The sequence below is a fragment of the Avibacterium sp. 20-126 genome (assembly GCF_044358625.1).
Taxonomy (GTDB): domain Bacteria; phylum Pseudomonadota; class Gammaproteobacteria; order Enterobacterales; family Pasteurellaceae; genus Avibacterium.
In genome coordinates, this window is the sequence record NZ_CP091457.1 from 900,070 (window position 1) to 957,740 (window position 57,671).

46 protein-coding genes, 1 tRNA gene, 6 pseudogenes and 1 riboswitch (2 of these 54 only partly in view) are annotated in these 57,671 nt (G+C 40.0%); of the genes and pseudogenes, 36 read left to right on the plus strand and 17 right to left on the minus strand.

Annotated features, from left to right (window positions below):
• The 7 genes from L4F91_RS04140 to truB form a co-directional block, all read left to right on the plus strand.
• A protein-coding gene (locus L4F91_RS04140) for a protein kinase family protein (RefSeq protein ID WP_395897454.1) crosses the window boundary here: on the plus strand, positions 1–118 show its final stretch. Its footprint begins 611 nt before the window's first position; the window shows 118 of its 729 coding nt (coding positions 612–729); the start codon falls outside the window, past its left edge; its stop codon occupies positions 116–118.
• An 81-nt stretch (positions 119–199) separates the two neighbouring features.
• A tRNA-Met gene (locus L4F91_RS04145) sits at positions 200–276 on the plus strand.
• 121 nt (positions 277–397) lie between these two features.
• Entirely contained in the window at positions 398–853 is a 456-nt protein-coding gene (rimP, locus tag L4F91_RS04150) for a ribosome maturation factor RimP (RefSeq protein WP_395897456.1), read from the plus strand.
• A gap of 24 nt (positions 854–877) precedes the next feature.
• Positions 878–2,365, plus strand: a complete 1,488-nt coding sequence (gene nusA, locus L4F91_RS04155; RefSeq protein ID WP_250350480.1) for a transcription termination factor NusA — start codon at positions 878–880, stop codon at positions 2,363–2,365.
• Between the two features lie 17 nt (positions 2,366–2,382).
• Positions 2,383–4,920, plus strand: a complete 2,538-nt coding sequence (gene infB / locus L4F91_RS04160; protein ID WP_395897458.1) for a translation initiation factor IF-2 — start codon at positions 2,383–2,385, stop codon at positions 4,918–4,920.
• Between the two features lie 128 nt (positions 4,921–5,048).
• Positions 5,049–5,465, plus strand: coding sequence for a 30S ribosome-binding factor RbfA (gene rbfA, locus L4F91_RS04165; RefSeq protein WP_395897460.1), 417 nt, complete (start codon positions 5,049–5,051; stop codon positions 5,463–5,465).
• Positions 5,458–6,384, plus strand: a complete 927-nt coding sequence (truB, locus tag L4F91_RS04170; protein ID WP_265778007.1) for a tRNA pseudouridine(55) synthase TruB — start codon at positions 5,458–5,460, stop codon at positions 6,382–6,384. The genes rbfA and truB overlap by 8 nt, the downstream gene beginning before the upstream one ends.
• Before the next feature lie 54 nt (positions 6,385–6,438).
• Here truB and L4F91_RS04175 read toward each other — a convergent pair whose 3' ends face one another.
• Complete coding sequence (locus L4F91_RS04175; protein ID WP_265778008.1) at positions 6,439–7,461, minus strand: branched-chain amino acid aminotransferase; 1,023 nt, start codon at positions 7,459–7,461, stop codon at positions 6,439–6,441.
• 487 nt (positions 7,462–7,948) lie between these two features.
• Between L4F91_RS04175 and L4F91_RS04180 the strand changes: the two genes are divergently transcribed.
• From L4F91_RS04180 to uvrD, 3 genes are all read left to right on the plus strand, one after another.
• Complete coding sequence (locus tag L4F91_RS04180; RefSeq protein ID WP_395897463.1) at positions 7,949–8,839, plus strand: transcriptional regulator GcvA; 891 nt, start codon at positions 7,949–7,951, stop codon at positions 8,837–8,839.
• Complete coding sequence (rlmM, locus tag L4F91_RS04185) at positions 8,832–9,923, plus strand: 23S rRNA (cytidine(2498)-2'-O)-methyltransferase RlmM (protein ID WP_395897465.1); 1,092 nt, start codon at positions 8,832–8,834, stop codon at positions 9,921–9,923. Before L4F91_RS04180 ends, rlmM begins: the two co-directional genes overlap by 8 nt.
• Positions 9,924–10,025: 102 nt before the next feature.
• The gene (gene uvrD, locus L4F91_RS04190) at positions 10,026–12,212 is read left to right on the plus strand and encodes a DNA helicase II (RefSeq protein WP_395897467.1); all 2,187 of its coding nucleotides are present in this window, start codon (positions 10,026–10,028) and stop codon (positions 12,210–12,212) included.
• 65 nt (positions 12,213–12,277) lie between these two features.
• Here uvrD and L4F91_RS04195 read toward each other — a convergent pair.
• Positions 12,278–12,937, minus strand: a pseudogene (locus tag L4F91_RS04195) (IS1595 family transposase).
• A gap of 133 nt (positions 12,938–13,070) precedes the next feature.
• Here L4F91_RS04195 and L4F91_RS04200 point away from each other — a divergent pair.
• From L4F91_RS04200 to L4F91_RS04210, 3 genes are read left to right on the plus strand one after another with little or no spacing between them, the layout of a single operon-like run.
• A complete protein-coding gene (locus L4F91_RS04200; protein ID WP_395897468.1) occupies positions 13,071–14,000 on the plus strand; it encodes a LysR family transcriptional regulator in 930 nt (309 codons plus the stop codon).
• Between the two features lie 10 nt (positions 14,001–14,010).
• The gene (locus tag L4F91_RS04205; protein WP_250350471.1) at positions 14,011–14,733 is read left to right on the plus strand and encodes an AzlC family ABC transporter permease; all 723 of its coding nucleotides are present in this window, start codon (positions 14,011–14,013) and stop codon (positions 14,731–14,733) included.
• Entirely contained in the window at positions 14,730–15,059 is a 330-nt protein-coding gene (locus L4F91_RS04210) for a branched-chain amino acid transporter permease (protein WP_250364385.1), read from the plus strand. Before L4F91_RS04205 ends, L4F91_RS04210 begins: the two co-directional genes overlap by 4 nt.
• Before the next feature lie 36 nt (positions 15,060–15,095).
• Here the strand turns inward: L4F91_RS04210 and L4F91_RS04215 are convergent, their stop codons facing one another.
• Entirely contained in the window at positions 15,096–17,441 is a 2,346-nt protein-coding gene (locus L4F91_RS04215) for a TonB-dependent receptor (protein WP_395897471.1), read from the minus strand.
• A gap of 165 nt (positions 17,442–17,606) precedes the next feature.
• On the opposite strand from L4F91_RS04215, the gene L4F91_RS04220 reads away from it, so the two are divergent.
• Entirely contained in the window at positions 17,607–18,029 is a 423-nt protein-coding gene (locus L4F91_RS04220; protein WP_250350468.1) for a PPC domain-containing protein, read from the plus strand.
• A gap of 211 nt (positions 18,030–18,240) precedes the next feature.
• Here the strand turns inward: L4F91_RS04220 and L4F91_RS04225 are convergent, their stop codons facing one another.
• Positions 18,241–19,017, minus strand: coding sequence for a TOBE domain-containing protein (locus L4F91_RS04225; RefSeq protein WP_265778316.1), 777 nt, complete (start codon positions 19,015–19,017; stop codon positions 18,241–18,243).
• Between the two features lie 162 nt (positions 19,018–19,179).
• On the opposite strand from L4F91_RS04225, the gene modA reads away from it, so the two are divergent.
• From modA to modC, 3 genes and pseudogenes are all read left to right on the plus strand, one after another.
• A complete protein-coding gene (gene modA / locus L4F91_RS04230) occupies positions 19,180–19,944 on the plus strand; it encodes a molybdate ABC transporter substrate-binding protein (protein ID WP_250364389.1) in 765 nt (254 codons plus the stop codon).
• Positions 19,945–19,959: 15 nt separating this feature from the next.
• Positions 19,960–20,682, plus strand: a complete 723-nt coding sequence (gene modB / locus L4F91_RS04235) for a molybdate ABC transporter permease subunit (RefSeq protein WP_395897474.1) — start codon at positions 19,960–19,962, stop codon at positions 20,680–20,682.
• Positions 20,669–21,346 (plus strand): annotated as a pseudogene (gene modC / locus L4F91_RS04240) (molybdenum ABC transporter ATP-binding protein); the annotation flags it as partial. The gene modB and the pseudogene modC, both read left to right, overlap by 14 nt.
• A gap of 131 nt (positions 21,347–21,477) precedes the next feature.
• Here modC and tehB read toward each other — a convergent pair.
• A complete protein-coding gene (gene tehB, locus L4F91_RS04245; protein WP_250350464.1) occupies positions 21,478–22,338 on the minus strand; it encodes an SAM-dependent methyltransferase TehB in 861 nt (286 codons plus the stop codon).
• A 232-nt stretch (positions 22,339–22,570) separates the two neighbouring features.
• Here tehB and nrdR point away from each other — a divergent pair, with 232 nt between their 5' ends.
• From nrdR to yfbR, 4 genes are read left to right on the plus strand one after another with little or no spacing between them, the layout of a single operon-like run.
• A complete protein-coding gene (gene nrdR / locus L4F91_RS04250) occupies positions 22,571–23,020 on the plus strand; it encodes a transcriptional regulator NrdR (RefSeq protein WP_250350463.1) in 450 nt (149 codons plus the stop codon).
• Between the two features lies 1 nt (position 23,021).
• Positions 23,022–24,140 (plus strand): bifunctional diaminohydroxyphosphoribosylaminopyrimidine deaminase/5-amino-6-(5-phosphoribosylamino)uracil reductase RibD, encoded by a 1,119-nt coding sequence (gene ribD, locus L4F91_RS04255; protein ID WP_395897477.1) that lies wholly within the window; start codon positions 23,022–23,024, stop codon positions 24,138–24,140.
• 51 nt (positions 24,141–24,191) lie between these two features.
• Entirely contained in the window at positions 24,192–25,208 is a 1,017-nt protein-coding gene (gene degS, locus L4F91_RS04260) for an outer membrane-stress sensor serine endopeptidase DegS (protein ID WP_250350461.1), read from the plus strand.
• Positions 25,209–25,811 carry a 5'-deoxynucleotidase gene (yfbR, locus tag L4F91_RS04265; RefSeq protein ID WP_250350460.1) on the plus strand — a complete coding sequence of 201 codons (603 nt, stop codon included), beginning with the start codon at positions 25,209–25,211 and terminating at the stop codon, positions 25,809–25,811.
• 60 nt (positions 25,812–25,871) lie between these two features.
• Here yfbR and L4F91_RS04270 read toward each other — a convergent pair whose 3' ends face one another.
• The 5 genes from L4F91_RS04270 to L4F91_RS04290 form a co-directional block, all read right to left on the minus strand.
• The gene (locus L4F91_RS04270; protein ID WP_395897479.1) at positions 25,872–26,513 is read right to left on the minus strand and encodes a DUF1919 domain-containing protein; all 642 of its coding nucleotides are present in this window, start codon (positions 26,511–26,513) and stop codon (positions 25,872–25,874) included.
• A 9-nt stretch (positions 26,514–26,522) separates the two neighbouring features.
• Positions 26,523–27,773, minus strand: coding sequence for a multifunctional CCA addition/repair protein (locus L4F91_RS04275; RefSeq protein WP_395897481.1), 1,251 nt, complete (start codon positions 27,771–27,773; stop codon positions 26,523–26,525).
• 17 nt (positions 27,774–27,790) lie between these two features.
• On the minus strand, positions 27,791–28,393 hold the full coding sequence (locus L4F91_RS04280) for a TIGR04211 family SH3 domain-containing protein (RefSeq protein WP_395897483.1): 603 nt from the start codon (positions 28,391–28,393) through the stop codon (positions 27,791–27,793).
• Between the two features lie 113 nt (positions 28,394–28,506).
• Entirely contained in the window at positions 28,507–29,769 is a 1,263-nt protein-coding gene (locus L4F91_RS04285) for an inorganic phosphate transporter (RefSeq protein ID WP_395897485.1), read from the minus strand.
• A gap of 27 nt (positions 29,770–29,796) precedes the next feature.
• Positions 29,797–30,477 (minus strand): TIGR00153 family protein, encoded by a 681-nt coding sequence (locus tag L4F91_RS04290; RefSeq protein ID WP_250350455.1) that lies wholly within the window; start codon positions 30,475–30,477, stop codon positions 29,797–29,799.
• A 158-nt stretch (positions 30,478–30,635) separates the two neighbouring features.
• On the opposite strand from L4F91_RS04290, the gene L4F91_RS04295 reads away from it, so the two are divergent.
• The 3 genes from L4F91_RS04295 to L4F91_RS04305 all read left to right on the plus strand — a co-directional run bounded on the left by L4F91_RS04295 (position 30,636) and on the right by L4F91_RS04305 (position 38,472).
• A complete protein-coding gene (locus L4F91_RS04295) occupies positions 30,636–31,742 on the plus strand; it encodes an inorganic triphosphatase (RefSeq protein ID WP_395897487.1) in 1,107 nt (368 codons plus the stop codon).
• The gene (radA, locus tag L4F91_RS04300; protein ID WP_395897489.1) at positions 31,735–33,111 is read left to right on the plus strand and encodes a DNA repair protein RadA; all 1,377 of its coding nucleotides are present in this window, start codon (positions 31,735–31,737) and stop codon (positions 33,109–33,111) included. Before L4F91_RS04295 ends, radA begins: the two co-directional genes overlap by 8 nt.
• A 150-nt stretch (positions 33,112–33,261) precedes the next feature.
• On the plus strand, positions 33,262–38,472 hold the full coding sequence (locus tag L4F91_RS04305) for a S6 family peptidase (protein ID WP_395897492.1): 5,211 nt from the start codon (positions 33,262–33,264) through the stop codon (positions 38,470–38,472).
• A 47-nt stretch (positions 38,473–38,519) separates the two neighbouring features.
• On the opposite strand, the gene L4F91_RS04310 is transcribed toward L4F91_RS04305, so the two are convergent.
• From L4F91_RS04310 to thiM, 4 genes are read right to left on the minus strand one after another with little or no spacing between them, the layout of a single operon-like run.
• Positions 38,520–39,740 (minus strand): NRAMP family divalent metal transporter, encoded by a 1,221-nt coding sequence (locus L4F91_RS04310; RefSeq protein WP_395897494.1) that lies wholly within the window; start codon positions 39,738–39,740, stop codon positions 38,520–38,522.
• The gene (thiE, locus tag L4F91_RS04315) at positions 39,741–40,403 is read right to left on the minus strand and encodes a thiamine phosphate synthase (RefSeq protein WP_250350450.1); all 663 of its coding nucleotides are present in this window, start codon (positions 40,401–40,403) and stop codon (positions 39,741–39,743) included. It abuts the gene before it with no gap.
• A complete protein-coding gene (thiD, locus tag L4F91_RS04320; RefSeq protein WP_395897496.1) occupies positions 40,396–41,217 on the minus strand; it encodes a bifunctional hydroxymethylpyrimidine kinase/phosphomethylpyrimidine kinase in 822 nt (273 codons plus the stop codon). Before thiD ends, thiE begins: the two co-directional genes overlap by 8 nt.
• A 13-nt stretch (positions 41,218–41,230) precedes the next feature.
• Positions 41,231–42,040, minus strand: a complete 810-nt coding sequence (gene thiM / locus L4F91_RS04325) for a hydroxyethylthiazole kinase (RefSeq protein WP_395897498.1) — start codon at positions 42,038–42,040, stop codon at positions 41,231–41,233.
• A 135-nt stretch (positions 42,041–42,175) separates the two neighbouring features.
• Positions 42,176–42,270, minus strand: a riboswitch (TPP riboswitch).
• A 183-nt stretch (positions 42,271–42,453) separates the two neighbouring features.
• Here thiM and L4F91_RS04330 point away from each other — a divergent pair.
• The 11 genes and pseudogenes from L4F91_RS04330 to L4F91_RS04380 all read left to right on the plus strand — a co-directional run.
• On the plus strand, positions 42,454–44,907 hold the full coding sequence (locus L4F91_RS04330; protein ID WP_395897500.1) for a DNA internalization-related competence protein ComEC/Rec2: 2,454 nt from the start codon (positions 42,454–42,456) through the stop codon (positions 44,905–44,907).
• 40 nt (positions 44,908–44,947) lie between these two features.
• Complete coding sequence (gene msbA, locus L4F91_RS04335) at positions 44,948–46,696, plus strand: lipid A ABC transporter ATP-binding protein/permease MsbA (protein WP_250350447.1); 1,749 nt, start codon at positions 44,948–44,950, stop codon at positions 46,694–46,696.
• 60 nt (positions 46,697–46,756) lie between these two features.
• A complete protein-coding gene (gene lpxK / locus L4F91_RS04340; RefSeq protein ID WP_395897503.1) occupies positions 46,757–47,767 on the plus strand; it encodes a tetraacyldisaccharide 4'-kinase in 1,011 nt (336 codons plus the stop codon).
• Between the two features lie 66 nt (positions 47,768–47,833).
• Positions 47,834–48,028: a Trm112 family protein gene (locus L4F91_RS04345; protein ID WP_395897505.1), complete on the plus strand. Its 195-nt coding sequence runs from the start codon at positions 47,834–47,836 to the stop codon at positions 48,026–48,028.
• A complete protein-coding gene (kdsB, locus tag L4F91_RS04350; RefSeq protein WP_395897506.1) occupies positions 48,028–48,801 on the plus strand; it encodes a 3-deoxy-manno-octulosonate cytidylyltransferase in 774 nt (257 codons plus the stop codon). Before L4F91_RS04345 ends, kdsB begins: the two co-directional genes overlap by 1 nt.
• Positions 48,802–48,838: 37 nt before the next feature.
• Positions 48,839–49,447 (plus strand): YidB family protein, encoded by a 609-nt coding sequence (locus L4F91_RS04355; protein ID WP_395897508.1) that lies wholly within the window; start codon positions 48,839–48,841, stop codon positions 49,445–49,447.
• Between the two features lie 47 nt (positions 49,448–49,494).
• Complete coding sequence (uvrC, locus tag L4F91_RS04360; protein ID WP_395897510.1) at positions 49,495–51,327, plus strand: excinuclease ABC subunit UvrC; 1,833 nt, start codon at positions 49,495–49,497, stop codon at positions 51,325–51,327.
• A 241-nt stretch (positions 51,328–51,568) separates the two neighbouring features.
• Positions 51,569–52,003 (plus strand): annotated as a pseudogene (gene tnpA, locus L4F91_RS04365) (IS200/IS605 family transposase).
• A 408-nt stretch (positions 52,004–52,411) separates the two neighbouring features.
• Positions 52,412–52,755: pseudogene (locus L4F91_RS04370) on the plus strand (recombinase family protein); the annotation flags it as partial.
• A gap of 114 nt (positions 52,756–52,869) precedes the next feature.
• Positions 52,870–52,998 carry a DUF1492 domain-containing protein gene (locus L4F91_RS04375; RefSeq protein WP_395897813.1) on the plus strand — a complete coding sequence of 43 codons (129 nt, stop codon included), beginning with the start codon at positions 52,870–52,872 and terminating at the stop codon, positions 52,996–52,998.
• A gap of 90 nt (positions 52,999–53,088) precedes the next feature.
• Positions 53,089–53,622 (plus strand): annotated as a pseudogene (locus L4F91_RS04380) (TraI domain-containing protein); the annotation flags it as partial.
• Positions 53,623–53,641: 19 nt separating this feature from the next.
• Here the strand turns inward: L4F91_RS04380 and L4F91_RS04385 are convergent.
• The 3 genes and pseudogenes from L4F91_RS04385 to L4F91_RS04395 all read right to left on the minus strand — a co-directional run bounded on the left by L4F91_RS04385 (position 53,642) and on the right by L4F91_RS04395 (position 56,983).
• Positions 53,642–54,299 (minus strand): annotated as a pseudogene (locus L4F91_RS04385) (IS1595 family transposase).
• Between the two features lie 282 nt (positions 54,300–54,581).
• Complete coding sequence (locus tag L4F91_RS04390) at positions 54,582–55,955, minus strand: Do family serine endopeptidase (protein ID WP_395897512.1); 1,374 nt, start codon at positions 55,953–55,955, stop codon at positions 54,582–54,584.
• Positions 55,956–56,398: 443 nt separating this feature from the next.
• Positions 56,399–56,983, minus strand: coding sequence for an FMN-dependent NADH-azoreductase (locus L4F91_RS04395; RefSeq protein ID WP_395897514.1), 585 nt, complete (start codon positions 56,981–56,983; stop codon positions 56,399–56,401).
• A gap of 181 nt (positions 56,984–57,164) precedes the next feature.
• Here L4F91_RS04395 and sohB point away from each other — a divergent pair, with 181 nt between their 5' ends.
• Positions 57,165–57,671 carry the start of a protease SohB gene (sohB, locus tag L4F91_RS04400; RefSeq protein ID WP_395897516.1) on the plus strand. Its footprint extends 552 nt past the window's final position, so 507 of the gene's 1,059 nt are visible here — the first part of the coding sequence; it begins with the start codon at positions 57,165–57,167; the stop codon falls past the right edge of the window.

A 57,671-nucleotide genomic window follows, 5' to 3' on the forward strand; every position in this document is an offset into this window, starting at 1 on the left:
GGTTTCTGTTTTGCGAAAAAACCGTTGGCTGTATCATTTATTGTTACCTTTTAAGCCTATTGCAAGAATGGATCTTATTGCGATTTATCGTTTATTTGAAAATACCTTAAACAACTAAGTGCGGTGCTTTTTTACAAGTTTTTTTGATAAAGCCTTGCTATTTGTTTTTCTATAGGTATAATACGCCACATATTTCGGACGCGGGGTGGAGCAGCTTGGTAGCTCGTCGGGCTCATAACCCGAAGGTCGTTGGTTCAAATCCAGCCCCCGCAACCAATTCATAGAAAGTTCAGTAAAAAGAACCCCAATTTTGGGGTTTTTTTGTACGAGCAATTTAGATGTAGAACTGGGCTGATAGCCCTTTTTTTACGTCCTAATTTTGTGTAGGAGGCGTTAATTGGCAACATTAGAAGAAAAATTATCTGATTTACTCAAAGATTCTGTACAGGATTTAGGCTGTGAACTTTGGGGTATCGAATGCCAGCGTATGGGAAGATTTTTAACCGTGCGTTTATATATTGATAAAGAAGGTGGCGTAACCGTTGATGATTGTGCTGATGTGAGCCGTCAGGTCAGCGCGATTTTAGATGTGGAAGATCCGATTGCGGATAAATATAACCTTGAAGTCTCTTCACCGGGGCTTGATCGTCCATTATTTACCTTAGCGCAATATGCTCGCTTTATTGATCAAGAGATTATCGTGCATTTACGTATTCCTGTATTAGAACGCCGTAAGTGGCAAGGAAAATTATCGCATATTGAAAATGATATGCTGACGTTAATGGTTGATGGGCAGCCTCAAGTATTGGTATTTGGTAACATTCAAAAAGCCAATGTAGTACCTAAATTTTAAGTTTATGTAGGAAGAAAAGAAAAAATGAGTAAAGAGATTTTATTAGCTGCGGAAGCAGTATCAAATGAAAAATTGTTACCTCGTGAGAAAATTTTTGAGGCTTTAGAAAGTGCGATTGCTCTCTCTACGAGAAAAAAATATGAACAAGAAATTGATGTGCGTGTAGTGATCGATCCAAAAACGGGTGAATTTGATACATTCCGTCGCTGGTTAGTGGTGGATGAAGTAACCAATCCAACAAAAGAAATCACCCTTGAAGCGGCACAATTTGATGATCCAAATGTGCAAGTTGGGGATTATGTGGAAGATCAAATTGAATCTGTGGCGTTTGATCGTATTACAATGCAAACCGCACGCCAAGTGATTAGTAGCAAAATCCGTGAAGCGGAGCGTAATAAAATCGTTGAGCAATTCCGTTCTAATGAGGGCGAAATTGTGACGGGAACGGTGAAAAAAGTAAACCGTGAAAATATTATTTTAGATTTAGGTCAGCAAGCGGAAGCGGTGATTTTGCGTGAAGATATGTTACCACGCGAGAATTTCCGCCCGGGCGATCGTGTGCGTGGTGTGTTATACCGTGTTAGCCCAGAAAGCAAAGGCGCACAGCTTTTTGTTACCCGTGCAAAACCTGAAATGATTATCGAATTATTCCGCATTGAAGTGCCAGAAATCGGTGAAGAGCTGATTGAAATCAAAGGTGCAGCACGTGATCCGGGTTCGCGCGCTAAAATTGCTGTAAAAAGCAATGATAAACGTATTGATCCTGTTGGGGCTTGTGTCGGAATGCGCGGTTCACGCGTGCAGGCAATTACCAATGAATTAGGCGGAGAGCGTGTTGATATTGTGTTATGGGATGACAATCCAGCTCAGTTTGTGATTAATGCAATGGCACCGGCGGATGTGACGTCTATTGTTGTTGATGAAGATAATCATTCTATGGATATTGCGGTTGAAGCGGAAAACTTGCCACAAGCCATCGGACGTAATGGACAAAATGTACGTCTAGCCAAACAACTGACAGGTTGGACATTAAATGTAATGACCACAGAAGAACTTAATGAAAAACATCAAGCAGAAGATAATAAAGTGCTTAAACGCTTTATTGAGGCATTAGAAATTGATGAAGAATTTGCCCAAATCCTTGTAGAAGAAGGGTTCACTAGCTTAGAAGAACTTGCTTATGTTCCAGTTAATGAATTAACCGCAATTGATGGGTTAGAAGATGAAGATCTTGTTGAGGAATTACAAACTCGAGCTAAAAACGCCTTGACTGCTGCGGCATTAGCGGAAGAAGAAGCGTTAAAACAAGCGCATATTGAAGATAAATTATTAAATCTTGAAGGAATGAACCGCCATCTTGCGTTCAAATTAGCAGAAAAACAAATCACGACCTTAGAAGAATTAGCGGAACAAGGTGTGGATGATTTAGCCGATATTGAAGAATTAAGTGCCGAACAGGCCGCAGATTTAATTATGGCGGCACGTAATATTTGTTGGTTCAGTGAAGAATAAAGAAGGGTGTAAAAACTATGGTAGATGAAGTCAAAAAATCGGATGCACCGAAAAAATTAAGCATACAACGCCGTACTAAAACTACGGCAAATACCACCACAAGTACCGGTAAAAATAAAACGGTACAAGTAGAGGTACGCAAAAAACGCACTGTTCCAACAGAAGCAGCAATTCGTGCGGAAGAAGAGGCTCGCTTAAAAGCAAAACAAGAAGCGGAAAAGAAAGCGGCAGAAAAAGCGAAAAAAGAAGCACAAGAAAAAGCAAAATTAGAGGCAGAAAAAGCGAAAAAGGCAGCAGAAGACAAACGTCTTGCAGAACAGAAAGCACAAGAACAAACAGAAAAATCAGCTAAAGTTGCAAATACTAAAGCGATTGATCAAGAAAAAGAACGTCTTAAAGCCGAAGAAGCAGAACTTCGCCGTAAAGCAGATGAATTAGCTCGTCAAAAAGCAGAAGAGCAAGCACGTAAAGCGGCAGAAGAAGCGAAACGCTATGCGGATTTAGCAAGTGCGGATGAAAAAAATGAAATTTCTGAAGATTATTCAGATTATCATCTGACTTCAAGCTATGCGCGCGAAGCAGAAGACGAAGAAGAGCGCCGCAATGAAAATCGTGGTCGTGGTAAAAATAAAGTTGCCAAAGCGAAAAAAGGCGGACGTGAAGACGACAACAACAAAAATGAGCGTGAATCAAATCGTCGTAATCAAAAAGACATTAAAGGTGGCAAAGGCGCGAAAGGTAAGCAAGGCAAAAAAGGTAGTAGCTTACAACAAGGCTTCACCAAGCCAGCTGCACCAGTAAACCGTGATGTGGTGATTGGGGAAACCATTACCGTCGCGGAACTTGCGAACAAAATGGCAGTGAAAGCCACTGAAATCATCAAAACAATGATGAAAATGGGCGAAATGGTTACCATTAACCAAGTGATCGATCAAGAAACAGCACAGCTTGTAGCCGAAGAAATGGGACACAAAGTGATCCTACGTAAAGAAAATGAGCTAGAAGAATCCGTATTAGGCGATCGTGATGTGAATGCTGAAAAAGTAAATCGTGCGCCAGTAGTAACCATTATGGGACACGTTGATCACGGTAAAACTTCCTTACTTGACTACATTCGTAAAGCCAAAGTGGCAGCTGGCGAGGCAGGCGGGATTACCCAACACATTGGTGCTTACCACGTTGAAACAGATGATGGCAAAATGATCACTTTCCTTGATACCCCGGGACATGCCGCCTTTACCTCAATGCGTGCGCGTGGTGCAAAAGCAACGGATATCGTCGTGCTTGTGGTTGCCGCAGATGATGGCGTGATGCCACAAACCATTGAAGCAATCCAACACGCAAAAGCAGCCGGTGTGCCAATCGTTGTGGCGGTGAATAAAATTGATAAGCCTGAAGCAAACCCAGATCGCGTCGAACAAGAGTTGTTGCAACACGAAGTAATTGCAGAAAAATTTGGTGGCGATACCCAGTTTGTTTATGTTTCTGCGAAAAAAGGAACAGGGGTGGATGAATTACTTGAAGCCATCTTATTACAATCTGAAGTGTTAGAACTCAGTGCCGTGAAAGACGGAATGGCAACTGGGGTGGTGATTGAGTCATATCTTGATAAAGGCCGTGGTCCAGTGGCAACCATCTTAGTTCAATCAGGAACATTACGCCGTGGTGATATTGTGCTTTGTGGTTTTGAATATGGCCGTGTACGTGCAATGCGAGATGAAAATGGTAAAGACATTTCAGAAGCAGGCCCATCAATTCCAGTGGAAGTATTAGGCTTATCTGGTGTGCCATCTGCGGGTGATGAAGCCACTGTGGTACGTGATGAGAAAAAAGCCCGTGAGGTGGCACTATATCGTCAAGGTAAATTCCGTGAAGTGAAATTAGCCCGTCAGCAAAAAGCGAAGTTGGAAAATATGTTCAGCAATATGGCAGAAGGCGATGTGGCAGAATTGAACGTTATTGTCAAAGCAGATGTTCAAGGTTCGGTAGAAGCGATCGTTCAAGCCTTACAAGAGCTTTCAACCGCAGAAGTGAAAGTGAATGTCGTTGGTTCTGGCGTGGGCGGAATTACTGAAACCGATGCAACTTTAGCTGCGGCATCTAATGCGATTATTGTTGGTTTTAACGTTCGTGCCGATGCGTCAGCACGCCGTATCATTGAAAATGAAAATATTGATTTGCGTTATTATTCTATTATTTATGAACTACTTAACGAAATCAAAGCAGCGATGAGCGGTATGTTACAGCCTGAATTTAAGCAAGAAATTATCGGTCTTGCAGAAGTGCGTGATGTATTCCGTCATCCGAAATTTGGTGCAATCGCAGGTTGTATGGTTACCGAAGGTGTGGTGAAACGTAATAACCCAATCCGTGTATTACGTGATAACGTGGTGATCTTTGAAGGGGAATTGGAATCTCTCCGCCGTTTCAAAGATGACGTCGCAGAAGTGCGTAATGGAATGGAATGTGGTATTGGCGTGAAAAACTACAACGATGTGAAAGTTGGTGACCAAATTGAAGTCTTTGAAGTGGTTGAAATTAAACGCTCAATTTAATGAATGAGAAAGTGCGGGTGTTTTTATCCGCACTTTTACTTAACACAATAAATGGGATAGGCTTTTCGTCACAGGTTACACCTTAAGCGAGGCAAGCATTATCCTCTTTTTATTTATAGGAAAAGGAAATGGCAAGAGAATTTAAACGCTCAGATCGCGTAGCACAAGAATTACAAAAAGAAATTGCAGTCATTTTACAGCGTGAAGTCAAAGATCCTCGTATTGGAATGGTTACCGTTTCTGATGTAGAAGTGTCGCGCGATTTGGCTTATGCAAAAGTTTTTGTAACTTTTTTATTTGATCAAGATGAAAGTATTATTGAAAGTGGAATGAAAGGGTTAGAAAAAGCTGCACCTTATATTCGTTCATTATTGGCGAAAGCGATGCGTTTACGGATCGTTCCTGAGTTACGTTTTATTTATGATCAATCTTTGGTCGAAGGAATGAGAATGTCTAACTTGGTGAGTGAAGTGATTCGTGATGATGAAAAACGCCACCAGCCAGAACCGCATAACCAAGAAGATGTCGACAAAAATAATGAGTAGAGCAAAAAATAAAGGTCGCCATATTCACGGAATTTTTTTGTTAGATAAGCCACAAGGGGCAAGTTCTAACCAAATTATGCAACAAGTGAAACGGCTTTTTCAGGCAAATAAGGCAGGGCATACAGGGGCGTTAGATCCCCTCGCTACGGGGATGTTGCCCATTTGTTTAGGTGAGGCGACCAAGTTTTCGCAATATTTGCTTGATTCTGATAAGCGTTATTTGGTCACCGCGAAATTGGGGGAACGTACAGATACCTCTGATGCAGATGGACAAGTGGTGCAACATCGAGAAGTGCGGGTGGAAATCTCAGAAATTTTGACCGCACTTGATCAATTTCGTGGCGAGATTATGCAAGTGCCGACAATGTTTTCAGCCTTGAAACATCAAGGGAAACCGCTATATGAATATGCGCGAGCAGGCATTACCGTGGAACGTGAACCACGTCCCATCACCATTTTTGAACTGAAATTTATTGATTACCAAGCTCCTTATTTAACGCTGGAAGTACATTGTTCTAAAGGCACTTATATTCGCACTTTAGTTGATGATTTAGGTGAAGTGTTAGGTTGTGGCGCACACGTAACGATGCTTCGCCGCCTTGCGGTGGCGGATTATCCGCAGCAAGCGATGATGCGCTTAGAAGATCTTAACGCCTTAAGCGAACAGCAGGATTTAAGTTTGCTAGATCAGCATTTATTACCTATCGACAGTGCGGTGAAATCCTTACCCGCTTTGCTTTTAACTGCTGAGCAAAGCCGAGCCGTAGGCTTTGGGCAACGTGTGAAGTTTGATAATCCCCAACAGATTTACGGACAGGTGCGGTTATTTTCTGATAAACATCAGTTTTTAGGTGTGGCAGAAGTGGATAAAAATAACGTTATCCGACCAAGCCGAATGGTCGCATTAGATTTATTATAAAGATTAAAGGGGCAAACGCCCCTTTTTTATTTGTCTTGATTTTATTTGGAAAATTTATTCCACTTTAACAATCCAACCTTCAGGCGCTTCAATATCACCAAATTGAATGCCGGTCAGTTCGTTATAAAGACGTTGGGTGATTTCGCCAACTTCTGTTTCTGAATAGAAAACGTGGAAGTCATCGCCATATTGAATTCCGCCAATTGGCGTAATCACTGCCGCTGTTCCACAAGCCCCAGCTTCTTTGAATTGGTCTAATTCATTAATATAAATATCCCCTTCAAGGGTGTCTAAGCCAAGACGTTCTTTTGCCAAATAGAGCAGAGAATATTTCGTGATACTTGGTAAAATTGATGGGGAAAGCGGGGTAATAAACTTATTATCTTTCGTGATACCAAAGAAATTTGCTGAACCCACTTCTTCAATTTTAGTGTGAGTGGCGGGATCAAGATAAATACAGTCACTAAAGTTACGCTGTTTGGCTAATTTGCCCGGATAAAGGCTTGCTGCATAGTTTCCACCCACTTTAGCCGCGCCAGTACCTTGTGGGGCTGCACGATCGTAGCCAGAAACAATAAAATTAGTCGGTTTCATTCCACCTTTGAAATAGGCACCGACAGGACAACAGAAAATAGAAAAGATGTATTCTTTTGCAGGGGTTACGCCTACATTATCTCCCACGCCAATCACAAATGGACGTAAGTAAAGTGTTGCTCCTGTGCCGTAAGGGGCAAGCCAAGATTGATTCGCTTTGACAACTTGTTTACAGGCATCAATAAACATTTCAACAGGGACTTCAGGCATGAGTAAACGTTGGCAACTTTTTTGCATTCTTAAGGCATTTTGATCTGGACGGAAAAGATTAATTGAGCCATCTTTACAGCGATATGCTTTTAACCCCTCAAAGCATTGTTGGCCATAATGTAATGCGGTTGATCCCTCGCTAATATGAAGCACATTATCTTGGGTGAGTTCCCCTTTAGACCATTCTCCGTCTTTCCAGTGAGCAATATAACGATAATCTGTTTTGATATAGCCAAAACCAAGATTTTGCCAGTCAATGTTTTTTAGTGTCATTTTATTTCCTTATTAATGATGTTGTTACAACAGAATGGTTTTAATCTACACCATTATTTAAAACTTGCAACAATAAAAGTGCGGTTATTTTTGAATTTATTTTTTCTTAGAAAAAATACGATGTCTTCTGTACGGCTAACAAGGAAATCTATTTCGAGGAAAAGTGAAACTGTGGTAGGATCTCGCACATAAAAAAACACCGCTCAATTGAGCGGTGTCTAACCTAATTAGGTCAAAAAAATATACAGGAAGTGAAATGAGTAACTAATCAGTTACTCTGTTCGGTTTCCCGAACTATGCAAACACAACATCATACTTAAGTCGAAACTCTTAACCAATAAGGAATTACCAATCATTAAGTATGTGCGTATTGTAGTGAGATGTACGGACGAGAACAAAGGATATTTTTTTATTCCTTGCATTAAAAAAACTAATAGATAAATCAGTGAGTTAGTATAACTGATTATTTTTCATTTGAGAAGAATTTATGTATAAACGTTTGCCTCCCTTGAATTCACTGAAAGCTTTTGAATGTGCGGCTCGCCATTTGAGTTTCACAAAAGCAGCGGATGAACTCTTTGTGACCCAAGCAGCAGTGAGTCATCAAATTAAATTATTAGAAGATTTTTTAGGCATTGAATTATTTAAACGTCAGCACAGAGCGTTAGTGCTAACTGAGTTAGGACAGATTTATTTCAAAGAAGTGACAGAAATTTTACGCCGTTTGTCCGAGGTTACGCAAAAACTAATGACGCAGAAAAATGAAAAACATATTGCAATTAGTGTTCCCCAAACCTTTGGCATTCAGTGGCTTGTGCCTCGTTTAAGTGGGTTTAATGCCCTTTATCCAGATATTGAAGTTCGCTTGACAGGCGTGGATCAAGATGAAGGATTGCTGAACCGCGAAATTGATATTGCGATTTATTATGGACGTGGCGCGTGGGAAAATCTGCAAGTGGAAAAATTAGCAGAGGAAAATTTGCTCTTGCTTGCCTCACCAAAATTATTGGCTAAACAGCCGATATATTCAGCAGATGATCTTAAAAAACATACGCTGATTCATATTCATACCCGTGATAACTGGCAAAATATGGCGAATCATTTACAATTAAAAGCGTTGGACATTCAGCACGGCCCTATTTTCAGCCATACTTTTATGGCCTTGCAAGCTGCGGTACATGGACAAGGCATTGTACTCGCTAACCGTGTGCTAGCTCAGCAAGAAATTGATCGTGGTACATTGCAAGTGGTGTTACCAATCCAACTCAAAGATCCAAAATCTTTTTATGTAGTTAATCAATTAGATAAAGCGAATGATGAGCAAATTCTCGCATTTCGCCAATGGATAATTAAAGAAATAAGAAACAATAATGAATAAACTTGCCTTATATTGCCGTATTGGCTTTGAAAAAGAACTTGCCGCAGAAATTACTGATAAAGCAGGCGAACGTGGAATTTTTGGCTTCGCCCGTGTTGAGCCAAATTCAGGTTATGTGATTTTTGAATGTTATCAGGCTGGTGAGGCGGATCGATTGGCACAAGAACTGCCTTTTGACCAACTGATTTTTGCTCGCCAAATGATTGTTGTATCCGATTTATTACAAGACCTCTCACCTGAAGATCGTATTAGCCCTATTTTATTGCAATATCAGCAAGATGAATTGGCGAAAAAACTCAAAAATAGCACCGAATTATTTGTTGAAACTGCCGACACTAATGAAGCAAAAGAATTGTCTGGATTTTGCCGTAAATTTACCGTACCTTTGCGTAATATTTTGAAAAAAGAAGGCTTTTTACAGGGCAAAGGCAATCATCAACATACCCTAACGTTGCACGTTTTTTTCTTGCAATCAACAGCGTGCTATGTAGGGTATTCTTACAACCATAATCATTCGCCATATTTTATGGGCATTCAACGGCTTAAATTCCCCGCAGAGGCACCAAGTCGCTCGACCTTAAAATTAGAAGAAGCCATTTTAACCTTCATTCCTAAACAAAAAGAAAGCCAATACTTAAATGAAAATCAGTATGCGGTTGATCTCGGTGCTTGCCCGGGAGGATGGACGTATCAATTGGTTAAACGTGGTTTATTTGTTTATGCGGTAGATCACGGCAAAATGGCAGCGAGCCTACACGAAACGGGTCGCATTGAACATTGTGCTGAAGACGGTTTTAAATTTCAACCACCGAAACGTCGCCGTATTGATTGGCTAGTATGTGATATGGTCGAAAAGCCAAGTCGTATTGCACAATTAATTACAAAATGGTTCATTAATGGGTGGTGCCAAGCCAGCATTTTTAATTTAAAACTGCCAATGAAAAAACGTTATGTAGAAGTGAAAGAATGCCTAGCAATGATTGAACAAGCCTTAGATCAACAAGGAATGAAATTCAAACTCAAAGCAAAGCATCTGTATCACGATAGGGAAGAGATCACCGTTTATCTCTATTTACTGCCTTAATTAAAGTGCGGTAGAAAATTCATAAAAATTTCACCGCACTTCTTGCCTTTTAGCAAAATCCCCCTATAATTTAAAACTGTATAAAAAAACAGTGGTGATGTAATGGATATTTCAGAATTACTTGATGGATTAAATGATAAACAACGCGAGGCAGTCGCCTCCCCCTTGGGCAATTACTTAGTGTTAGCTGGCGCGGGTAGTGGTAAAACGCGAGTGCTAACTTATCGTATTGCTTGGTTGATTGCGGTAGAGCAAATTTCTGAAGGCAGTATAATGGCAGTCACCTTTACCAATAAAGCCGCCGCAGAAATGCGTCATCGAATTGAGCAAACACTGGCGAAATATTCATCACAACGCATAATGGGAATGTGGACTGGCACATTTCACAGTATTGCACACCGTCTATTACGCGCCCATTATGCGGATGCTGGGCTACCACAGGATTTTCAAATTTTAGATAGTGATGATCAGCAACGTTTGATTAAACGCTTGATTAAGCTACATAACATCGACGAAAAAGCGTATCCGCCGAAACAGGCTTGCTGGTATATTAATAACAAAAAAGAAGAAGGTTTGCGTCCGCATCAACTTGATGATGAGGGCGATATTCAAGAACGCACTTGGATTAAAATTTATCAAATTTATCAAGATGCTTGTGATAGAGCGGGCTTGTTGGATTTTTCTGAATTATTGTTGCGAGCGTATGAATTGTGGCTGAAAAAACCATTAATTTTGCAACGTTATCAGCAGCGTTTTTCGCATATTTTGGTGGACGAGTTTCAAGATACCAACAAAATCCAATATGCGTGGATCAAATTATTGGTGGGAGAAACGGGTAAAATAATGATCGTAGGCGATGACGATCAGTCTATTTATGGCTGGCGTGGCGCACAAGTTGAAAATATTCACCGTTTCTTAGAAGATTTTCATAATGCACAAACCATTCGTCTTGAGCAAAATTATCGTTCTACGGGCAATATTCTCAACAGTGCCAACCATTTAATTGCGAATAATAGTAACCGTCTTGGTAAGGATTTATGGACGGAGGGGGAGCAAGGCGATCCTGTTGGGATTTATGCCGCCTTTAATGAAATTGACGAAGCTCAGTTTGTGGCAAGCCAAATCAAAATCTGGCTCGATGATGGTGGAAAATTAGATGATTGTGCGATTTTATATCGTAGTAATAGCCAATCTCGTGTTATTGAAGAAGCCTTAATTCGCGCCCAAATTCCTTATCGAATTTATGGTGGATTGCGTTTCTTTGAACGGCAAGAAATTAAAGATGCCTTAGCGTATTTACGTTTGATCGCCAATCGCTTTGATGATGCCGCCTTTGAGCGAGTGATCAACACTCCAGCCCGAGGAATTGGCGATCGAACCTTAGATGTGTTACGTCAATTAACCCGTGAGCGACAAATTACTCTATGGCAAGCCATTCACGTTGCCATTCAGGAAAATATGTTAGCAGGACGGGCAGCAACCGCTTTATTGCGTTTTACGGAATTAATTAATTCCTTACAACAAGATAGTGCAGAAATGCCACTATTTGCCCAAACTGATTTTGTCATTAAACACTCGGGCTTGTATGAAATGTATAAGCAGGAGAAAGGTGAAAAAGGTGAAGTGCGGATCGAAAATTTGGAAGAACTGGTGAGTGCAACTCGAGAATTTATTAAACCAGATGAAGCGGAAGAAATGACAGATTTAATGGCATTTCTCACCCACGCCTCTTTAGAGGCTGGGGAAGAACAGGCCTCAGCCCATGAATCAAGTGTACAAATGATGACATTACATTCCGCCAAAGGGTTAGAATTTGCACGTGTGTTTATGATTGGGGTGGAAGAAGGTTTATTTCCGAGTTTCCGTTCTTTTGAAGAACCGGGGCGTTTAGAAGAGGAACGCCGTCTGGCTTATGTTGGCATCACCCGAGCCAAGCAAAAACTTACCATTAGCTATGCGGAAAGCCGCCGATTATATGGCAAAGAAGAACGCCATATTCCCTCTCGTTTTATTGAAGAATTACCAAAAGATTGTATTCAAGAAGTGCGTTTACGAGGCACGGTGACGCGTGCGTATAACCGTGCTGCCGTCGGTTCGTTAAATAGCCATAAAGCCAAAAATGATAGAGAATGGCGAATGGGACAAAAAGTTAGACACGCTAAATTTGGTAATGGCACAATTATTAATGTGGAAGGTGAAGACAATAACACCCGACTACAAATCGCTTTTCAAGGAGAGGGGATTAAATGGCTGATTGCGGCATTGGCGAAGCTAGAGAAGTTATCCTAAACACAAATTAAAAATTCACTAAAAAGACACCGCATTTTTGTTTTTGAGGCTGTATTAGATTAGTCCTAAATTCCACACCAAAGTCGCGGTGTTTTTAGCTGTTCTTTTGGTGTCCCAAAGTTAAACTGAAATTCACATTCTTTCAAGAATAACGGAAAGGATTTCTTGTCAATTCCGTTATATTTTCTTAGTACTCGTTTAGCCTGATTCCAGAAATTTTCAATCTCATTAATGTGATTTTTTGCTTCTGCGAAATGAGTTGAATGATTAATTCTGACATGCTTAAATTCGCTTATATCTAGCACATCGTAGCGATGATAATAGTCGGTATAAACAACGCTATCAGGCATAATTTTCCTTTTAATTACAGGAAGTAAGGTGTTAGTCTTAGTATTTTCAACAATAACCGTATAGACTTTTCCTTCTCGTTTCAGCATACCAAAAACCGCTGTTTTACCCTTAGCACCTCGTTCCCTTTTTCCTTTTCTTTTTCCACCAAAATAGCTTTCATCAAGCTCAATTTCACCAGCAAAAATCTCGTTGGCATCTTGGGCTAAATGGTTGCTAATCACCTCTCTGATTTTGCGATAAAAGAGGGCGGCTGAATTAGGGGTAATTTCCAGTAAATTTGCTGCTGAAACGGGCTGTTACTTCAAGTACAAAAAATTCTATCAGTTTTTTCTGTATAGATTTCTGATTTTACAATGAGTTATCTTCGGTTTTATAGACTAACATAACTGCTAATCTAATACAGCTAATTCAAATAAAAACCACCGCACTTTATATTAATCATTAAAGTGCGGTGCTTTTTTGTTGTATAATTTTCATTATCTTGTTTTATATCTATGAATCCATTTAATGAAACCCACATTTTTAGAAATTCGACATCTTAAAACACTGATTGCATTAAAAGAAACGGGGAGTGTTTCTTTAGCGGCGAAGCGTATTTATTTAACGCAATCAGCCCTTTCTCATCAGATAAAGTTATTGGAAGATCAATATGGTCTTGCGCTATTTGAGCGAAAAAGTCAGCCTTTACGCTTTACGGCGGCTGGCGAGCGTTTGATTAAATTAGCAAATGAAGTGTTACCACAAATTATTGAGGCCGAGCGAGATCTTTCACGAGTGAAGCAAGGGGAAGCGGGGGAGCTGCGCATTGCGGTAGAATGTCATACTTGCTTTGACTGGTTAATGCCCGCAATGGATAGTTTTCGCCAACATTGGCCTTTAGTGGAGTTAGATATTGTTTCTGGCTTTCATACTGATCCTGTTGGGCTATTATTAACCCATCGTGCAGATTGGGCGGTGGTTTCGGAGGTTGAAGAGACTGTCGGTATTACCTATAAACCGTTATTTTCTTATGAGATGGTGGGATTATGTGCGAAGGATCATTCTCTTGCCAATAAAGCGGTTTGGCAGGCGGAGGATTTTCTTGATCAAACATTAATTACCTATCCTGTTCCTGATGATATGTTAGATTTGCTGAAAAAAGTGTTGCATCCTGCGGGGATCAATCCTACTCGTAGAACAAGTGAATTGACCATTGCGATTATTCAGCTTGTAGCAAGTAAAAGAGGGGTGGCAGCATTACCTTTTTGGGCAGCAAAACCTTATTTAGATCGAGGTTATATTGTCGCGAGAAAGATCACTTCACAAGGGTTATATAGTAATCTTTATGGGGCATTTCGTGAAGCTGATACAGAGGTTGCCTTTGTTGAGGATTTTTATGAGACAGTGAAAGCCCAAAGTTTTTCAACCTTGCCCGGATTATCCATTTTAGAAGAGTAGCGAGATAAGTATGATTGCAACGCAAAATAAGATTTGGCAAAGCGCAAGAGCGGCATTCCCTTATTCTTTACCTATGTTGGTTGGTTTTTTATTTTTAGGGTTTGCATACGGGCTTTATATGAAAGGATTAGGTTTTAATGCTTGGTATCCTTTTTTAATGGCATTACTGATTTATGCAGGCTCTGTGGAGTTTATTGTTGCTGGGGCATTGATGGGGGTATTCACGCCCGTTTATGTTTTTTTATTAACCTTGATGGTGAGTTTACGTCAAATTTTTTATAGTATTTCTATGTTGGAGAAATATGGCAGTGGCGTAGGTAAAAAACGTTGGTATCTGATTAGTTCACTTGTTGATGAGAGTTTTTCACTGAATTATGTTGCGACTATTCCTTCGCATTTAGATAAAGGATGGTATATGTTTTTTGTCAGCCTTTATCTTCATATTTATTGGGTGTTAGGCGCACTGTTAGGAAATGTTTTTGGCAATATTATTCCTTTTGATCTCAAAGGCATTGAGTTTGCTATGACCGCACTATTTTTAGTGATTTTTGCAGAAAATTGGCTTAAGGAAAAATCACATAAGAGTTCGTTATTAGGTATTGGTGTGGCATCATTGTGCTTACTTGTTGTAGGTAAAAATTATTTTCTTCTTCCTACATTAGCGATTATTTGGTTAGTTTTAACCTTATGGCGAGCAAAATTGAATGTAACCTTAGAACAGGTGGAAAAATGACATTAACTCAACAAATTATTACGATTTCTCTTGCTGTGTTAGCCGTTCAATTAACAAGATGGTTACCTTTTTGGATCTTTCCTGCTGAGCGTCCTATTCCCGAATATATTCGTTATTTAGGTAAAGTATTACCGCCAGCAATGTTCGGTATGCTTGTCGTATATTGTTATAAAAATATTGATATGAATACGGCCTATTTTGGCGCACCTGATTTTATTGCAGGGGGGATTGTATTAGCGTTACATTTTTGGAAAAAGAATATGTTTCTTTCCATCATTGCAGGAACAGTGATTTATATGTTTTTAGTACAGATGGTGTTTAAATAAAGAAACCACGCTGATTAGACGTGGTTTCTATGAGTATTAAAATTTGATATTTAAACCTAAACTGGCATTTCTCCCCGCTAATGGAGCGAGAAATTTTAATGATGACGTATTAGAGCGCGCTTCTCTGTTCGTCATATTATTTACATTGAGGTAAAGCTCAATTTCTGTTTGTTTCCAAGGATAGGTATAGCTGATGCCTAAATCAACAAGTGTGAAAGAAGGAACGGAAAGTTTTTCATCAATTTCATTGCTGACATTTTTTTGTGTTTTGTAATGAATAGCAGAAATAAATCCTTTCCATCGATCATATTCAATATTCAGATCGGCGCCAAATCGAGATGATGGTAAATTAGGTAAATAGTTTCCTAGCCCAGTTAGACGATGAGGGAGTTTCTGTTTGACTTGATCATAAAAAGTATGCCAATACCAAGTACCGAAATGAGCAGTTTCCATCGTATAAGTTAAATCTAATTCCCATCCTGTTAAGGTAAATGGGGTTTGACGCCATTCTTTTACCATTAAACCATTTCGTGCGACACCGGTATAACCTAAATAAGTAAAATGATCGAATTTTGTTTGATACCAGTTTAGGCTAATATCGAAAGGATCAGGGCTATATCCGAGAGAAAATTCCCACGTTTTACTCTTTTCTTTTGCAAGCCGAGCATCACCATTTTCTTCGATTAATAACGCATAGTGGTTATTATTCGCATATAATTCATTCATTTCTAAGGCGCGTTCGGCAAAGGTGCGTTGAATTCTGAGGTAGCTATTGTCAGTTGGATTAAATTGCAGAGCAAGATGACTATTTTGCAAATAAAATTCACGATCTTTCGCATAATAGCCACCTATCCCTCTTGCCGTGCCAGCAACATTCTCACCTAATTTATACCGCACTTTTTCAATACGATGTCCTGCTTCTAGCATAAATGGAGAAAGATCAAGGGTTTCAATACCATATACACTATAAGATTTTCTTGTTAAATGGGGCAAATAAGCATCTTCTCCATTTGGTTGTACGTGTTGATGAGAAAAATCAGTACCAATTGTGCCGATCAGGCGTCCAAATAAAGGTTGATGGCTTGCATAGAGGCGATAACTATAATTTTTTGATTGAAATCCATTAGAAAGTACATCACCAAGGTATTCATTATCTTTAGCTTGTTGATAATTTACTTGTAAATCAATGGCATCGATACCAGTAAATGGTGTTTTCCAATGTGTTCGCCAGTCTAAGCGATGAGTTTTATTTTTCACATTGACTGGCGCATAACCATCTATGGTTTGGGTATTTAAATAAGCAAACCCCGGTACGCCATAATCCGCATCATAATAATGCCAAGCGATACCCGAGTAACCAAAATCACTAATGTAACTCGTACCAAGCGTAAAGGTACGTGTTTGCGAGTGGCTATTCGGTATTTTTCCATGTGGATAAGTACGATATTCTTTCATTTCACCAAATTTCTCTGCATAGTAAGGGCTATTTGGTACATATAAAGGATTTGGTGGATTTTGCACAAAAACATTACCACGGTTATTCGTATATTTATCTTCTTCAGTAAGACCTAAGCTCGTATCTTGATAATTATCTAAATAATATTGACTAATATATTTGAAATAGGCTGGATTAATTGTTGTTAATACAGGAATACTTACCTGACATTGACGCTGTAAATCTGTCCGAGATTGTAGATAGCTTTTATCATAGCAAACAGAAGATTTGGTTCGATGAGGTATTTTTACAGAAGAAATCTTACTGATACTTCCACTGATATGCCCTGCCCAATGTTCATTATTACTCAGATTGAGCTGAAATAGCCCTTGGTTTGGCGCATTAATTCCTTTATTTATGGTTACTTGCCCGCTTATTTTTTGATGCGCAATTTTATTAGGGATTGAATTATCTAATACATTCACTGCACCACCAAGGCTACGTCCACCGTATAGAATACTGGCACTTCCTTTGTTGATTTCAATTTCTTTTGCATTCAATGGATCGACAGAAGTTGCAAGATTACCACTTACTATAGCTAAGTCATTGATCGGCATATTATTTTGTAAAACAGTAACACGCTGACCTGATAATCCTCGAATAATAGGACGACTTGCATTTGGTCCAAAAGAACTGCTTTGTACACCTGAGGTTTTATCTACGACTGAACCAATGGCTGTCGAATAGTTCTGCTTTAATTGCTGTTCGGTGATTTTATGTTGCGTATGCAAATAATGATCGGGTACCGCGGTTGGAGAAATGGTGGTTTCAACTAAAATCGGCGCTAATTGTTGGCTATTTTCTCCATTTTGCTCCGCATTTGATGGCATTGTACTCGCTGCTGCGATTAAAAATAATGAAATTTTATGAAATTCAAAAGATTGCATTTATACACCTTATTTTTTAATGAAAAATAAGTGGAAATGCTAACATAAAATGGCTAAAAGTAAATGGAGATAAAGAAACTTTATTATTTTTACAAAATAAGTGATAACATAATAGACACACCATCCATTTTTATGGTGTGCTATTTTTATCTAACGAGAGAGGAAATGATGAAAACATTAAACAAAATTTACTGTGCATTTTTAGCTGTAGGTCTTGTCGGTTTATCAGGTTGCGAACAAGCCACAAAGACTGATACCGCTGCAACAAAAACAGATGTTGTTGAACAAGCTCAAGCTAAACAAGAGACTGAAAATACTCAGGCGTTTGTTCAACATTATGAAGGAAAAGTTACTGGCTATGATTTCCAAAGCTATCCTTTTGAAGGAAAAAAAGGGCAAACATTAATTGTTAAACTGGTTACCCAAGGGAATGTAGATGCTTTCTTATATGGATATGATGATTATTCTTATGGTGAAGCTTATACGCTACCAGAAACAGGACAATATGAATTACGAGTAGGCCAGCCTCGAGCAGCCTCCTATAAAGATAAGACTTCTAGCTATGAGTTAACGATTGAATTGAAATAGTATCAGCGTTAAATTTTAACTTATTCTTTGATAAACCTATTTTATCGCCGTTTAAATTTGGAATGAAACGAGATGGCACGTTACAGGCAATGCAATAAAGCAAGCCTATAACGTGCCATCTTATTTCAAAATTTGAAAAAATATACCGAAAATCGCAAACTCAAAATGAGGCAGGGTAGTTAGCTAAATAGGCGATTTAGCTAACACAATGCTAGTACAGTGTGAGTAAAACAATTTGTTCAGGATCAATATAGCAAAAGAGTTTATCACCTTGTTGGAAAGAGGAATGTTCGTCAAGGCTAGCACAGCATTCTAATTGCTCATTTAGGGTGAGAATTGCTTCATTAGTGTGATTTTGATGATTGATATAGGATAAAAGTGCGGTGAAAATATTACAGGTTTTTTGCGGTTTTTTAGCGAATAATTTTACCCAAGGCGCTTTGATCATTAGCATTACTTCTTTACCTAAATGAAGCTGTAAACGTACCGCACTTTGTGCGGTGATAAAGGCAATAATAGGCTGATCGAAATGGGGAAGTTGGATTTCCACAGCGCAATGATTGTCTTCTTGTGTTAGGCTTTTCACTGTACCAAAAAACTGATTTCTGGCGCTACTTTGCAAAGAAAAACGCGCCGTAGCAGTCAGTAAACTATCAAGGGGAATTTGTTCATCTTGTAGAATTTGAAAGGCTTTTTGTTGTGTTTCTTGCAATAGATCGTAGAGTTTTAATAATCGCTTGGCATAATTTGTCAGTGTTGTACCGCCACCATTTTTTCCACCTGTATTACGTTCTAGTAAAGGCATCGGGCTGAGGCTATTCATTGCTTCAAGATGATCCCAAGCACTTTTATAACTCACGTTGGCGTTTTTTGCTGCTTGGCTGATAGAGCCAGATTCGGCAATTTCACGTAATAAACGCATTCGTTTTGGATCAACAAAAAGCTGTTGTTGTAATTTTATACTGAGCAATACTTCACTATTTAACATTATTCCCCTCAAATTCCCAATAGAGTTTGTGCTAGCCCTGTTTATTTTGACACCCTTGAAATCAAGTAAAACTATTTTACGAGAAGTTCTCTTTTTTATGTAGCTTTTATTTTTTAAATCGTTATATAATTTATTTTATATTGGTGACTAAGGAGTATCCCAATGCTAAAACTTAAAACATTTCTTTGTTCAACTTTATTGGCTTGTTCACTATTTTCACTTTCTGCGCAAGCGAAGCTGACTATTTTTGCCGCTGCTTCTATGACAAATGTATTAGAAGAGGTGAAAACGCAGTATTTAGCAACTCACCCTAAAGAAGAAATTGATTTTTCTTTTGCCTCTTCTTCTGTATTGGCGAGACAAATTTCACAGGGAGCGCCAGCGGATATTTTTATTTCTGCCAACCAAAAATGGATGGATTTTTTATCGGAAAAGAATGTGATTGAGCCAAAAAGTCGCGTGAATTTAGTGCAGAATAGTCTGGTTATGATTGCCCCGAAAAACAGCCGATTAGCGCAGATTGATGTGCAAAATGCTCAGTGGCAAGGTGAATTAAAAGGTAGCTATTTGGCAGTGGGGGATCCTGCGCACGTTCCTGCTGGGAAATATGCACAAGAAGCCTTAACAAGCTTAAATCAATGGCAAGTGGTTGAAAATAAACTTGCCAGAGCCAATAATGTGCGTGCTGCATTAGCCTTAGTTGAACAAGGTGAAGCCCCTCTTGGGATTGTATATGGCACAGATGCAACAGCAAGCCAAAAAGTGAAAGTGGTGGCGGTTTTCCCTGAAAATTCTCACGCGGCGATTGAATATCCTGCGGCAATTGTGGTTGGGCATAGCAATCAGGAAAGTGTTGATTTTCTTGCCTATTTGCAATCAGAAGAGGCGAAAAAGATCTTCCTGAAAGCTGGATTCGTGGTCAAATAAAAGGATACGATGCAAATGGATTGGCAGGCCTTTTTTCATTTTTCCTCAGCTGAGTTGAATGCAATTGCATTAAGTGTCAAAGTGGCATTGGTGTCAGTGTTGGCTGGATTGCCTTGCGCAATTTTGGTGGCTTGGTTGCTGGCGCGCAAAGATTTCTGGGGAAAATCCTTGCTCAATGGCATTATCCATTTGCCTTTAGTTTTACCTCCTGTGGTGGTTGGTTATTTATTATTAATCGCAATGGGGCGAAATGGCATTATCGGGCGATACTTATTGCAATGGTTTGATTTTAGCTTTGGCTTTAGTTGGTATGGCGCCGCATTAGCTTCTGCCATTGTCTCTTTCCCACTAGTGGTACGCTCAATTCGTCTAGCTATTGAAAATGTGGATTTCAAACTTGAGCAAGCAGCACGCACCTTGGGATCATCTGCCTTGAAAACATTTTTCACGATCACCCTACCACTTGCACTACCGGGGATATTGGCAGGGATTGTGCTTGGTTTTGCTCGCTCATTAGGTGAATTTGGGGCAACCATCACCTTTGTTTCAAATATTCCAAAAGTAACCCAAACCATCCCTCTTGCAATGTTTTCTTTTATTGAAACACCGGGTGCAGAAAGTGCAGCAGCACGATTATGTTTGATTGCTATTGTAATTGCCTTGATTTCTTTACTGATTTCGGAATGGTTAGCAAAATATACGCAAAAACGTTTAGGACAATCTGATGTTAGAAATTAATGTACGCAAACAATTAGGCAAAATGACTTTTGCGGTAGATTTACAGTTGCCCACGCAAGGGGTTACCGCATTATTTGGCTTGTCTGGTTCAGGGAAAACCACACTGATTAATTTAGTGAGTGGTTTGTTGCAACCTGATGAAGGCTATATTCGTTTGAATGGGCGAGATTTAGTTAATACAGAAACGCAACTTAATCTTCCACCTAATCATCGTAATGTGGGCTATGTTTTTCAAGAAGGCAGATTATTTCCTCATTATTCGGTAATAGGCAATTTACGTTACGGAATGAAACAGAAAAATACCGTAGAGTTTGAGCGTATTGTGCAACTTTTAGGTATTGAGCATTTGCTCAAACGCTATCCGATCACCTTATCAGGCGGTGAAAAACAGCGTGTTGCGATTGGGCGTGCATTGCTCAGCCAACCTGAAATTTTGCTGATGGACGAACCCCTTTCCGCCCTTGATCTACCGCGTAAATTAGAGTTATTGGATTATCTAGATAAACTCGCACAAGAAATTGCGATTCCTATTTTATATGTTACTCATAGCCTTGAAGAATTAGCACGTTTAGCTCAACAAGTGGTGCTGTTAGATCAAGGTAAGGTAATCGCCTATGATCAATGGAAAAATTTGCGAGATAGCCCATTATTTGCCCTTTGGCGAGAAAGAGAAAAATAAAAGGAGAGTAAAAAGAATGGGGATAAATAAAATGAGGTAGAAAACAAGTGCGGTGAAAAAATTCAAAAATTTCCACCGCACTTCTGGTGTTATTGCTTTTTCTTTTTATGGTTGGTTTATTTTTTCTTTGCCAACATTGTGACAAATTTCATTTTAATGCGGTTGCCATTTTCATCTGTTTTGTGAAGTTCGCCCATTTCTTCTTGATATTTAATCAATTCCCAATTTTGATAATAATTTTTCAGTTCACCTTCTTTGAAGGTGAAAGAGAATGGCATTGGGCAAGGCACATCATCAGTACTCATTGCCGCGACAATGAGATTATAACCGCCAGCATTTGTGTGTTTTTGCATATTCTCAATAATCGCCGGAATGGCATTGCGATCAAGGAACATAAATACCACCGTAGACAGAATAAAATCGTAATTTTCCTGAATATTGGCGTCATTGATATTATAAAGTGCGGTCTGAATATTGAGATTTTCTTTTTCCGCCGTACTGGTTAGAAAAGCAAGGCTATTTTCGTTGTGATCCCAAGAAGTCACATCATAGCCAAGCAGACTTAAAAAGAGCGAGTTGCGTCCTTGTCCGCAACCAAGATCTAAGACTTTGCAAGGCGGAATGATTTCCACCGCACTTTTCACCTCAGAATGCGTTGGGGTCATATTATATTTTTTGCTGAAATAATCTTCTTTTTTACAATAAAATGCTAAATAACATTCCAGATCATCTGAAGCGGCTTCCACGCGGTGCCATAGTTGCGGTTCAACAAAAGGCGTGTCATCTTGCGCAGTGAAAATATGCTCACTCACTACGTCGCCTTGTTCGGTTAAAACATAAAATTTTAGTTTGCCTTGTAGCACGGTAATTTTGCCCCAAGTGCCAATTTTCGTGTTATGTTTTTCTTGGAACATTTTTGGCAGACTTTCTTTGTTCCACACAGGCATTTTTTTGTAGCAAATTAATTCATTTTTCATTGTCTTTCTCCAAAGATAAAATAGTTGAGTAATATAGTAGGGAATTAATATATATAAGGCAATAAGACAACAAAAAAAGTTATAAAATACCTGCGTAAGATCATTTTTTGCCGTATAAAGATCGTAAAAAAAGGTAAATTTTGCTACAATTCGAGCCTTTATAACAAAAATTTTATGCTGTTTTAGCCATTAAAATGGGAAATACCATTTAAAAAGGGGATTGGAAGAATTTATGCGTTGTCCTTTTTGTTCAACAGAAGAAACGAAAGTGATCGATAGTCGGTTGGTCTCCGATGGCTTTCAGGTTCGTCGCCGCCGTGAATGTGGGCATTGTCACGAACGTTTTACCACCTTTGAAATTACTGAACTCGTGATCCCAAAAATTATTAAAAGTGATCAATCGCGCGAACCTTTCGATGAAGAAAAACTCCGTCGTGGTATTCTGCACGCCTTAGAGAAACGTCCAGTAAGTTCTGATGATGTGGAAAAATCCATTAACCGCATTATTCATCAACTGCGTGCCACAGGAGAGCGTGAAGTGCCAAGCCATTTTGTCGGGCAACTGGCAATGAATGAGTTAAAAAAATTGGATAAAGTCGCCTATATCCGTTTTGCCTCCGTTTATTTAAGTTTTGATGACATCGATCAATTTACCAAAGAAATCGAAAGCCTGAAGGATTAATATGCAATCATTTTCTCAGCAAGATCAGCAATTTATGCAAATGGCGTTGGATCTCGCCAAGCAAGGACGTTTTACTACCACGCCAAATCCTTCAGTGGGCTGTGTTTTGGTTAAAGAAGGCAAGGTGATCGGTAAAGGCTTCCACCTTAAAGCAGGGCAACCACACGCCGAAGTAATGGCATTGCGTGAAGCTGGAGAAAATGCGCGTGGTGCAACGGCTTATGTTACCCTTGAGCCTTGTTCTCATTTTGGTCGCACACCACCTTGCGCCAAAGGATTAATTGAAGCTGGGGTAATAAAAGTGATTGCCGCAATGACCGATCCCAATCCGCAAGTTGCTGGACGTGGCTTGAAAATGCTTGAACAAGCCGGCGTGCAAACGGAGGTCGGATTGTTGGCAGAGCAAGCAGCGTTGCTCAATCAAGGTTTTCTCACAAGAATGTGTCGCAATCGTCCTTTCGTACAACTGAAAATGGCAATGAGCATTGATGGACGGACCGCAATGGCAAGTGGCGAAAGTAAATGGATCACCGGTGAACTGGCACGCCAAGATGTGCAGCAATATCGGGCAGCAGCAAGTGCCATTCTTTCTACAAGTCAAACGGTATTAATGGATAATCCGATGTTAAATGTACGTTGGGAGCAACTTCCTTTAGCGGTTCAACAACAATATCCTGATAGCGAACTTCGCCAGCCCGTGCGGGTTATTTTAGATAGCCAGCATCGAGTTACGCCAGAATATCAGTTATTTCAACAACCTACGCCTGTTTGGTTAGTCAGTTCAACGGCAAGAGATATGCAAGGTATGCCCGATTTCTGTCAGGCAATACATATTGAAAAAAAGGCGGATTTTTTCACCGCACTTTTAACGCAGTTAGCAGAACAACAAATTAATACCTTATGGGTTGAAGCGGGCGCACAATTAGCCGGTGCCTTGATTGAAGCAAAATTGGTGGACGAGCTGATTATTTATCTTGCACCTAAATTATTGGGCGATAAAGGGAAAGGACTTTGTCAATTACCGCATCTCCAAAAATTAGCTGATGCACCACAATGGCAATTACAATCGGCAACGCCGATTGGTGAAGATTTAAAATTAATTTATCATCCAAAAAATTAAGTAAAAGTAAAGAAACCAGCAAATCATACAACGAATACGAAGAGAATAAGAATGTTAAGAAAGCTTATCCAATCGATTATCATCGGTTTACTTGCCGCAGGCGCAATTTTGTTAATTAGCCCTTTCCTAAAGCAAGATCAGCCTTTGTTTCAAAAAGCGATCCTTTCTTTTAAAGATGCGGTTCGGGTTGCTTCGCCTGCGGTCGTGAATGTGTACAGTCAATCTTTTACTTCGATGAGTGGACAGCCACAGATTACCAATCTTGGCTCGGGCGTGATAATGGTGAAAGACGGGCATATTCTCACCAATAAACACGTTATTCAAAATGCCGATCAAATCGTGGTGGCAATGCAAAATGGGCGAATTTTTGAAGCCAGTTTGATCGGCTCAGACAACCTTACCGATTTAGCGGTACTAAAAATCCGCGCAGATAATTTACCCACAATTCCTAATACCAAGCGTAAATTGCACGTAGGTGATGTGGTGCTTGCCATTGGTAACCCTTATAACTTAGGGCAAAGCGTATCGCAAGGCATTATCAGTGCGTTGGGGCGCAATGCGGTAGGCGATTACATTGGGCGACAAAATTTTATCCAAACTGATGCGTCCATTAATCGCGGTAATTCAGGTGGTGCATTGATTAATTCCCTTGGTGAATTGGTGGGCATTAGCACATTAAGCATTGGTAAAAATGCCAATGAAATTGCGGAAGGGTTGAATTTTGCCATTCCCATTGATCTTGCCAATGATGTAATGAAAAAAATTATCCGTGATGGACGTGTGATTCGTGGCTTTCTTGGTATTCAAACTGACGTCTTGCTTAGTGATGAAACGAGCAGTAAAGGCATTGAAATTACGAATGTGAAAGAAAACAGCCCTGCTGCCAAAGCCGGCTTACAAGCGGGGGATATTATGCTGCAATTTGGCGATATAAAAGCAGAATCACCGGCACAAATGATGAATGTGATTAGTAATACCAGACCAAACACCACCGTGAATATGGTGATTTCTCGTCTTGGCAAAGTGATGACTTTGCCAGTTACCATTGAAGAATATACGGAGAACTAAATGTCCTTTGAACGCTTACAACCGAGCCACTTCTTTGCCTGTTTGGATCGCTTAAAGCTCATTCAGCGTTGGTCTTTAATGCGTAATATTGAAAAAGAGAATTTAGCGGAACATAGTCTACAAGTGGCGTTTGTGGCACATATGTTGGCTATCATCAAAAATAAATTTTATGCAGGTCAGCTAAATCCTGAACGCATTGCCGTATTGGCAATGTATCACGACAGTGCAGAAATTTTTACTGGCGATTTACCCACGCCAATTAAATATTTTAATGACAGCATTACCCAAGCCTATAAACAAATTGAAAGTGCCGCAGAATTTCATTTATTGAGTTTACTCCCTGAAGAATTGCAACCTGATTTTGCGCCTTATTTACATAGCGAACAATTTTCTGCTGAAGAAAAACACATTGTGAAACAAGCCGATTTACTTTGTGCTTATATCAAAGCGAAGTTTGAATTGGAACAAGGTAATCAAGAATTCTCTTCCGCGAAAGTACGGTTAGAAGCATTAATGGCGGAATGGCACAGTGAAGAAATGACATATTTTATTCAAGTGTTTATCCCAAGTTTTGGACGTAGCCTTGACGAAATTGCCTTGTAAGAGTTCAGTTAAAAGTGCGGTAAAAAATTTAACAAAATTTCACCGCACTTTATTTTTATCCTAATGTGATGAACGTTTCTCGTTTTTGTGTTGGTTAAACCAAGCGAGATAATCAAACTGATCATAATAGCGTTTACCGCTCCAACCTGAATAAGCAAAAAGATCGCCCACACAATCTTGTTGTTCAAAGCCTTGAATGTAAAAAGCGGAAGGAATTGCTGGGTAAGGTTTATGTGTAAATACCACTTTGTTTGGATAAGGCAGGGCATCAAAGGCGTTGAGATCTTGTTCTGTGCAGCCATCACGATCGGTCATAATAATAAAAAGATTTTCAAGATCAATCCGTTGTGAGCGCTGTTGCCATTTTTCTTGGGCTTGCTGTGCATTGGCATAATGCATAAAGTGAATTTTTACATCATCTAAATAAGCAATCGGGTAAGGTGATTGCGCCACAAATTGCAAGGTTTGTTGCTGATAATGTTCAATACGCTGTAAATAGCGAATAAAATCTTTGGGTTCAAGATATAAATTTACAAAAGGCGAATTAAACGGTTGTGCTAAATCGTGCAAAATAAATGCACCGTTACAATTACTGGCTATTATCGTCATTCCTTTATTTTTCAATCCATTACGCATTTTGGGATTAATAAACAGTTTGCGTAACAGGGCATTGTATTTGTTTTTGAGTAAAGAGAATCGCATCGTATTTTCCTATTCTTGCGAATATGCTTTTTTAGCTTGCTCAATGGCTTTTTGGCGGCGTTTGTTTAATTCTTCACGGATTTTTTCTTTTTCAAATCCATCTCTAATCACCTGTTGTACATCAACCTGAAGCGCGGCTTGATATAGTTTAAGTAGGAAATCCGCTTGTGGGTAATCCACCTGTTCAAAGCCCTTGCGACCTTTTGCATCTGCTTTACAAACAATTAACAGGTGTTCAAAACGTTCTGCTTTACGCCATACGTCTAACTTATTGAATAATCTAATAATAGTGGCTGGGCGTAAGTCAAATGCGCGGTGAATATTGGTATGGGTTTCGCACACAAGACAAGCCAGTTCTTTGATGTAGCTGGGGACTTTTAAGCGATTACATAGGTTTCGGGTTGGTATTATTCCGTTGTGTTCGTGTCCAATATGACGAGGAAGCATATCTTTGGGGGTGAGGGCTTTGCCTAGATCGTGGCAAATTGCGGCAAAACGTACCGCACTTTTTTGTTGCTTGTTGCTCTTTGTCGTCAGTAAGCTTGCTTGGTGTAATACCATCATTGTATGGATAAAACTATCCACTTCGGGGTGATGTTGCACTGGGTTTGGCACACCGTAAAGGGCATTTAGCTCAGGGAAAAGCACCACTAATGCATTGATTTTTCTCAAAATCTCAAAATAAATTTCAGGATTTGGGGTTTGTAAGGCTTTTTCTGTTTCTAGCCATACGCGCTCTGTGGTGAGATGAGAAAGTTCACCTGAGAGCGTGATTTCTTTCATTAATTGAATGGTTTCAGGCGCAATTTGAAAGCCTAAATAATAGTAACGTGCGGCAAAACGCGCCACTCTTAACACCCGTAAAGGGTCTTCTGCAAACGCTGGGGAAATATGACGGAGTAGGCGATGATTCAAATCATTGACACCACCATAAGGATCGTGCAAATTGCCTTGGCTGTCTTGGGCAATGGCATTAATCGTCAGATCTCGGCGGATTAAATCTTGCTCGAGAGTTATTTCTGGGCTGAAATCACAAATAAATCCCGTGTAACCTACACCTGTTTTTTTTTCTGTGCGTGCTAGCGCATATTCTTCTTTCTTTTTCGGATCAAGGAAGACGGGGAAATCTTTCCCGACTTGAATATAGCCTTGTTGCAGTAACTCTTCGGGGGTTGCACCAATCACTACCCAATCTTTGTCTTTAACAGGGAGATTGAGCAGTTGATCGCGTACAGCACCGCCGACTAAATAAATTTCCATTTTGCTGAGGAATAAGGTTATGACCAGCCATCGCGGCGGCGACGTTTCGGCATAATGAAAGGAAGAATTAAGCCAAGTAGCAAACCTACGCCTAGCACTGACCCGCCGTAGATAAACCATTGAATAGCGATTTCTCGCTTACCTGCATCAAGCATTGCTTCTAAATCACGGTTTTTATTTTTGGTGATTTCAAGTTCACGGTTGAGCTGGGAGTTTTGTTCCAAGAGTTGGCTACTTTGTTGTTCAGCTTGTTTGGTACGGCGTTGCATTTCACTAGTGCGTTGTTGCCAGTCTCCATCTAATTGATTGAGTTTTAAGGTTAATTCTTCAATTTTGGCTTTTAATTTGGGGTTTTCATCTTTGCTACTTGGTGTGCTAGAAAGCTCAGATGTTAAGATCCACGCTTCACGATTTTTACTATCACGAATGAGCGTGTAGCGATCTTTTTGGTTTAGCACGGTGACTGGCTCGCCTGAGCGGATTGCCCCGGCAATTTTAAATTGATCGCCAGCCCCTTTGCGTAAAAAAGTTGAAAGGTTTTCCGTTACATAACGTGTTTCTGCCTGTGCAAATGGCACAGAAAGAAAGAATAAAAACAAGATTTTAGTCATTTTTCGCATTACAACACCTTGAAAACGAGACAATAAAAAAGTGCGGGAAATTGTACCGCACTTTGCTTTCATTCACAAAATCTTTGTCTTATTTTATGTGGGTTTACGCTGCTTTACGTCAGTTAAATAAAAATGGCGTGTAACACATAGTAAATCAAAATGGCAAAGAATGCCCCCGCTGGCAAGGTGATCACCCAAGAGGCGATAATATTGCGAATTACTGTTAGATTCAACGCAGCGATACCTCGTGCAAAACCGATACCAAGAATTGCACCAACAAGGGTTTGCGTGGTAGAAATGGGTAACCCTGTTCCCGAGGCAAGCACTACCGTGGTTGCCGTGGCAAATTGGGCAGAGAAACCGCGGCTTGGTGTGAGATCGGTGATCCCTGTCCCAATGGTTGCCATTACTTTGTAGCCCATAATGATTAAACCTAGTGCGATCCCCGCCGCTCCTAAGGGAAGAATCCACCAAGCAAGCGGACTTTTCGCCATAATTTGACCGCCATTATCTACAATCGACACCACGGCAGACAAAGGTCCAATGGCATTCGCCACATCGTTTGAACCGTGCGCGAATGCCATTGCACAGGCGGTGAGTAGCATTAAAATGCTGAACACTTTTTCTACCGCACCAAAGGTGCCAGATTTTACAGTTTGATGGAATTTTTTGCTGCGGAAATAGAAATAGCTTGCCACCACAGAAATCGCACTAATAGCTAATGAAATAAAGAAGGTTTCGCCACCTGTTAAATGTAAACCAACGTGCTTTAAGCCTTTTATCATTGTGACGACGGACAAGATAAAGATAGTTAGCCCCATATAATATGGACCATATTTTTGTGCATTGCGTAACGGTTTTTCTGTATCGAAAATTAGTTTTTGGGTGCTGAAGAAAATACCATACGCCACCACACCAGCAATCACAGGGGTGATAAACCAACTGCCAACAATATTGCGGATAGCTGACCAGTCAATAGAATTTGGACCAACAGTAATTAAACCGAAACCGATAATCGCACCGATAATGGTGTGTGTGGTGGAAACTGGCCAGCCCATTCGTGAGGCAATAAGCAACCATATTCCTGAAGAAAAGAGGGCTGCCATCATACCTAACGCTAAAATTTCTGGCGTTGCGGTATATTCCATTGCATTTAATACACCACTTTTAATGGTTTCAGTTACTTCACCACCGGCTAAATAGGCACCGGCAGACTCAAAAATCATTGCAATGATAATTGCTTGTCTAGCAGTAATTGTGCCAGAACCAACGGAGGTACCCATTGCATTTGAAACATCATTTGCCCCCACACCAAATGCCATAAAAAAGCCGAAAGCAGCGGTGATGATCACTAATAAAGTGCCATAATGTTGAATAACTTCCATAGTATTATTCCTATGTTGCTTAAACAATTATGAACGAGCTAACATTAACTCAATTCGTGAACCTACGCGCTGGGCTTGATCAGCAAGCACGCCAATCCATTCCAGGATTTTGTATAAAAACATTGCGTCAATTGGGTTGAATTGATCTTCCATCGCACGCAAAATTAAGCGTAATTTAATTTGCATTTGATCTGTATCATCTTCAATCTCATCAAGAGTTTGGATCATTTTATTAACAAATTGCACTTCACGCCCTTTGAAACCCGTTTCAAGCAAGCCGTCCATTTCATCAATAACCAGATGCGCTTGCTCCGCCGCATCAATACTGCGTGCCACATATTTCATAAAATCTTCTTGCATTTCAGGTGGAAAAGCGCATTGACGCCCTACCATTCTGCCTGCAATATCTTTGGCATAATTAGCTAATTTATCTTGTTGTGTAACCAGTTCTAATAAATCAGTGCGTTCAATTGGCATAAACAAACCGCGTGGCAGCTTTAAGCGAATTTCGCGTTTCAAACTATCAGCTTGGCGTTCTGTTTCCGAAATTTTTTGGCGCAATTTCTCGGCATTTTCCCAATCACCTTGGAAAGTGTAGTCAAAAAAGGGAATGAGATATTTACAACAATCAGTTACCTTAGCAGAATGACGCGCTAAGGGCTTTAATGGGGAATGGGCAAATAATCCTAAAATATTATTTACAGCCATAAGATAACTCCTTCTAGGGGTTAGGTTGAAAAATTTTTATGCATTGCTCTCTTGTTTAAGCCTATGCGCGCGTAAAATACACTATATTTCATCGAAAAAACAAGGAATTTATTAGATAATATGAAAAAACTTGATTAAGATTGGAAGGAATAGACAAAATGAGTACAGAAATTGAATTAAAACTACTAATTCCGCCGTTTCGGTTAAATTCATTCAAGCAGAATTTGATAAAAAGTGAACCGTGCGATCATCAGCACGCTTTTTTAGGGAATACCTACTACGACACCGCAGATAAATTTTTTGCTCAGCACCAAATGGGCTTACGTGTTCGCAAAGAAAATCAACAGGTTACCTTAACCTTGAAAACAAAAGGCAATACTATTGGCGGTTTACATATTCGCCCTGAATATAATTTGCCACAGCAAAATGAAAGCCCAAACTTCGCTCAATTAGTGGAAGATTATGATCTTGAACCAGGTTGGAAAAACCTTGCATTACAGCCGATTTTTGCGACAGATTTTGAGCGAGAAACTTTTTTAATTCGCACCGCACTTTCTGCAGGCATTGCGACAGAAATTGAAGTGGCAATTGATCAAGGCAAAATTATTGCAGGTGATAAGCAAGCAGAAATTTGCGAAGTCGAGTTTGAGTTAAAGCAAGGTAATATCGCGGATTTGCTTAATTATGTGCGCGCCTTAGGATTAGAAAATAGTATGCGATTAAGTGCCATTAGCAAAGCACAACGTGGTTATGCATTGGCGGAAAATTATCAGCCTAAAGCACAAAATTGGCTAGAAAAGTGGCGTGATTTTTTAAACTTCGCCCAAGGTGAGGGCAATTTTTCACAAAAATTAACCGCACTTTTTCAACTTGAACAAAACTTAATTGAAGAAACTTTTGCCTTAGGGCAAGCTTATTTTGCAGAAGATTTCTTGCGTACGGTGGAACGAATTGGTGCATTTTTTAACCTTTATCATTTTTATACAGAAAATGGTAAGTTATTGGAAAATGCCTTTAATCAACAAGGGTTAAACGATACCCTTAAAACTGACTGGCTAGCGTTGGTGGAAAGTAGCCAGCAATGTTTAGCAGAATGTAAACAGCTTATTACACAGCATAGTGAAAGGAAAAATAATGCTGAAGTCATCGCACAATTATTTGATTTCTTACAATCAGCATTTTATTTACAACGAATGTTAAATCTTATTTCGCTGACTTATCTTGAAACGCATTTCGTAGCAAATTTGGAGGAAAAGAATGGCTAAAGCAAAAACGGCTTTTGTATGTAATGATTGCGGTGCGGAATATGCACGTTGGCAAGGACAATGTAATGCGTGCAAATCTTGGAATACCATTACAGAAATACGCCTTGCGCCTGCAAAATCGAGCAGAGCCGATCGCTTTAGCGGTTATGCGGGAGAAACACAAGCCAAAATTCAAACTTTATCGGAAATCAGTTTACAAGAAGTCCCTCGTTTTCATAGTGGTTTTTATGAGCTTGATCGTGTATTAGGCGGAGGAATTGTGCCGGGAAGTGCGATCTTAATTGGCGGACACCCAGGGGCGGGGAAAAGTACGCTCTTATTACAAGTGATGTGTGGTTTAGCACAAAATATGACCGCACTTTATGTGACAGGGGAAGAATCTTTACAACAAGTTGCAATGCGAGCCAATCGTCTTGGGCTACCGGCAGATCGCTTAAAGATGTTATCCGAAACCTCGGTAGAACAAATTTGTCATCTTGCCGATCAACTTAAACCGCAAATCATTGTGGTGGATTCTATTCAAGTGATGCATCTAGCGGATATTCAATCCTCACCGGGAAGTGTTTCTCAAGTACGAGAATGTGCCGCTTTTCTTACGCGTTATGCCAAAACTCGCCAAGTTGCCATTATTATGGTGGGACACGTTACGAAAGACGGCACGCTTGCAGGGCCAAAAGTCTTGGAACACGCCATTGACTGTTCACTTTTATTAGAGGGGGAGGCAGATAGCCGTTTTCGTACCTTACGTAGCCATAAAAATCGTTTTGGCGCAGTGAATGAACTCGGGGTTTTTGCAATGACAGAACAAGGCTTGCGTGAGGTGAAAAACCCCTCAGCCATTTTCTTAAGTCGTGGCGAAGAACAAACCGCAGGCAGTTCAGTGATGGTGCTATGGGAAGGAACTCGCCCTTTATTGGTTGAAATTCAAGCCTTGGTAGATCATTCAATGCTCGCCAATCCTCGCCGTGTTGCCGTAGGGTTAGAACAAAATCGCTTGGCATTATTACTGGCTGTATTGCATCGCCACGGCGGTTTGCAAATGTCTGATCAAGATGTTTTTGTTAATGTGGTTGGTGGGGTAAAAGTAACGGAAACCAGCGTCGATTTAGCCTTACTTCTTGCGCTTATTTCCAGCTTCCGCAATCAGCCATTACCACGCGATTTAGTGGTTTTCGGTGAAGTGGGATTAGCAGGAGAAATTCGCCCTGTACCAAGTGGTCAAGAACGGATTTCTGAGGCAGCTAAGCACGGATTTAGCCGCGCTATCGTTCCTTTTGCTAATAAACCTAAAAGTGCGGTGAAAAATATGCAAGTTTTTACCGTAAAAAAACTGAGTGACGCCTTGGCGATTCTAGATGACTTTGATTGAATGGTGATGAAATCAGTGGGAAGAGGCGATTGAGAGCATTTTTTACAGATTAAATGGCTAATAATGATGTTGTTTAATAAATAATCTTGCTATACTTCGCCACCCTGATTTTAGCTATTTATAAAACCTGTTATTGTTGAATAAACTATTATGATGAAATTAACTCCTACTTTCTGTTTTCCTATCCCTTTCCGTTATTCCCGAATTGCACTTTTAATTGCTTCTTGTGCAACACCTTTTGCACAAGCGTCTGTTGTCCGTAGCGATATTGATTACCAATATTTTCGTGATTTTGCTGAAAATAAAGGCAAATTTATTGTGGGTGCGAGTAATATTGCGATTTTCAATAAAGAAGGGCAGGAAATTGGGGTAATGATGAAAGATATCCCAATGCCTGATTTGCGTACTGCAACTAGAAATTTGGGTGTTGCGACATTAATTGCGCCGCAATACATAACAAGTGTTGCGCATAATGGGGGCTACCAAAGTGTTCAATTTGGTGGAGAAGATGTTAATCCAGATTCTCATCATTATACTTATAGTCTTGTTGATAGAAATAATTATCCCTCTGGTGAGGCTCTCCATAAAGATTATCATGTTCCGCGTTTAAGTAAGTTAGTGACTGAGGTGGCACCTGCTGAAGTCAGTGATGCGGAGCAAACAAAAGCGGTTAATACGGATATGTCCCGTTTTCCAGTTTATGTTCGTGTAGGTTCTGGAACGCAGTATCTCCGTCATTCTGATGGAAAAGGTGATTTGGAAAGAATTTCTGGCGCTTATTCCTATTTAACTGGTGGGGCATCTATGCCAATCAATGACGTAAAAGGTGGGAATACCGATACAGTTAGTTTTGCTAGTATTTTTAATGATAAGTATGGACCAATGGCGACCTATGGACGAGCTGGAGATAGTGGTTCAGGCTTATATGCCTTTGATACATCGAAAAATAAATGGGTACTGGTTGGGGTGCTTAACTTTGATTCTACCGATGATAATAATAAAAACATTTGGACATTGCCTCGCTTGCCTTTTATTAAAGAAAAAGAAAATGAAGATATTGCAGGAAATATTGTAAATCAACGTGCGGGGGAGATTTGGCACTGGCGTAAGGAAAATGATACTAATAATAGTACAATAAGTGATGCGGCAAATTCCTTGTCTGTTCCTTTAAGAAATCAAAATGATACGAATGTTCAATCTGCCAATAATGCGGGAAAAACGGTAACTTTTTCAGGGGTTGATGGTGGCGTGTTACGCCTAGAAAATAATATAGATCAAGGGGCAGGAGCGCTTTTTTTCAATAGCAATTTCACCGTTAAATCTGAAACAAATCAAACTTGGCTTGGTGCAGGCGTTTCTGTTGCTAAAGATAAAACCGTGACTTGGCAAGTTGCAAACCCACAGGGAGATCGCCTATCTAAAATTGGTGAAGGAACCTTATTTGTTAATGGTAGAGGTGAAAATTTAGGCGATATCAGTGTAGGAGATGGTACGGTTATTTTAGCTCAGGAGGCGGACGATAAAGGCAAAAAACAGGCGTTTAACCAAGTGGGGATTACCAGTGGTCGTCCGACTGTCGTTTTGCAGAGTTCAGATCAAATTAACCCTGATAAATTGTATTTTGGATTTCGTGGTGGGCGTTTAGATTTAAATGGAAATGCTCTGACTTTCCAACGTATTCAGCATTCAGATGAAGGCGCGATGATAGTGAATCATCGTACCGATAAATCAGCTAGCCTTAACCTGACAGGTGTCACCTTTTCTGAACAAGATTTAACTTGGGGAAGTTGGATGAAAGCAGGTTATGATATTTATGAATATATTAATCAGCATGCAAATGGGCGTACAGATTATTTTGCGTTAAAAAATAGTCCTTATAGTTATTATCCGACTAATCAAACTAGTTCAACGGATTGGGAGTATTTGAGTAGCGATCGGAATGAGGCCGTCAAAAAGATCATAGATCGTAAAAATGCGCAGTTTCTATTTACTGCATTTACCGGTTATTTAGGGGAGAAAGCATCAGACAAAACGAATGGTGGATTAAACGTAAGTTATCAACCAGTAAGTGAGAAAGCCGTTTTATTATTGTCTGGTGGAATGAATTTAAATGGTGATCTTGCTGTTCAAAAAGGGGAGGTCATTTTATCTGGCGTGCCTACGCCACACGCGCGTGATGTTTTAAATAAGCGTGAAGTTATTTTGGAAGATGATTGGATTGATCGTCGCTATCAAGCTAATCATATTAATGTTGATCGAGCAACATTAACGGTAGGACGTAATGTTTCTTCTCTTTCAGCTGATATTAACGCAACAAATAATGCTGTATTAAATCTAGGCTATCAGCCAACGCAAAAAGTGTGTCTGCGTTCTGATTATACTGGAGAGGTAAGCTGTGATACGCCAACCTATAATGAGAACGTATTACATACCATTCCAAGAACTCAATTTACCGGTGATGTTACGCTGTCTGAGCAAAGTGCCTTAAATTTAGGAAAAACAGATTTCATTGGGGCGATTCAAAGCGAAAATACAAGCCAAACAGTATTATCAAAAGAGGCTCATTGGAAATTGACAAAAAATAGCACGCTAGGAAACTTGACGTTAGATGAAGGCGCTCAAATTACATTGAGCCAAGAAAATAAACCATTTAATACCTTAACGATTAATGGGGATTTAAGTGGAAAAGGGAAATTTTATTACCGCACTAAGTTTTCAACGCGAGAAAGCGATCAGGTTGTTGTTAATGGACAAGCATCGGGAGAGCATACCTTAGTTGTCAATGATACGGGCAGTGAACCAGAACATAGCAAAGCCCGCCTTACATTGCTGACTGCGAATGGTTTATCAGATAACTTATCTGTCACCTTGCAAAATAACTATGCTGATATAGGTACTTATCGTTATAACCTAATTAAAGAAGGCAATGCTTTCCGCCTATATAACCCAATTGTAGAAAAACAAATTGAGCAAGAAGAACGCCAAGCTGCGGAAGAGCAAGCGCGTCGTGAAGCAGAAGTAAAACGTTTAGAAGAAGCGCGTAAAGCCGCGGAAGAGCAAGCTCGTCGTGAAGCAGAAGCAAAACGTTTAGAGGAAGAACGTAAAGCTGAAGCGGAAGAGCAAGCTCGCCGTGAAGCAGAAGTAAAACGTTTAGAGGAAGAACGTAAAGCTGAAGCGGAAGAGCAAGCGCGTCGTGAAGCAGAAGCAAAACGTTTAGAAGAAGAACGTAAAGCCGCAGCAGAAGAACAGGCTCGCCGTGAAGCAGACGCAAAACGTTTGGAAGAAGAACGTAAAGCCGTGGCAGAAGAACAGGCTCGCCGTGAAGCAGAAGTAAAACGTTTAGAAGAAGAACGTAAAGCCGCAGCGGAAGAGCAAGCTCGCCGTGAAGCAGAAGCAAAACGTTTAGAAGAAGAGCGTAAAGCAGCAGAAGAACAGGCACGTCGTGAAGCAGAAGTAAAACGTTTAGAGGAAGAACGTAAAGCTGAAGCGGAAGAGCAAGCGCGTCGTGAAGCAGAAGCAAAACGTTTAGAGGAAGAACGTAAAGCTGAAGCGGAAGAGCAAGCCCGCCGCGAAGCAGAAGCAAAACGTTTAGAAGAAGCACGTAAAGCCGCAGCGGAAGAGCAAGCTCGCCGTGAAGCAGAAGCAAAACGTTTAGAAGAAGCACGTAAAGCCGCGGCAGAAGAACAGGCTCGCCGTGAAGCGGAAGCAAAACGTTTAGAAGAAGCACGTAAAGCCGCAGCGGAAGAGCAAGCTCGCCGTGAAGCAGAAGCAAAACGTTTAGAAGAAACACGTAAAGCCGCAGCGGAAGAGCAAGCCCGCCGCGAAGCAGAAGCAAAACGTTTAGAAGAAGAACGTAAAGCCGTAGCGGAAGAGCAAGCTCGCCGTGAAGCAGAAGCCAAACGTTTAGAAGAAGAACGTAAAGCTGAAGCGGAAGAGCAAGCGCGTCGTGAAGCAGAAGCAAAACGTTTAGAGGAAGAACGTAAAGCTGAAGCGGAAGAGCAAGCGCGTCGTGAAGCAGAAGCAAAACGTTTAGAGGAAGAACGTAAAGCTGAAGCGGAAGAGCAAGCGCGTCGTGAAGCAGAAGCAAAACGTTTAGAGGAAGAACGTAAAGCTGAAGCGGAAGAGCAAGCGCGTCGTGAAGCAGAAGCAAAACGTTTAGAGGAAGAACGTAAAGCTGAAGCGGAAGAGCAAGCTCGCCGTGAAGCAGAAGCAAAACGTTTAGAGGAAGAACGTAAAGCCGCAGCGGAAGAGCAAGCGCGTCGTGAAGCAGAAGCAAAACGTTTAGAAGAAGCACGTAAAGCCGTAGCGGAAGAGCAAGCCCGCCGCGAAGCAGAAGCAAAACGTTTAGAAGAAGAACGTAAAGCCGTAGCGGAAGAGCAAGCTCGCCGTGAAGCAGAAGCCAAACGTTTAGAAGAAGAACGTAAAGCCGAAGCGGAAGAACAAGCGCGTCGTGAAGCCGAAGCAAAACGGTTAAAGCAAGCTGAGTTAGTGAGCCGTGTATCAAATACTGGATTATCAGAGCTTTCGGCTCAAGTGAATGTGGTGCTTGAAAAAGATCAGCATTTAAATCAGCGCCTTTTCCAAGCTGGCAGCCAGCAAGCTCAACTATGGACAAATGTTGGTGTTCAAAGAGGTGATTATCAGTCAGATAATTATCGTCATTACGAACAATATAGTTCCTATACTGAATTAGGCGCAGAAAGCCCACTGAATGAACAAGGTATAAGTGTAGGCGCTATGGTATCCCATACACGAGCTAATATGAATTATGATCAAGCAAGTGGTAAGCTTAGATACTCTCAAGCAACGCTCTATGGCAAAATTCAAAATAGTAAAGGCTTATTCGCCGCTATTGATTTGGGGTATGGACGTTCTAATAACCAGATTACGCTAGATAGCCATTCAATTAAATTTAAGCGTAATATATTTGCTGCGGGGATGAGTTTAGGCAAAAAATGGGATTTAGGATATATGGATCTTAATACCTTGTTAGGCTTAAGGTATCACCATTTTACAAAAGCACATTACACATTAGAGGATGCAAGCATTGATTCGCCATCATTAGATTTAGTGAACTATTATGCTGGAGCGGAATTGTCAAAAACTTGGTCTTGGGAAAGTGTTTCGATTACGCCAAAATTGGCACTATATTATTTTGATGCGAGCCGTAAAACATTCGATCACGCAATAGTGGTGAACAACAATCGGTTGGTGCAACAATTTAATCGTGGTTGGCAATATCAAACAGGGCTTGATTTCGGTATGGGGGCATTCACAATGGGAATGACATTTACCTATGAAAAAAGCCAAGAGGCGGCGAATAATAGATTAGTTGATTTGAAGGTGACTTATAAATTCTAGATAGATTAAACAATGCCCCTTTTGGGGCATTATTTTTAGCCTAACCTTTATAGTTGAATGAAATAGATAATAATCATAATGACTAAATAGCTCAATCCCAACCAAGCCAACCTTATTAGCATTGGATTAGGTGAGAGCTGTTTTGCTAGGCTGAGGTTTAGCCACGCAAAAATAGGGGCTGATAGGAAAGAAGCCGTCATTGCAAAAGGGATCATTTTACCGATAGCGCCACTAAAAAATTGAATAATAATGAAACTTGCAAAACAAGCCGCTAACATAAAATAACGTAATCCTTTTTCATTATTAACATCTGTTTGTGCGCCAAATTTGAGTAGCTGAATTGTTTGTTGATTGCAACGAGAATAGCCATCAACAGCAACAATTGTGGTGCCATAAATACACACAAATGCGATAAGCGCAATAAACCAACGGCTCCATTCCCCAATGCTCAGTGCATACATTTCTACAAATAAATGAATAAATTTGCCACCACTAAGAGGAGGAATGCTATTACCATATTGAATTAATGCACCAAGTGCCATAAACATTAAAGCTAACACAATGGTTGTGAGATAGCCGATATTAAAATCTAATTGATGATGTTTTTGATAATTTGGCGTTAATCGTCTTTTTTGTACCACCCATAATGAACTGGCAATACTGAGTTCCATTGGGGCAGGCATCCAGCCCATTAATGCAATTAAGAATGGTACAGCAGCGAGACTCCACGCATCAGGTGGAACAAAATCAGCCACTGGTGGCGATGTTTGTTTGGTAAAAGCAAGCACCAACGCAATGAGGGTGATTACGGAGAGAAGTAGCATAATGCTTTTTGATACTTTATCTAATCGCTGATATTGGCGATAAAATAAGATCACTAAAAAACTCACTAATACAATAATGTTAAGACTATTGAGATCAATAGAAAAAGGAAGCAACATAGCCAATAGTACGGCAGAAAGTAAGGTTCCACCTGCAATATTCACCACTGTTGCAAAGAGATTAAATAATAGGAATAACCATAAGTACCCTTTACCTTTTTCTGCATAGCCTTGCAATACGCTTTTATTTTGCGTTGCACTATAATCAAATGCAAAGCGGAAAAAGGGGTATTTAAGTAAATTTACTAAAATAATTAATCCAGCTAATTGATAGCCATAATACGCGCCAGCCTGTGTGGAGGCTATAATATGAGAGCCTCCAACACAGGAGCAAGCCATAATCACACCCGGACCTAAATTACGTAATAGAGAAAGGTTTATTGTCATTTATTCACCTAGAATTGCTTTTACTGTTAATGCGACATCTTCTGCTTGCATAATGGTGGAGATCACGGCAACGCCATCTGCACCGTTTTGTAGAAGTGGTTTCACGTGAGGGGTTTTTATGCCACCAATGGCGACTAATGGTTTAGTAATTCCTTGCTCACGCAAATATTGAACAAAATTAATGCCGACATCTGGAGCCGCGTCAGATTTTGAAAAAGTTGGAAAAATAGGACCGCACCCATAATAATCAACGCCATTGAAATCATTATGCTGTTGTGCTTGTTGCAAGGTATTGACAGATAAACCGATCAGCATTTTGCCTTGAATTTGTTGAGCAAGCTTATCTACCGCAAAATCTTTTTGCCCAACGTGAATGCCGTCAGCCTTCAATTTTTCTGCGAGTGCAACATCATTATTCATAATAAAAGGCACATTATATTGTTGACATAATGCCTGACATTGGCGAGCAAGCTGTTCAATTTCCGTTGGATCTTGTAATGAAAATTGCCCTTTTTCACGAAACTGATAACAAGTAATACCAGCTTTTAACGCCTGTTCTAAACGATCTAACAAGGTTTGTTGTGGATTGTTGGCATATTGTGGTAGATGACGGCAATCTTGTGTGCCGGCCACCAAATAACAGCGTAAAATGTGTTTATTCATAATTTTTTTGCTCCTGTGAATAGGCCCAGTGATTCGTTGGGCCGTGCCCGTGTCCGATATTTAAAGGGTGCGTTATAGCACTTGTGATAAACGCTTTGGCTGTTTTGCAGGCCTGTTCTAAAGGTTGTCCTTTTGCGAGTTCAGCGGTTAAACAAGCGGAAAACGTGCAGCCTGTACCGTGCGTGTGTGGCGTATTAAAACGCGGACTTTCCAAAATAAAAGATTGCGTTGGCGTGAAAATAAAATCTTGGCATACTGTGCTTTTTGAATCTTGTTGATGACCACCTTTTATGATCACTGTTTTTGCGCCCATTTGTTGTAAATGTTCAGCAATTTTCTGGATACTGTGCTGATCTTCCGCTTTCAATCCAGTTAATGCTTCTGCTTCGGGCAGGTTGGGGGTTAGCACATCGGCTAAGGGCAATAACTGCTCACGCATTGCATTGATTGCCGATTGTTCCAATAAACTGGCGCCCCCTTTAGCGATCATAACAGGATCTATCACAATATTAGGAATCGGGTGTACCTTTAAAAATGTGGCTACGGTGTGAATAATTTCCGCAGTGCCTAACATACCGAGTTTCACCGCATTGGGCGTGAAGTCTGCGATAATCGCATTCAGTTGCGCTTCAATGGTTTTAGGCGGAATTAAATGAATATCGGTTACCCCTAAGGTATTTTGTGCGGTAACTGCAGTAATCACACTCATACCAAATACATTCTGCATTTGAAAGGTTTTTAGATCTGCTTGAATACCCGCACCACCGCCACTGTCTGAGCCGGCAATTGTAAGGGCTTGTGCAATATGCGCCATTTTTTCTCCTTATTTATGCTGATTTCTCTATGCTAACTCGTGCAAATTGTGCCACTTGCTGGTCATTCAATTCGCCAAGTGAATCTAAAAGTGCGGTGTAAAATTGCCCATATTTTGTTGGCGCAAGATGTTGTGCCGCTAATTCTCCCGCTACGGCATAAGCTGTACAGGCTTGTACGACTGCCTCAAAAGGAGAATGCGGATTAACCGCCAAAAATGCGCCTAACACTGCGCCGAGTAAACAGCCCGATCCTGTGATTTTAGGAAACATTGCCGTTCCATTATGAATGGTGACTAATCGTGTTCCATCACTAATATAATCCACCTCACCACTTACTGCGACAATACATTGATAACGTTGCGCAGCAAGCATTGCAATTTCGCCAATATTGCCATCACCTTGTCCCGCATCTACGCCTTTCGCCGACCAATTTACGCCAGCTAATTGAGCAATTTCGCCAGCATTGCCACGAATAGCAGTGAATTTTACCTTGTTAAGTAATTCAGCGATTACGTCCTTGCGATATTGCGTTGCGCCGACCCCGACAGGATCAAGCACGACGGGAATACCAGCTTGATTTGCGGCTTGTCCTGCCGCCAACATTGCTTTCACTTTAAAGGGATCGAGTGTACCAATATTAATAGACAAGGCTGCACTGAATTGAGCAAGCTCGGCCATTTCTTCTTCCGCATCCGCCATAATCGGCGATGCACCTAAAGCGAGTAGCCCATTAGCCACATAATTTGCCACCACAATATTCGTAATGCTATGAATTAACGGGTTTTTTTGACGGATTTGTTCTAACAAATTGAATTGCATCATATTCTCCTATTATGCATAAGAAGGGAGTAAAAAATAAAATACCAATAATAAAAGTAGATTTTTATTCATTGATGGGAAATAAAAAGTAAGAAATTAGGGAATAAAACAGAAATAGGGTGCGGTATAAAATTAGACAAGTTTTCATAATAAGTTTCCTACGTCAGTGCTAACTGGATCAGGTTCAACGGGTATCATCTCAGCTACTTAACGTAGCACCCCGACTATTAATGCTTTTCACTCTACAAAGAAATGAGGAGAAAGACAATATTAATCGCCATAATTTTTTTGTTCTTTAAGAAATATTTTTAATTTTGCGAGCGAGATCGCAAAAATGATTTAAGGGCATTGCGAAAGTGCGGTGCTTTTTTCATAGTATTTTTATTTGTCGTCGTAAATGTGAACCTTATGTTGGAATGAAATTTTCGCTCAAATTAGATGTGATTTTATGGCTGATTATTGGTGCTGGCTTGAGTTTACTTTATGTTCCGAAAGGCCTATTAATGAGCTTACATTTAATGTTTTGGCTTGTGGGAAGTGGAGCATTGGCAGTCTTGATTGCCTATGCTTTTACTTATTACAACACGGCAAAATGCCTCATTTATGGGGTGATTTTTGTGTTGAGTTTAGGGTATTTTCATTTCCAAGCAAATCAGCTTTTGAGCCAAGCAGAACAGTTTGCCCGTGTAAATAACCACATCAGCACGCCAATCAAGATCGAGAAAATTTTACATCAGCAAGATTATCAAACGATTATTGCCACAGCGAGATTAGCAGAAAAGTTGCCCGAACAGCGTATTTATTTGCAATGGCAAAGCAAGAATAACAGCGTTTCAGATAGGAAAATTGAAGTAGTTAAAGTAGGGCAAATTTGGCAGGCAGAATTATTGCTTAAACCTTTAGCAAGCCGTTTAAATCAAGGCGGTTTTGAACGGCAAAAATGGTATTTTTCACAAGGCATTAGCGCCTATGGCAGGGTAAAAAGTGCGGTAAAAATTGCGGAGAATTTTTCTTGGCGCGAGCGATTATTGCAAGTCAGTTTTCAGCAGACCCAAGGTTTATCTATGCAAGGACTGTTACTGGCATTGGGTTTTGGCGAACGAGCGTGGCTTAACCCTGAACATTGGCAAATTTATCAGAAAACAAATACGGCACACCTCATCGCAATTTCTGGTTTGCATATTGGCTTGGCAATGTTGCTCGGGTTTGCTCTCGCAAGAGTAATGCAGTTCTTTTTACCCACTCACCGAATAGGGGCGATTGGGGCATTATTATGTGGGATTTTCATTGCGTTAATTTATGCTCAGCTAGCTGGATTCTCTATTCCCACCTTAAGAGCATTGCTTGCCTTATGCTTGGTTTGCGTGATCCGAATGCTACGCTGTTATTATACCGCTTGGCAGTATTTTCAATGGGTGGTGGCATCGCTTATGCTATGGGATCCGCTGATGTTACTTTCCGTCAGCTTTTGGCTTTCTGCGGGCGCGGTAGCGAGCTTGATTTTATGGTATCAGCTTGTTCCTTTAGATTGTATTAAGTGGCAAATTTATCCCATTAAAAATACGTGGGTGAAGAAACTAGTGCGCTGGATTTTTTCCTTATTTCATCTGCAATTGGGGTTGCTATGTTTATTTACACCTATTCAGCTTTATTTTTTTCACGGAATGGCTTTATCGGGAATGATAGCAAATCTTTTCGCTGTGCCGTTGTTCAGTTTCTGTCTTGTCCCAATGGTGCTGTTTGCCGCATTGAGCCAAGGGGCATTGGGTTCGTGGCAAGGGGCAAATTGGCTTGCAGAATACTTCACCGACTATCTGGCACAATGGCAAGGATATTGGTTGAATATATCTCATAAGCAAGGGCAATGGATTGTGATTCTATTACTTGGGTTAGGATTATTTTATGTTCACTTTTTGCAGCATTTTCAGCAAAATTCACAGCTAAAAGTAATGAAAAAACCGATCTTAGCGGTAAAAAAGAGCATTTCACTTAATGCAGAAAAATTGCCCAATCCGCGATTTCTGCAAAAAATGAAGTTTATTTTTATGGGTTTGCTTAGCATAATGCTGATAAATTTAGGGTGGCAAGGGATAAATACACCTAAATGGCGGTTAGAAACCCTTGATGTCGGGCAGGGCTTGGCTACCTTATTGGTGAAAAATCAGCGTGGCATTTTATATGACACTGGAGCAGCTTGGCGTAATGGCAGTATGGCTGAGTTAGAAATTTTGCCTTATTTGCAACGACAAGGCATTGTGCTAGACAAATTGGTTTTGAGCCACGATGATAATGATCATTCAGGGGGCGCAGAAGCGATTTTACAGGCATTTCCAGAGGTTGAATTAATGGCGTCTTCTCGAAAAAATGCGTCAAAAAAACACCGCACTTTTTGTCTTCAAGGAAAACAATGGCAATGGCAAGGATTAACTATTACTGCGCTTTCACCGCAACAGATCCGAGATCGTGCAGAAAATCCAGACTCTTGCGTACTGTTGGTTGATGATGGGCAATATAAGGTGCTTTTAACAGGGGATGCGGACAGTCAAACAGAGCGCCAATTTGCTGATTTAGCTGGAAAAATAGAGGTATTGCAAGTGGGGCATCACGGCAGTAAAACCTCTAGCAGTGAATATTTTATCAAAACAGTACAACCGAAAATTGCGTTGATTTCTAGTAGTCGTGGCAATCCGTGGCATTTTCCTCACTCAGTGGTTTTAGAACGTTTAAAGGCACAACAAAGTGCGGTGTATAATACCGCTGATTTTGGTCAGATTAGTCTATTGTTCTTCCCTGAGCAGATAAAAATTCATACCGCAAGATCGGAATTTTCCCCTTGGTATCGGGGATTAATTGGCTTGTTGGCAAAATAAAGGTAAAATGGCGAAGTTTTTTAACGGAAATGAATAAATTATGCAAGATAAAGACTTAACTACGCTGCAAACGTTCAAACGCTTATGGCCAATTATTGCACCTTTTAAAGCAGGGTTAATTGCTGCAGCTATTACCTTAGTATTCAATGCGTTAGCAGATGCTTCTCTTATTCAAATGCTTAAGCCTTTATTAGATGATGGCTTTGGTAAAGCCGATGTTGGCTTTTTACGTTTAATGGCCGTAGTGGTTGTACTATTGATTATTGTGCGAGGTGTAACAAGTTTTGTTTCAACCTATTGTTTAGGGTGGGTTTCAGGGAAAGTGGTGATGACAATTCGCCGCCGTTTATTTAAGCATTTAATGTATATGCCCGTTCCCTTTTTTGATCAAAATTCGGCAGGAAAATTACTTTCTCGTATTACTTACGATAGCGAACAAGTCGCCAATTCATCATCAGGTTCTTTAGTAACCATTGTGCGTGAAGGGGCGTATATTATCTCTTTGCTTTGTGTAATGATTTATACCAGTTGGCAGCTTTCCTTAGTACTTTTTGTGATAGGACCGATTATTGCGGTGCTAATTCGTATGGTATCGAAAAAATTCCGCGAGTTAGGTAAAAATATGCAAAACTCAATGGGGGAACTGACTTCTTCGGCAGAACAAATGCTAAAAGGACATCGAGTAGTGCTTTCTTTCGGTGGACAAAAAATTGAAGAAGAACGCTTTAATAAAGTAAGTAATGATATGCGCCGTAAGGGAATGAAAGTGATGGTGGCAGATGCCATTTCTGATCCTGTGGTACAAATTATCGCCTCTTTTGCCTTGTCAGCGGTGCTTTATTTGGCAACCGTACCAGAAATTATGAGCCAAAACCTCACGGCGGGGTCTTTTACGGTGGTGTTTTCTTCAATGCTTGCAATGATGCGACCATTGAAATCTTTAACTAACGTAAACGCCCAGTTCCAACGTGGTATGGCGGCTTGTCAAACCTTGTTTGCTATTTTGGATATGGCAACTGAGAAAGATAACGGTACTTACCAAGTAGAAAAAGCGAAAGGAAATATTGCATTTAAAGACGTTACGTTTAGCTATTCAGGCAAAGAGCATCCCGCATTAAATCATATTTCCTTTGACATTCCACAAGGTAAAACCGTGGCATTAGTTGGGCGTTCAGGCTCCGGGAAATCTACAATTGCTAATTTAGTTACCCGTTTTTATGAGATTGAACAAGGGGAAATCACCCTTGATGGCGTTAATATTCAAGATTACACCCTGAGTAATTTGCGTGAAAATTGTGCGGTGGTCTCACAACAAGTACATTTATTTAATGACACTATTGCCAATAACATTGCCTATGCCGCAGCAGATAAATACAGTCGTGAAGATATTATTAAAGCTGCCAAAGCAGCACACGCGATGGAATTTATTGAAAAGTTAGAAAATGGTTTAGATACCGTCATTGGCGAAAATGGGGCAAGTTTATCGGGCGGGCAACGTCAGCGTTTGGCGATTGCTCGTGCCTTGTTACGCAATTCTCCCGTGTTAATTTTAGATGAAGCAACATCAGCCCTTGATACGGAATCTGAACGAGCGATTCAAGCAGCCCTTGAAGAATTACAAAAAGAGCGTACCGTTTTAGTTATTGCGCACCGTTTATCAACCATTGAAAAAGCTGATGAAATTTTGGTGATTGAACACGGTGAAATTAAAGAACGAGGCACGCATCAAGCATTGCTTGCGTTGAATGGTGCTTATAAGCAGTTACATCAAATGCAGTTTAATCATTAATTTTGTATTGATGGACGAATTTTCAGCGTACATCAATTTCCCCATTTTAATGAGGTGATAATGAATTTTTGGTATCAATCGGATCTTTTCGCAAAAGCACTGAAGTGGTTATTATCACCTTTCGCCTTGTTATTTTTGCTCATTATCAGATTGCGATCTTGGTTATACCAGCGTGGAATTTTGTCTTCTTACAAAGCCCCCGTTCCCGTAGTGATTGTGGGGAATTTATCTGTTGGAGGGAATGGCAAAACCCCTGTGGTGATTTGGCTCGTGCAACAATTACAGCAACAAGGCATTCAAGTGGGGGTGATTTCACGCGGTTATGGGAGCAAAGCAAAAGGTTATCCCCGTTTAGTAACCAGTCAAGATGATCCTGTGGAAACAGGTGATGAGCCATTATTGATTGCGAAACGCACTAATGCCCCTGTGTGTATTTCACCAAATCGTCAGCAGGCGATAGCGCATTTACTTGCGCATTTTCCTTGCCAAGTGATTATTAGCGATGACGGCTTACAGCATTATAAATTACAACGAGATAAAGAAATCGTGGTGCTAGATGCTCAGCGTCAATTTGGTAATGGTTTTGTTTTGCCAGCAGGTGCGTTACGAGAGCCAATCAGTCGTTTAAAAAACGTTGATTGGATTATCAATAACGGGGCGCCAACGTCTTTTAGTCAAACTGTAATGACTTTAATACCGCACTTTGCGATTCATTTGCAAACAGGGGAAAAGCGCCCATTGCGCGATTTTGCAGAACAACCTATTACCGCTATTGCAGGCATTGGCAACCCACAGCGTTTTTTCACAATGTTGCAAACCCTGTCGATGAACGTGGTAGCAAGCCAAGCCTTTCAAGATCATCAAGCTTATCATTTAGCCTTATTTGAAAAATTTGATCAAAACCAACCGCTCTTTATGACAGAAAAAGATGCGGTCAAATGTCAAAATTTTGCGCAGCCAAATTGGTGGTATGTGCCTGTTGAAGCGGAAATTACTTCACCACAAAGTAAGCAATTTATAAGCGAATTAATTCAAGAGATAAAAACAAGAGAAAAAAATACCTCACTTTAGCTTTATTTACCTGCGTTTGATGACAGGGTTAAACATAACCTTCTGAAAAGCAGTGGAGAAATTTTAATGAACGAAAAACTACTCGACATTCTCGCTTGCCCCCTTTGTCAAGGGCGCTTGAAATATCAAAAAGAAAGCGAACAGCTCATTTGCCCTTTTGAGCAAGTGGCATACCCGATAGAACAGGGTATTCCCGTGTTACTTGCGGAACGAGCAATACCGTTACAACAAGAAAAAGCCCAACAACAAGGGGAAGAATAATGACAACATTTACCGTAATTATTCCTGCACGTTTTGCCTCAAGTCGCTTACCCGGCAAGCCCTTAGCGGATATTGCTGGTAAACCAATGATTGCCTACGTTTGGCAACAAGCACAACAATCAGGCGCAAGCCGAGTCGTGGTGGCAACGGATAATCAAGATGTTGCAACTGCGGTGCAAGCCTTTGGTGGCGAAGTGTGTATGACCTCAACGAATCATAATTCAGGCACGGAACGCTTGGCGGAAGTGGTGGAAAAATTAGCCCTAGCAGATGATGAAATTGTGGTCAATATTCAAGGTGATGAGCCGTTAATTCCCCCAGTGATCGTGCAACAAGTCGCGGCTAACTTAGCCAATAATGCCGTGAATATGGCAACCCTTGCTGTCCCATTGAATGATGCTGAAGAATTATTTAACCCAAATGTGGTGAAAGCTGTAGCAGATAAATCAGGCAATGTTTTGTATTTTTCCCGTGCGCCAATTCCTTGGAATCGCGATCAATTTGCTGGGTTATCCGATGAACAAAAAACACAGCTTGTGCTACAAACCCCATATTTACGCCACATTGGTATTTATGCTTACCGTGCAGGATTTATTAAGCAATATGTGCAATGGCAACCTTCTGCGTTAGAAAGTATTGAATCTTTAGAGCAGTTACGGGTATTGTGGTATGGCGAAAAAATTCATATTGATTTAGCCAAAGAAGCACCAGCAGTCGGTGTAGATACACCGGAAGATTTAGAAAAAGTGCGGGCGATTTTAGGACATTATTAATTCCTCTTTCACTATTTATTCAAACGAAGGAAACAAGATGTTAGACAAAATGTTAGGTTCAGTTTTAGGTTCGGTATTAGGGAACAATTCAGCGCCACAAGGGAAAGGTAATGTGGTGAGTGAAGTGTTGCAACAGTTATTACGTTCACAAGGTGGTGTACAAGGCATTTTTGCTAAGTTACAACAAGATGGCTTAGGTGGATTGCTAGATAGCTGGATCGGCACGGGTTCAAACCAAACGATGACAAGAAATGAGGTCAGCCAAACTTTCGGGCAGAATACTATTGAAGATATTGCTCAGCAGACAGGTATTAGCACTAATCAAACAGAAGATATTATTTCTCAGGTACTACCAAGTTTAATTGATATGCTAACACCGAATGGGCGTCAAGGCGGGGTATCGGCAGATAATTTAACTCAATCAATGCAGGCTCACAACGATAATCCGCAAGATGTGCTAGGTTCTGTGTTAGGTAGCATTTTTGGTGGTTCATCAACCCAAGGTGAAACAAATGGCTCAGCTTTAGGTGATTTGTTTAAGCAAATTTTAAACACACCAACACAAACAAGCCAAACACAAGAAGAAAGCTCAAATGATGAGTTAGCGAAAGACATCAATGCGATCCTAAATAATTTCTTTAAATAATTTTTAGGGCGGATTCATTCTGCCCTGCTTAATCATTCATAACCAAAATGACCTTTGATGCCAAAAAGTTTCTCGCTAACGTAACCCACGATCCCGGTGTTTATCGTATGTATGACGATAAAGATCAGGTGATTTATGTGGGCAAAGCCAAAGATTTAAAAAAACGCTTATCTAGTTATTTTCGTACCAATTTATCGAGTAAAAAGACGGAAGCCCTCGTTGCAGCCATTCATCGTATTGAAACGACCATCACTTCAAGCGAAACGGAAGCATTGCTGTTAGAACATAACTATATTAAAACCTATCAGCCACGCTATAACGTGCTATTGCGTGATGACAAATCTTATCCTTATATTTTGCTTACCAAAGAACGCCACCCAAGGATCACGGCGTATCGGGGAAGTAAAAAAATTCAAGGTGAATATTTTGGGCCTTATCCTAATGCGGGCGCCGTGCGTGAAACCCTTTCCTTATTGCAAAAGTTGTTTCCTGTGAGGCAATGTGAAAATTCGGTTTATCGCAACCGCTCACGCCCTTGCTTGCAATATCAAATTGGGCGTTGTTCTGCACCCTGTGTTGCAGGCTATATTTCTGATGAAGATTATAACCAACAAGTGGATTTTGCTCGTCTTTTCTTACAAGGCAAAGATCAACAAGTGTTGGATCATCTTGTCGGCAAAATGGAGCAGGCAAGCCAAGCCCTACATTTTGAAGATGCAGCACGCATACGAGATCAAATTCAAGCTGTGCGAGCCGTCATTGAAAAACAATTTGTTAGTAATGATCGCCTTGATGATATTGATATTATCGCCATTGCTTACCAACTTGGTATTGCTTGCGTACAAGTGTTGTTTATTCGACAAGGAAAAATTTTGGGCAACCGCAGTTATTTCCCGAAAGTGCCAGCCAATACGGATTTATCCGAACTCACCGCCACTTTCGTGGGGCAATTCTATTTGCAAGCGCACCAAGGACGAACCGTGCCAAACACCATTATTGTGGATCATAAATTGGCAGAAAAAGCTCAATTAGAAACCTTGCTCGCTGAACAAGCTGGGCGTAAAGTGCAAATTCAAGACAGTGCCAAAGGGGATAAAAGTAAATACTTACAGCTTGCACAAATGAATGCGAAAGCTGCATTGGTTACGCAACTGAAGCAATCCACGCTTATTCAAGAACGCTACCAAGCCTTACAAGATTTACTTGGCATAGAAAAAATTCAGCGAATGGAATGTTTTGATATTAGTCATACGATGGGAGAACAAACCATAGCGTCTTGTGTGGTGTTTAATCAAGATGGACCACTGAAATCAGATTACCGCCGTTTTAATATCACGGGCATTACTGGCGGTGATGATTATGCCGCGATGGAACAAGCCTTATTAAAACGTTACGATAAAGATCTGGAAAGTGAAAAAATTCCTGATGTGATCTTTATTGATGGCGGAAAAGGGCAACTGAACCGTGCCTTGCAAGTGTTTGCACAACTCAAGGTAAAATGGGATAAAAAACGACCGCACTTGATTGGCGTGGCAAAAGGTGTGGATCGACGTGCTGGCTTGGAAACCCTCATCATCAGCAAGCAAGATCGCGAAATCAATTTACCCCCAGATAGTCTTGCCTTACATTTAATTCAACATATTCGTGATGAAAGCCATAATCACGCGATTAGCGGACACCGCAAAAAACGTCAAAAAGCCTTTACTCAAAGTGGCTTAGAAACCATTGAGGGGGTTGGGGCAAAACGCCGCCAAGCCTTGCTTAAATACCTTGGCGGAATGCAAGGGGTGAAAAAAGCCACCCTTGACGAAATCGCCTCCGTACCAGGGATCTCAAAATCTTTAGCAGAGAAAATCTTTGAGGCGATGAGGGGGGAATAGAGGTGCTAATTAGACATTATTTGAGTAAAATTTGAGAAAAAATACCGCACTTATATTTTTTCTTGTAGAAACAAAAAAGCAGTCAATAAAGACTGCTTTTTATTATAGCCAGCCAAAGGCTGGCTATAAAAACCATACGCTATGCGTATGGTGTTAAAGAGCTTAAGCGATGAAAAGAAAAATCCTCACTATATAATGAACGAAGCTGATAACCAAAATTCAACATATAGGAGGATGTGTCATGACAAATAAAGCGAATGACGATTCAAGTTTATCACACACAAGGTGGAACGGTAAGTATCACTGAGTATTTACACCTAAATACAGACGGAAAACTATTTTCGGTAAGCTAAGAACAGATATAGGGAGTATTTTAAGGCGTTTATGTGACTATAAAGGCGTAGAAATTGTAGAAGCTCATGCAATGAAAGATCATATCCATATGCTTGTAAAAATACCACCGAAATTAGCAGTTTCAAGTTTTATGGGATATTTGAAAGGAAAATCATCATTGATGATTTTTGAAAAGCATGCAAAGCTAAAATATAAATATGGCAATAGACACTTTTGGGCAAAAGGCTATTATGTAAGTACGGTGGGTTTAAATGCCAAGGTGGTAGAGGAATACGTAATCAAGAAAAAGAAGATATGGTACATTCCTACTTACACAAATTAATACAGATTTGATCATACAGTGTATCAATACATATGCTCCTTGGAGGGTATGTGAAATATTAGGCCCTTATAAGGTAGCCTAAAATTGCCCATTCCATGAGCGGTTTGTTAAATTAAAGATTTAGCCTTCCTCTGGTTCATAATGTGTACATATCTACGCCTACCTTTTTTGAATTACAGTTAAGAAAAGTAATAGGCTGTATGTTTATATAGAAAGGTGAAATAAACCTAAGAATCATTTTTTCCCCTGATGAGAATTAATTTTCCCAAGTTCTAAAAAAATGAACGTTTTTTTGACTTTTTTCGAAAAACAAAAAAGTCTTCATTTTCCCCTCCATTTTAAGTTCAATAACTTAGTTCAAAAATTTATCTGTAAATTGGTTTTTTTATACTATATGAATGTTATTTTATGTTAATTGGTTATGCTCGAGTTTCAACAGAAGATCAAAATTTAGAGCTTCAAATTGATGCTCTCACTAAAGTAGGGTGTGAAAAGATTTTTAATGATAAAGACTCTCGTACTTCATTTAATCGCCCAGGATTATTAGAGACTCTCGAATATTTAAGAAAAGGCGATACATTAGTTATATGGAAGCTAGACGCTTAGGTAGTAAAACTAAGAATTTACTTGAACTTTTTGATTCTCTGCAACAAAGAAATATTAATTTGAAAAGTATTAAAGATTCAATTGATACTGGTTCAGCAATTGGTAAATTATTTTTTCATTTCAGTTCTGCAATAGCAGAGTTTGAGGTTGATATTCTTAGAGAAAGAACCCAAGCCGGTTTAGCTGCTGCTCGTGCAAGCGGACGATTAGGAGGAAGGCTAAAGTCTCTTAATGAGAACCAAAAGCAACAAGCCCTTGACTTGTATTACAGTAAAAAACATACCGTAAACAGTATATGTGAAACACTCAATATTTCTAAAGGAACATTTTATAACTATCTGAAGCAAGAAAGAGGCTTAAATGGCAAAAGGATAAAGGAAAGCCCCTAAGGGCTTTTAAGGGTAACCTTTCCAAGGGGAAAGGTCTTACCCAAAAAGGCGAAAAGGCCTATTCTTCCACTACATCATTGAGATTATGTTATGCTAAAAATGTTCACTAAACTTTTAAAAAAACAGCCTTCACCATTATCTACATCAGAACCGGATAATGTCCATCTAGTCCAAGACAAAGATGGTTGGATTTATCCTGGAAATGCCAATGAATTACTTAGTACTGATTTACGAAAAAATACCTTGGGTTACTTTGGCAGCAAGTTTCTATGGATAGAAAAATGTTTAATACACTTTATCAAAAGCCAATAGAAAATTACGCTGAGATTGTACAGTTATTACCAGCTTCAGAAGCTCATCATCACTCACATATAGGCCGGTATGCTTGATCACGGTTTAGAAGTGATTACCTTCTCTGCTAAATTGCGTCAAAGCTACGTTCTACCGCCGAATGCCGCTCCAGAGGATCAATCAAAACAACGTGATGCTTGGACTGCCGTAGCTATTTATATTGCCCTAGTTCATGATATTGGGAAAGTTATTACAGATATTGAAATCATTCTAAAAGATGGTACACGATGGTTTGCATGGAATGGGATATCATCTCAATCTTATAAATTCAAATAGGGGCTGTCCTAGATAACTAGACCAAACTCCCTTTAACTAGTTGTTTTAAAATGGAAAATGGAAAATTGAGTTTTTATGTCACTGTAATTAAAACGCCATTCGCATTCCTTTAAATAAAGCTCAAAATGGGCTTTAGGAATGCCATTAAATTTGCGTAAATGGCGTTTTGCTTGGCTCCAAAAATTCTCAATTCCATTAATGTGGTTATGATTTTCAGCAAAATGTGTGCTGTGGTTGATACGAAAATGGCTAAATTCACTCACATCAAGCACATCATAACTACGATAAGTATCGGTGTAAACAATACTATCAGGCTTTACTTTCCCTCGAATAATAGGTAACAAGGTGGCTGATTGAGTATTCGGAACCGCAACGGTATAAACCTTGCCATTGCGTTTAAGGAGCCCGAATACCGCGATTTTCCCTGCCGCGCCACGACCACGTTTACCTTTGCGGGCACTACCAAAATAACTTTCATCGGCTTCAATTTCACCTTCAAACATTTCTAAGTGTAGGCTATTTTGGTAGATGAGCAGGCGTAAACGATGAAAGTAGTATGCTGCTGTCATTTTGTTTACATTGACCAACTCCGCAGCAGTCCTTGCTGTAATCCCTGCGACAAATAGCTCAATGAGTTTATTTTGTTTATGCTGACTTAGACGACTTTTTCTCATTGGTTCATTCTAACCTAAATAGGGTTTTTAGTCGTTATCTAGGACAGCCCCTAAAAGTTTAACGATATGCTAAATATTTTAATCGTTTAGAATATAGAAGGGATAATTCTATTACCCTAATGCAGATAATTTTGTTAAATGAAGAAATAGATTTATAAGATAAACTCAGTCAAGAGGAAAATGATATTCACATGCTCGTCAAAGAGCATGTGAAACTTGGAATTTATTTGATAATAAAAATGGTACTGTGCATATAGTCTTTTTATGTTCTCCTCATTTTCTTTATTGCACCAGCAAGTAGAAATTTGTTTTACCACGCAAAATATTTAATGCGATAGTAGAAGGTTTATCTTTAAGTAATTTACGTAGTTGATCCAAGTTTTCAACTGGTGTGCGGTTTATACCAATAATCACATCTCCGTCTTTTAAGCCTAAGCGTTGAGCAAGTGATTTATCTTTAATTTTGCTAATTTCAACGCCTTTTTGTCCTTTTGCATTGTAGTTACTTAACTCGGCACCTTCTAATGCTGGAAGAAGGTTTGTTGCGCTGGCTTTGGCTTCTTCATCTGGTTGTAAGGTAACGGAAGTTGTATGGGATTTGCCATCGCGTAAATAGGTTAATTCGACGCTTTTACCTGCCCCTGTCGTGGCGATTTTTGCACGTAATTCGGCGAAGCTAGACAGTTTTTGCCCGTTAATGGCGGTAATTACATCGCCAGCTTGTAAGCCTGCTTTTTCTGCAGCAGAATCAGGTAACACTTCACTTATAAATGCCCCTTGTTGTGCATTAATTTTGAGTGCTTTGGCTAGCTCAGCATTGAGTTCAGCGCCTTTTATGCCTAATAATCCACGGCGAACTTCACCAAATTCAAGGATTTGTTTCACAAGGCTGTTTGCCATATTACTTGGAATGGCGAAAGCGATTCCGGCATTTCCTCCACTTGGTGAGATAATTGCTGTATTGATACCAATTAATTCACCATTAAGATTGAGTAATGGCCCTCCTGAATTGCCTTGGTTTACTGCAGCATCAGTTTGAATGTAATTTTCATAGCTACCTTTTTCTGAACCTGTTGAACGCCCAAGAGCAGAGACAATGCCTGAAGTCACCGTCTGTCCTAGACCAAAGGGATTTCCAACAGCCACAGTGTAATCGCCAACACGTAGTTTATCAGAGTCAGCCATTTTGATCTCAGTAAGGTTTTTCGGATCTTCTAGTTGAATTAAAGCAATATCTGAAAGCTCATCAGCGCCCACTAATTTTGCGTTAAATTCACGTCCGTCTTGTAATTTCACCGTGATTTTATCTGCTTGATCAATCACGTGATTGTTAGTGAGTACGTAACCTTTTTCGGCATTGATAATCACACCAGAACCAAGACCTTTGAAACTTCGCGGTGAGTTATTATTAAAAATTTCTGGTCCGAAGAAAAACTTGAATTCTTCAGGAATATCGTCATTTTGGAAACGGGTTTTTTGTTTTCCTTCCACTGCAATGGAAACGACGCTAGGTAGCACTTGCTCTAACATTGGGGCCAAAGTAGGGGGGCTAGAAAGCGTGCTTGGGGGCGGTAATGTTGCCATTGAGTTTACAGAGGTACCAAGCACGGTTAAGCCAAGAGCGATACTGGTTAATAAAAAATGTTTTCTTTTCACTTTATTTCTCCATTTCGTTACTAAGTCTCATTTTAAAATAAGAACAGATCTCCATTTTTAAAGGAGTTCACGCTATTTTCTTTCATTGCTGAAAGTATGTTTATTATGTTGCTTAAGACAAAGAAAATAAAAAATTGTTCGTAAAAATTGTATGATTTTTGAGAAATTACAAAAAAAGAGGTAAATGAGTAGATATTTTTAACTTAGCCCTCATTTATACTATTTTTTATCTTTTTATAAAAGATAAAGTGCGGTGTAAATTTTTGGTGATTTCTATATCACAGCTGATTAATAATACGACCTATTAGATGAGAGAGGTAATTCGAGAATGCATAATGCAGTTATCGCTTGTTATTAATGTATTTAATCAACATTGGCGTTGATTGGATTGGTGCTAAAAGAAAAAGAGCTAGGAAAGCCTGCTCTTTTTTCTTTAAAAGACATTAAATTAATGTATCCACTTTTGCTTTTGCTTGTTCTTGCGATTTAGCGGCGACTTCTGCCCCCGATCCTACGCCTTCTACATAAACAAATTCCACATCATTAATTCCAATAAAGCCAAGGAATGTTTTCAAATAGGGGGTGATAACATCCGTGACTTGCCCTTGGTGTACGCCGCCGAAAGAGGCTAATACAATGGCTTTTTTCCCTTTTACTAAGCCTTCAGGGCCATTTTCGGTATATTGGAAAGTGACACGTGGGCGGGCAATGAAATCAATGTAGCTTTTTAATTGGGTTGGAATATTGAAGTTGTACATTGGTGCATTGATAATAAGGGTATCGGCATTTTTTAATTCCGCGACCAATTCATCTGAAAGTGCCAGTAATGCTTTATCTTGTTCGGTTTTTGGTTCGCCACGCAAGGCATTGGCAGCAATACCATCAAAATGTGGCAATGGGGTCGCGCCTAAATCACGCTCAACCACTTCGGTGCCAGTAGGTAATTTTGATACAAGGTAGTCAGCAAGCTGATTTGTTTGTGAGTAATCGCCAAGAATACTTGATTTTAAAACAAGAACTTTCGACATAAGAAATCCTTAAATTGTGCTTATTATAAAGTGCGGTCATTATAGAGGGAATTTTTTCTAGAACAATGGGATAAAAGGAAAAAGATTTTTTCTTAATCGTAAATAATCAGCGAGAAATTGCACTTTGTCAGAAATGCTTTATGATCACATTTTTATTTTTATTTAACAACAAGGACAGATTATGTGGTCAGAATTAGCAATGGGCTATGGCTTATTTATTTTAGAAATTCTTACGGTGTTATTGGTTATTACTGGCATTGTCGCGATGATTATGGCGTTTAAACAGAAAAAATCTCATCAAGCAGGGGAGTTGGTCATCATCGATTTATCGCAAGAATATGAAGAAAATGCCAAGCGTTTGGCGGAGTTTCATCTTTCTGAAGAAGCGTTAAAACAAGTAGAAAAAGCACGTAAAAAAGAGGATAAACAAAAAGCAAAAGCAGAAAAAGAAAAGCGTAAAAAAGGTGAAAATCCAGAAAATGAACGCAAGCCCCATTTATTTGTGTTGAACTTTAAAGGGGATATTTCTGCTTCAGAAACCACCGCACTTCGCGAGGAAGTGAGTGCTATTATCGCCGTAGCCAAACCGGAAGATGAGGTATTATTGCGTTTGGAAAGCCCCGGTGGTGTGGTTCACGGTTATGGGCTTGCGGCTTCCCAGTTAGCACGCTTAAAACAGCACCAGATT

What these genes read in the sequence shown, in the direction of transcription:
- L4F91_RS04305 (WP_395897492.1), top strand. Translation starts at nt 33,262, where the DNA reads ATGATGAAATTAACTCCTACTTTCTGTTTTCCTATCCCTTTCCGTTAT.
- L4F91_RS04225 (WP_265778316.1), bottom strand. Translation starts at nt 19,017, where the DNA reads ATGTTAAATAGTGAAGTATTGCTCAGTATAAAATTACAACAACAGCTT.
- truB (WP_265778007.1), top strand. Translation starts at nt 5,458, where the DNA reads ATGAGTAGAGCAAAAAATAAAGGTCGCCATATTCACGGAATTTTTTTG.
- ribD (WP_395897477.1), top strand. Translation starts at nt 23,022, where the DNA reads ATGCAATCATTTTCTCAGCAAGATCAGCAATTTATGCAAATGGCGTTG.
- L4F91_RS04205 (WP_250350471.1), top strand. Translation starts at nt 14,011, where the DNA reads ATGATTGCAACGCAAAATAAGATTTGGCAAAGCGCAAGAGCGGCATTC.
- L4F91_RS04295 (WP_395897487.1), top strand. Translation starts at nt 30,636, where the DNA reads ATGAGTACAGAAATTGAATTAAAACTACTAATTCCGCCGTTTCGGTTA.
- L4F91_RS04345 (WP_395897505.1), top strand. Translation starts at nt 47,834, where the DNA reads ATGAACGAAAAACTACTCGACATTCTCGCTTGCCCCCTTTGTCAAGGG.
- L4F91_RS04310 (WP_395897494.1), bottom strand. Translation starts at nt 39,740, where the DNA reads ATGACAATAAACCTTTCTCTATTACGTAATTTAGGTCCGGGTGTGATT.
- uvrC (WP_395897510.1), top strand. Translation starts at nt 49,495, where the DNA reads ATGACCTTTGATGCCAAAAAGTTTCTCGCTAACGTAACCCACGATCCC.
- radA (WP_395897489.1), top strand. Translation starts at nt 31,735, where the DNA reads ATGGCTAAAGCAAAAACGGCTTTTGTATGTAATGATTGCGGTGCGGAA.
- L4F91_RS04220 (WP_250350468.1), top strand. Translation starts at nt 17,607, where the DNA reads ATGATGAAAACATTAAACAAAATTTACTGTGCATTTTTAGCTGTAGGT.
- L4F91_RS04275 (WP_395897481.1), bottom strand. Translation starts at nt 27,773, where the DNA reads ATGGAAATTTATTTAGTCGGCGGTGCTGTACGCGATCAACTGCTCAAT.
- thiE (WP_250350450.1), bottom strand. Translation starts at nt 40,403, where the DNA reads ATGAATAAACACATTTTACGCTGTTATTTGGTGGCCGGCACACAAGAT.
- rlmM (WP_395897465.1), top strand. Translation starts at nt 8,832, where the DNA reads ATGAATAAACTTGCCTTATATTGCCGTATTGGCTTTGAAAAAGAACTT.
- nusA (WP_250350480.1), top strand. Translation starts at nt 878, where the DNA reads ATGAGTAAAGAGATTTTATTAGCTGCGGAAGCAGTATCAAATGAAAAA.
- infB (WP_395897458.1), top strand. Translation starts at nt 2,383, where the DNA reads ATGGTAGATGAAGTCAAAAAATCGGATGCACCGAAAAAATTAAGCATA.
- L4F91_RS04290 (WP_250350455.1), bottom strand. Translation starts at nt 30,477, where the DNA reads ATGGCTGTAAATAATATTTTAGGATTATTTGCCCATTCCCCATTAAAG.
- kdsB (WP_395897506.1), top strand. Translation starts at nt 48,028, where the DNA reads ATGACAACATTTACCGTAATTATTCCTGCACGTTTTGCCTCAAGTCGC.
- thiD (WP_395897496.1), bottom strand. Translation starts at nt 41,217, where the DNA reads ATGGCGCATATTGCACAAGCCCTTACAATTGCCGGCTCAGACAGTGGC.
- L4F91_RS04395 (WP_395897514.1), bottom strand. Translation starts at nt 56,983, where the DNA reads ATGTCGAAAGTTCTTGTTTTAAAATCAAGTATTCTTGGCGATTACTCA.
- L4F91_RS04330 (WP_395897500.1), top strand. Translation starts at nt 42,454, where the DNA reads ATGAAATTTTCGCTCAAATTAGATGTGATTTTATGGCTGATTATTGGT.
- L4F91_RS04270 (WP_395897479.1), bottom strand. Translation starts at nt 26,513, where the DNA reads ATGCGATTCTCTTTACTCAAAAACAAATACAATGCCCTGTTACGCAAA.
- lpxK (WP_395897503.1), top strand. Translation starts at nt 46,757, where the DNA reads ATGAATTTTTGGTATCAATCGGATCTTTTCGCAAAAGCACTGAAGTGG.
- modB (WP_395897474.1), top strand. Translation starts at nt 19,960, where the DNA reads ATGGATTGGCAGGCCTTTTTTCATTTTTCCTCAGCTGAGTTGAATGCA.
- L4F91_RS04200 (WP_395897468.1), top strand. Translation starts at nt 13,071, where the DNA reads ATGAAACCCACATTTTTAGAAATTCGACATCTTAAAACACTGATTGCA.
- L4F91_RS04210 (WP_250364385.1), top strand. Translation starts at nt 14,730, where the DNA reads ATGACATTAACTCAACAAATTATTACGATTTCTCTTGCTGTGTTAGCC.
- nrdR (WP_250350463.1), top strand. Translation starts at nt 22,571, where the DNA reads ATGCGTTGTCCTTTTTGTTCAACAGAAGAAACGAAAGTGATCGATAGT.
- yfbR (WP_250350460.1), top strand. Translation starts at nt 25,209, where the DNA reads ATGTCCTTTGAACGCTTACAACCGAGCCACTTCTTTGCCTGTTTGGAT.
- msbA (WP_250350447.1), top strand. Translation starts at nt 44,948, where the DNA reads ATGCAAGATAAAGACTTAACTACGCTGCAAACGTTCAAACGCTTATGG.
- L4F91_RS04180 (WP_395897463.1), top strand. Translation starts at nt 7,949, where the DNA reads ATGTATAAACGTTTGCCTCCCTTGAATTCACTGAAAGCTTTTGAATGT.
- tehB (WP_250350464.1), bottom strand. Translation starts at nt 22,338, where the DNA reads ATGAAAAATGAATTAATTTGCTACAAAAAAATGCCTGTGTGGAACAAA.
- modA (WP_250364389.1), top strand. Translation starts at nt 19,180, where the DNA reads ATGCTAAAACTTAAAACATTTCTTTGTTCAACTTTATTGGCTTGTTCA.
- L4F91_RS04355 (WP_395897508.1), top strand. Translation starts at nt 48,839, where the DNA reads ATGTTAGACAAAATGTTAGGTTCAGTTTTAGGTTCGGTATTAGGGAAC.
- thiM (WP_395897498.1), bottom strand. Translation starts at nt 42,040, where the DNA reads ATGATGCAATTCAATTTGTTAGAACAAATCCGTCAAAAAAACCCGTTA.
- L4F91_RS04175 (WP_265778008.1), bottom strand. Translation starts at nt 7,461, where the DNA reads ATGACACTAAAAAACATTGACTGGCAAAATCTTGGTTTTGGCTATATC.
- degS (WP_250350461.1), top strand. Translation starts at nt 24,192, where the DNA reads ATGTTAAGAAAGCTTATCCAATCGATTATCATCGGTTTACTTGCCGCA.
- rbfA (WP_395897460.1), top strand. Translation starts at nt 5,049, where the DNA reads ATGGCAAGAGAATTTAAACGCTCAGATCGCGTAGCACAAGAATTACAA.
- L4F91_RS04280 (WP_395897483.1), bottom strand. Translation starts at nt 28,393, where the DNA reads ATGCGAAAAATGACTAAAATCTTGTTTTTATTCTTTCTTTCTGTGCCA.
- uvrD (WP_395897467.1), top strand. Translation starts at nt 10,026, where the DNA reads ATGGATATTTCAGAATTACTTGATGGATTAAATGATAAACAACGCGAG.
- L4F91_RS04285 (WP_395897485.1), bottom strand. Translation starts at nt 29,769, where the DNA reads ATGGAAGTTATTCAACATTATGGCACTTTATTAGTGATCATCACCGCT.
- L4F91_RS04215 (WP_395897471.1), bottom strand. Translation starts at nt 17,441, where the DNA reads ATGCAATCTTTTGAATTTCATAAAATTTCATTATTTTTAATCGCAGCA.